General features: G+C 59.5%; 49 protein-coding genes (1 of these 49 running past the window's edge). 27 read left to right on the forward strand and 22 right to left on the reverse strand.

Annotated elements, in window-relative coordinates; genetic code table 11:
- Positions 1 to 197: 197 nt before the first annotated feature.
- From AC097O_RS18950 to AC097O_RS18970, 5 genes are read right to left on the reverse strand one after another with little or no spacing between them, the layout of a single operon-like run.
- On the reverse strand, positions 198 to 956 hold the full coding sequence (locus AC097O_RS18950; protein ID WP_479594424.1) for an ABC transporter ATP-binding protein: 759 nt from the start codon (positions 954 to 956) through the stop codon (positions 198 to 200).
- Positions 953 to 1924, reverse strand: coding sequence for a branched-chain amino acid ABC transporter permease (locus AC097O_RS18955; RefSeq protein WP_479594425.1), 972 nt, complete (start codon positions 1922 to 1924; stop codon positions 953 to 955). The genes AC097O_RS18950 and AC097O_RS18955 overlap by 4 nt, the downstream gene beginning before the upstream one ends.
- A complete protein-coding gene (locus tag AC097O_RS18960; RefSeq protein WP_479594426.1) occupies positions 1921 to 2796 on the reverse strand; it encodes a branched-chain amino acid ABC transporter permease in 876 nt (291 codons plus the stop codon). The genes AC097O_RS18955 and AC097O_RS18960 overlap by 4 nt, the downstream gene beginning before the upstream one ends.
- 39 nt (positions 2797 to 2835) lie before the next feature.
- Positions 2836 to 4023 (reverse strand): ABC transporter substrate-binding protein, encoded by a 1188-nt coding sequence (locus tag AC097O_RS18965; RefSeq protein WP_479594427.1) that lies wholly within the window; start codon positions 4021 to 4023, stop codon positions 2836 to 2838.
- 31 nt (positions 4024 to 4054) lie between these two features.
- Positions 4055 to 4999 carry a shikimate dehydrogenase family protein gene (locus AC097O_RS18970; RefSeq protein WP_479594428.1) on the reverse strand — a complete coding sequence of 315 codons (945 nt, stop codon included), beginning with the start codon at positions 4997 to 4999 and terminating at the stop codon, positions 4055 to 4057.
- Positions 5000 to 5136: 137 nt separating this feature from the next.
- On the opposite strand from AC097O_RS18970, the gene AC097O_RS18975 reads away from it, so the two are divergent.
- The 6 genes from AC097O_RS18975 (at position 5137) to AC097O_RS19000 (ending at position 11227) form a co-directional block, all read left to right on the forward strand.
- On the forward strand, positions 5137 to 5919 hold the full coding sequence (locus AC097O_RS18975) for an IclR family transcriptional regulator domain-containing protein (protein ID WP_479594429.1): 783 nt from the start codon (positions 5137 to 5139) through the stop codon (positions 5917 to 5919).
- Between the two features lie 89 nt (positions 5920 to 6008).
- Positions 6009 to 7550, forward strand: a complete 1542-nt coding sequence (locus AC097O_RS18980) for a methyl-accepting chemotaxis protein (RefSeq protein ID WP_479594430.1) — start codon at positions 6009 to 6011, stop codon at positions 7548 to 7550.
- Positions 7551 to 7735: 185 nt separating this feature from the next.
- On the forward strand, positions 7736 to 8035 hold the full coding sequence (locus AC097O_RS18985; RefSeq protein ID WP_479594431.1) for a Dabb family protein: 300 nt from the start codon (positions 7736 to 7738) through the stop codon (positions 8033 to 8035).
- Between the two features lie 739 nt (positions 8036 to 8774).
- A complete protein-coding gene (locus AC097O_RS18990) occupies positions 8775 to 9815 on the forward strand; it encodes an aromatic ring-hydroxylating dioxygenase subunit alpha (RefSeq protein ID WP_479594432.1) in 1041 nt (346 codons plus the stop codon).
- Positions 9812 to 10777: a PDR/VanB family oxidoreductase gene (locus tag AC097O_RS18995; RefSeq protein WP_479594433.1), complete on the forward strand. Its 966-nt coding sequence runs from the start codon at positions 9812 to 9814 to the stop codon at positions 10775 to 10777. Before AC097O_RS18990 ends, AC097O_RS18995 begins: the two co-directional genes overlap by 4 nt.
- A gap of 3 nt (positions 10778 to 10780) precedes the next feature.
- Positions 10781 to 11227, forward strand: a complete 447-nt coding sequence (locus AC097O_RS19000; protein WP_479594434.1) for a MarR family winged helix-turn-helix transcriptional regulator — start codon at positions 10781 to 10783, stop codon at positions 11225 to 11227.
- Between the two features lie 56 nt (positions 11228 to 11283).
- Here the strand turns inward: AC097O_RS19000 and AC097O_RS19005 are convergent, their stop codons facing one another.
- From AC097O_RS19005 to tssJ, 15 genes are all read right to left on the reverse strand, one after another.
- Positions 11284 to 12489, reverse strand: coding sequence for a PepSY-associated TM helix domain-containing protein (locus tag AC097O_RS19005; protein ID WP_479594435.1), 1206 nt, complete (start codon positions 12487 to 12489; stop codon positions 11284 to 11286).
- On the reverse strand, positions 12489 to 14894 hold the full coding sequence (locus AC097O_RS19010; RefSeq protein WP_479594436.1) for a TonB-dependent siderophore receptor: 2406 nt from the start codon (positions 14892 to 14894) through the stop codon (positions 12489 to 12491). The genes AC097O_RS19005 and AC097O_RS19010 overlap by 1 nt, the downstream gene beginning before the upstream one ends.
- Positions 14895 to 14976: 82 nt before the next feature.
- Complete coding sequence (locus AC097O_RS19015; protein WP_479594437.1) at positions 14977 to 16263, reverse strand: sigma-70 family RNA polymerase sigma factor; 1287 nt, start codon at positions 16261 to 16263, stop codon at positions 14977 to 14979.
- A 144-nt stretch (positions 16264 to 16407) separates the two neighbouring features.
- A complete protein-coding gene (locus AC097O_RS19020; protein WP_479594438.1) occupies positions 16408 to 17703 on the reverse strand; it encodes a hypothetical protein in 1296 nt (431 codons plus the stop codon).
- 2 nt (positions 17704 to 17705) lie between these two features.
- Complete coding sequence (locus AC097O_RS19025) at positions 17706 to 19328, reverse strand: diguanylate cyclase domain-containing protein (RefSeq protein ID WP_479594439.1); 1623 nt, start codon at positions 19326 to 19328, stop codon at positions 17706 to 17708.
- Between the two features lie 70 nt (positions 19329 to 19398).
- Positions 19399 to 20646, reverse strand: a complete 1248-nt coding sequence (locus AC097O_RS19030; RefSeq protein ID WP_479594440.1) for a hypothetical protein — start codon at positions 20644 to 20646, stop codon at positions 19399 to 19401.
- Positions 20647 to 20796: 150 nt separating this feature from the next.
- A complete protein-coding gene (locus tag AC097O_RS19035) occupies positions 20797 to 21546 on the reverse strand; it encodes a hypothetical protein (protein ID WP_479594441.1) in 750 nt (249 codons plus the stop codon).
- Positions 21547 to 21560: 14 nt separating this feature from the next.
- Positions 21561 to 22118, reverse strand: a complete 558-nt coding sequence (locus AC097O_RS19040; RefSeq protein WP_479594442.1) for a hypothetical protein — start codon at positions 22116 to 22118, stop codon at positions 21561 to 21563.
- Positions 22115 to 22393 (reverse strand): DnaJ domain-containing protein, encoded by a 279-nt coding sequence (locus AC097O_RS19045; RefSeq protein WP_479594443.1) that lies wholly within the window; start codon positions 22391 to 22393, stop codon positions 22115 to 22117. The genes AC097O_RS19040 and AC097O_RS19045 overlap by 4 nt, the downstream gene beginning before the upstream one ends.
- A gap of 619 nt (positions 22394 to 23012) precedes the next feature.
- Entirely contained in the window at positions 23013 to 23489 is a 477-nt protein-coding gene (locus tag AC097O_RS19050) for a hypothetical protein (protein ID WP_479594444.1), read from the reverse strand.
- Complete coding sequence (locus tag AC097O_RS19055) at positions 23461 to 24036, reverse strand: hypothetical protein (protein WP_479594445.1); 576 nt, start codon at positions 24034 to 24036, stop codon at positions 23461 to 23463. Before AC097O_RS19055 ends, AC097O_RS19050 begins: the two co-directional genes overlap by 29 nt.
- Positions 24037 to 24045: 9 nt before the next feature.
- On the reverse strand, positions 24046 to 26955 hold the full coding sequence (locus tag AC097O_RS19060; RefSeq protein ID WP_479594446.1) for a type VI secretion system Vgr family protein: 2910 nt from the start codon (positions 26953 to 26955) through the stop codon (positions 24046 to 24048).
- 17 nt (positions 26956 to 26972) lie between these two features.
- Entirely contained in the window at positions 26973 to 27758 is a 786-nt protein-coding gene (gene icmH, locus AC097O_RS19065; protein WP_479594447.1) for a type IVB secretion system protein IcmH/DotU, read from the reverse strand.
- Complete coding sequence (gene tssK, locus AC097O_RS19070) at positions 27755 to 29101, reverse strand: type VI secretion system baseplate subunit TssK (RefSeq protein WP_479594551.1); 1347 nt, start codon at positions 29099 to 29101, stop codon at positions 27755 to 27757. Before tssK ends, icmH begins: the two co-directional genes overlap by 4 nt.
- Before the next feature lie 38 nt (positions 29102 to 29139).
- Positions 29140 to 29760 carry a type VI secretion system lipoprotein TssJ gene (gene tssJ, locus AC097O_RS19075; RefSeq protein ID WP_479594448.1) on the reverse strand — a complete coding sequence of 207 codons (621 nt, stop codon included), beginning with the start codon at positions 29758 to 29760 and terminating at the stop codon, positions 29140 to 29142.
- Positions 29761 to 30089: 329 nt separating this feature from the next.
- On the opposite strand from tssJ, the gene AC097O_RS19080 reads away from it, so the two are divergent.
- The 12 genes from AC097O_RS19080 to AC097O_RS19135 all read left to right on the forward strand — a co-directional run bounded on the left by AC097O_RS19080 (position 30090) and on the right by AC097O_RS19135 (position 47317).
- Positions 30090 to 30707: a tetratricopeptide repeat protein gene (locus tag AC097O_RS19080; RefSeq protein WP_479594449.1), complete on the forward strand. Its 618-nt coding sequence runs from the start codon at positions 30090 to 30092 to the stop codon at positions 30705 to 30707.
- 76 nt (positions 30708 to 30783) lie between these two features.
- Positions 30784 to 31284, forward strand: coding sequence for a type VI secretion system contractile sheath small subunit (tssB, locus tag AC097O_RS19085; RefSeq protein ID WP_315189149.1), 501 nt, complete (start codon positions 30784 to 30786; stop codon positions 31282 to 31284).
- Positions 31285 to 31296: 12 nt separating this feature from the next.
- Positions 31297 to 32784, forward strand: a complete 1488-nt coding sequence (gene tssC, locus AC097O_RS19090; RefSeq protein WP_479594450.1) for a type VI secretion system contractile sheath large subunit — start codon at positions 31297 to 31299, stop codon at positions 32782 to 32784.
- A gap of 35 nt (positions 32785 to 32819) precedes the next feature.
- Complete coding sequence (locus AC097O_RS19095; protein WP_479594451.1) at positions 32820 to 33311, forward strand: Hcp family type VI secretion system effector; 492 nt, start codon at positions 32820 to 32822, stop codon at positions 33309 to 33311.
- A gap of 67 nt (positions 33312 to 33378) precedes the next feature.
- Positions 33379 to 33870: a type VI secretion system baseplate subunit TssE gene (gene tssE / locus AC097O_RS19100; protein WP_479594552.1), complete on the forward strand. Its 492-nt coding sequence runs from the start codon at positions 33379 to 33381 to the stop codon at positions 33868 to 33870.
- Between the two features lies 1 nt (position 33871).
- Entirely contained in the window at positions 33872 to 35719 is a 1848-nt protein-coding gene (gene tssF / locus AC097O_RS19105; RefSeq protein WP_479594452.1) for a type VI secretion system baseplate subunit TssF, read from the forward strand.
- Positions 35683 to 36810: a type VI secretion system baseplate subunit TssG gene (tssG, locus tag AC097O_RS19110; protein ID WP_479594453.1), complete on the forward strand. Its 1128-nt coding sequence runs from the start codon at positions 35683 to 35685 to the stop codon at positions 36808 to 36810. Before tssF ends, tssG begins: the two co-directional genes overlap by 37 nt.
- A 25-nt stretch (positions 36811 to 36835) precedes the next feature.
- On the forward strand, positions 36836 to 39589 hold the full coding sequence (gene tssH, locus AC097O_RS19115) for a type VI secretion system ATPase TssH (protein WP_479594454.1): 2754 nt from the start codon (positions 36836 to 36838) through the stop codon (positions 39587 to 39589).
- Between the two features lie 72 nt (positions 39590 to 39661).
- Complete coding sequence (locus AC097O_RS19120) at positions 39662 to 42739, forward strand: type VI secretion system Vgr family protein (protein ID WP_479594455.1); 3078 nt, start codon at positions 39662 to 39664, stop codon at positions 42737 to 42739.
- A 7-nt stretch (positions 42740 to 42746) separates the two neighbouring features.
- Positions 42747 to 43652: a DUF4123 domain-containing protein gene (locus AC097O_RS19125; RefSeq protein WP_479594456.1), complete on the forward strand. Its 906-nt coding sequence runs from the start codon at positions 42747 to 42749 to the stop codon at positions 43650 to 43652.
- A gap of 27 nt (positions 43653 to 43679) precedes the next feature.
- Entirely contained in the window at positions 43680 to 46541 is a 2862-nt protein-coding gene (locus tag AC097O_RS19130) for a T6SS effector BTH_I2691 family protein (protein ID WP_479594457.1), read from the forward strand.
- A complete protein-coding gene (locus tag AC097O_RS19135) occupies positions 46538 to 47317 on the forward strand; it encodes a putative type VI secretion system effector (RefSeq protein WP_479594458.1) in 780 nt (259 codons plus the stop codon). The genes AC097O_RS19130 and AC097O_RS19135 overlap by 4 nt, the downstream gene beginning before the upstream one ends.
- Before the next feature lie 727 nt (positions 47318 to 48044).
- On the opposite strand, the gene AC097O_RS19140 is transcribed toward AC097O_RS19135, so the two are convergent.
- Complete coding sequence (locus AC097O_RS19140) at positions 48045 to 48800, reverse strand: PP2C family protein-serine/threonine phosphatase (protein ID WP_479594459.1); 756 nt, start codon at positions 48798 to 48800, stop codon at positions 48045 to 48047.
- Positions 48801 to 48893: 93 nt separating this feature from the next.
- Here AC097O_RS19140 and AC097O_RS19145 point away from each other — a divergent pair, with 93 nt between their 5' ends.
- Positions 48894 to 49097 (forward strand): YdcH family protein, encoded by a 204-nt coding sequence (locus AC097O_RS19145; RefSeq protein WP_315189113.1) that lies wholly within the window; start codon positions 48894 to 48896, stop codon positions 49095 to 49097.
- Positions 49097 to 51115: an ATP-dependent DNA helicase gene (locus AC097O_RS19150; RefSeq protein ID WP_479594460.1), complete on the forward strand. Its 2019-nt coding sequence runs from the start codon at positions 49097 to 49099 to the stop codon at positions 51113 to 51115. Before AC097O_RS19145 ends, AC097O_RS19150 begins: the two co-directional genes overlap by 1 nt.
- On the opposite strand, the gene AC097O_RS19155 is transcribed toward AC097O_RS19150, so the two are convergent.
- Positions 51078 to 51884: an outer membrane protein assembly factor BamD gene (locus AC097O_RS19155; protein WP_315189108.1), complete on the reverse strand. Its 807-nt coding sequence runs from the start codon at positions 51882 to 51884 to the stop codon at positions 51078 to 51080. The genes AC097O_RS19150 and AC097O_RS19155 overlap by 38 nt on opposite strands.
- Positions 51885 to 51916: 32 nt before the next feature.
- Here AC097O_RS19155 and AC097O_RS19160 point away from each other — a divergent pair, with 32 nt between their 5' ends.
- The 7 genes from AC097O_RS19160 to AC097O_RS19190 all read left to right on the forward strand — a co-directional run.
- Positions 51917 to 52909, forward strand: a complete 993-nt coding sequence (locus tag AC097O_RS19160) for an RluA family pseudouridine synthase (protein ID WP_479594553.1) — start codon at positions 51917 to 51919, stop codon at positions 52907 to 52909.
- Between the two features lie 146 nt (positions 52910 to 53055).
- Positions 53056 to 53697 carry an SMC-Scp complex subunit ScpB gene (gene scpB, locus AC097O_RS19165; protein WP_479594461.1) on the forward strand — a complete coding sequence of 214 codons (642 nt, stop codon included), beginning with the start codon at positions 53056 to 53058 and terminating at the stop codon, positions 53695 to 53697.
- Positions 53684 to 54952: a pseudouridine synthase gene (locus AC097O_RS19170; protein ID WP_479594462.1), complete on the forward strand. Its 1269-nt coding sequence runs from the start codon at positions 53684 to 53686 to the stop codon at positions 54950 to 54952. Before scpB ends, AC097O_RS19170 begins: the two co-directional genes overlap by 14 nt.
- A 140-nt stretch (positions 54953 to 55092) precedes the next feature.
- Complete coding sequence (gene ndk, locus AC097O_RS19175; protein WP_315189103.1) at positions 55093 to 55521, forward strand: nucleoside-diphosphate kinase; 429 nt, start codon at positions 55093 to 55095, stop codon at positions 55519 to 55521.
- Between the two features lie 15 nt (positions 55522 to 55536).
- Positions 55537 to 56685, forward strand: a complete 1149-nt coding sequence (gene rlmN / locus AC097O_RS19180; protein WP_479594463.1) for a dual-specificity RNA methyltransferase RlmN — start codon at positions 55537 to 55539, stop codon at positions 56683 to 56685.
- A 3-nt stretch (positions 56686 to 56688) separates the two neighbouring features.
- On the forward strand, positions 56689 to 57558 hold the full coding sequence (gene pilW, locus AC097O_RS19185) for a type IV pilus biogenesis/stability protein PilW (protein WP_479594464.1): 870 nt from the start codon (positions 56689 to 56691) through the stop codon (positions 57556 to 57558).
- Positions 57559 to 57577: 19 nt separating this feature from the next.
- Positions 57578 to 57671: the beginning of a helix-turn-helix domain-containing protein gene (locus AC097O_RS19190; RefSeq protein ID WP_479594465.1), read on the forward strand. 716 nt of this gene lie beyond the right edge of the window; 94 of the gene's 810 nt are visible here — the first part of the coding sequence; its start codon is at positions 57578 to 57580; the stop codon falls past the right edge of the window.

Here is a 57671-nt window from a genome sequence, read left to right on the forward strand (position 1 = left end):
CTTCTCCACCGCCCACTTCTTTTGCTCTGCCGTGTATCTCTTGTGTTTCATGCTTTGTCTTTTGCCGCCCATCTTTGCCATTAAATGTTGAGGCGACATCTATCCTGACATGGAGGGACACAAAAGAAAGTTACTGCGCCGCCGGGCGCACATCCCGGCCGGGGATGTCAGTTGCATCAACAAAAAGTCCAGCATCCTTAGGCCCCCAGATAGGCATCAAGCACCTGCTTATTCCCCCGAATCTCCGCCGGTGTACCAATGGCCATCACCTTGCCCTCCACCATCACCATGATCCGATGGCACAGGTCCATCACGAAGTCCATGTTGTGCTCGATCACGACAAAGCTGCTTTTCTTGCCCGAAGCCGGGTTGCGGTTCAGGTCTTTCAGCAGGGTGGAGATGCCGCCCACCAGGCTGGGATTCACCCCCGCGCAGGGTTCGTCCAGCAGCACCAGATCGGGCTCGCTCATGAAGGCCATGGCGATGTCCACCAACTTTTGCTGGCCGTAGCTGAGTTCACCGGCCTTCTTGTCGGCCACGTGCTCGATGCGAAAGCGCTTGATCAGTGCATCGGCTTTGTGCCCCAGGCCCGAGTCGCTGGGCGCGAACATGCGGCTGAACATGCTGCCCTGGTGCTCCTGGGCGGCGACGATCAGGTTGTCGCGCACGGTCATCTTGCCAAAGACCTGCAGGGTCTGGAAGGTGCGGCCAATGCCGCGGCGGTTCAGCTCCAGCGGGCCGCACTGGGTCACGTCTTCACCGTTGAGCTCGATCTTGCCGGTGTCGGGGGTGATCTGGCCCAGCATGCTGTTGAACAGCGTGGTCTTGCCCGAGCCGTTGGGGCCGATCACGCCGAAGATTTCACCCGGCTGGACCTCGAAGCTCACACCGCCCACGGCCTGGATCGCACCGTAGGCCTTCTTCAGATCGGTAACTTTCAAAAGGGACTGGTTCATGGCTTGGCTCCTGCGGCAGCGCGGGCGGCGCTGGCTTCTTTAGATTGCTTCTTCGCCTTCATGCGGTCTGGCAGGCTTAGCAGCCCGTCGGGCAGCCACACCATCAGCAACACCACGGCGGCACCGAACATCGGCAAATACCAGTCGGACACGCCCGGCACGTCGCGCAGCCACTCGGGCACCACCACGCCCACTGCCGCGCCCACCACCGGGCCCAGAAAGTAGCCCGGCCCGCCCACCACCACCATCAGGTACATCATGATGGACGCACCCACGGCAAACGGTGCGGGCTCGATGAACTGCACCAGCGACGCAAACAAGGCACCCGCCACCCCGGCATAGGCCGCGCCGATGGCGAACGACAGCAGGGTGTAGCTGCGGATGTTGATGCCTAAGCTCTCCGCCCGGATCGGGTTGTCGCGCAGCGCGGTAAACGCCTTGCCCCAGGGTGAGCGCAGCAGGCCCCATAGCAGTAGCGCCAGCACCACGGCGATGGCCAGTACCAGGTAGTAGTAGGCGCGGTTGCTGTCGGCAAAGGCCGGGCGGGCAATGTCGTTGATGCCGAAGGTGCCGCCGGTCAGCCACTCTTCGTTGCGCATCACCAGCCATACCGCGGTGTTGAAGCCCAAGGTGGCAAACGCCAGGTAGATGGTTTGCACCCGCAGCGCCGGGAAACCCAGCACCAGGCCCACGCCAAAGCACAGCGCCGCAGCCGCTGGAATGCCCAGCCACCAGCCAAAGCCGGCTTTGAGCAGCAGCGCCATGGTGTAGGCCCCGATACCAAAGAAGGCGGCGTGGCCCAGCGACTTCTGCCCGGCGTAGCCTACGGTCAGGTTCAGCCCCATGGTGGCCACCACGAAGATCAGCCACGTGGTCAGCAGGTAGACCCCGTAATTTTTAAGAAATTGGGGTGTCACGCACAAGAACAGGGCGGCAGCAGCTATGGAAATGAGAGTGCTCTTTTTCATACTTTTCTCTCTTCTTTCTTGCCCAGCAGACCTTGCGGCTTGAACAGAATCACCACCATGAAGATCACCAGCGCCACCGCGTCCTTGTAGGCGGGCGAGATGTAGGCCGCGGCCAGGTTCTCGCACACGCCCACGATCAGCCCGCCCAGCAGCGCGCCGCGCGAGTTGTTGAAGCCGCCGATGATGGCCGCGAAGAAGGCCTTGGTGCCCAGGCTTTCACCCATGTCGAACTTGGCGAGATACGTGGGCGTGACCAGCACTGCCGCTGCGCAGGCCAGCACCGCGTTGATGGCAAAGGTGTAGAAAATCATGCGCGGCACGTTGATGCCCAGCACGCTGGCGCTCTCGGTGTTTTGCGCCACCGCCTGCATGGCGCGGCCGGTGATGGTTTTTTGCAGAAAGGCCTGGGTGGCAAACACCAGCAGCAGCGCCAGCACCAGCGTGCCCACGTCGGCCAGGGTGATGGTGACCCCGGCGATGTTGAACAGCTTGTCGGCAAACAGGCTGGGGAAAGGGTGGGCTTCGGCGCTGTACCCGGCCCGCATGCCATTGCGCATGAAGATCGACAGGCCGATGGTGGCCACCACGATGGGCATCATGCCGAACTTGAACAACGGGTCCACCACACCGCGCTTGAAAGCCCAGCCCAGCACCAGGGTGGCCAGCACGCAGCTCAGCAAAAAGCTCACCAGAAACGGCGCACCCATGTGCATGAAGGCCAGCATCATGAACGCGGGCAGCATCACGAACTCGCCCTGGGCAAAGTTGATAGTGCCCGCCGCCTGCCACAGAAGCGTGAAGCCCAAGGCGGCGAGGGCGTAAATGCCCCCGGTGGCCAGGCCACTGAAGAAGAGTTGGAGAAAGTCGGTCACGGGGGCTCCTGGTGTGTGGCTAGGCGGGGCGCAGCGGGTTTACTTCTTCGCCGGAGCAGCAGGCATCTTCACGTTCACATTCGCCACATTCAGCGGCGGCACCATGGCGATCACTTCCTGCTTGCCGTTCTTCACTTCCACCATGAAGCTTTCGCGGTCCAGGTCGCCGTTTTTGTCGAATTCGACGTTCATCAGCACGCCGGGGTATTTGTCGGTGCTGACTTTCAGGCCGTGCAGGGCGGCGGCCACGGCCTTGCGGTCGGGTTTGCCGACTTTCTCGATGGCGGCCTTCAGCGCGTACACGCCGCTGTAGCCCTTCATGCCGTTGTGGTCCGACACGTAGCCGTAGGCTTTCTCAAACTTGGCGCGGAAGGCGCGGATGGCCGGGATGGGCGCGTCCACCGTCAGGCCCACGTGGGCGATGGCACCGTTGGCCGCGTCGCCTGCCAGATCAATGACTTTCTGGCCGGTGAGCGTGGTTTCGCCAATGATGGGCTTGGCCCAGCCTTGCTTGCGCAGTTCGCGCAGGGCACGGGCGGATTCTTCTTCGTTGGAGTAGACAAACACCGCGTCGGGGTTGGCCTGCTTGGCTTTGAGCACAGGTGCGGAGAAATCGACCTGGCCGCTGTCGGTGGAGATCTCGGCGACGATCTTGGTGTCGGTGTTGGCCAGGGCCTTCTTGATGGAGTCCAGCCCGCCCTTGCCGAAGTCGTTGTTCACAAAAATGATGGCCAGGGTTTTGGCCTTGGTCACTTCATTGATGTAGCGCGCCACCTTGGGCATGGCGGTTTCTTGCGTGAAGCTGGTGCGGAAGATGTAGGGGTTGCCCGCCTTGGTGATGCTGGCGGCCTCGCCACCGGTGAAGTTGGGAATCTCGGCGCGGCGGCTCTCGGCCATGCTGACCATGATGGAGCCCGAAAACACCGGGCCGAAGATGGCAAACACCTCGTTGTCCACCGCCTTTTGCGTCAGGCCCTTGGCCACGCCGGGGTTGCTCTGGGTGTCGTTGGTGCTGGTCTCGAACTTCTTGCCCAGCACGCCGCCCTCGGCATTGATCTCCTTGACCGCAAGCTCCACGCCGTTCTTGAAGTTGGTGCCCGCCGTGGCCCCGCCACCGGACAGCTCAACGATGTTGGCGATCTTGATGGTTTGTTGGGCAAATGTGCCGCTAGCGCTTGCTGCAATGGCGCAGGCAGCTATAAATTTGAGAGTAATTCGTTGGGTCATGGCGTGTCTCCGGGTGGTTGGTGGTGAGGGGTCAGGAAGGCTTGCGGATTTCGCCGAGCAGCTCGGCGGGGTAGATGCCTTCGCGCAGGAAGTCGGCATCTTTGCGAATCTGTTGGGCCGCGTCGGTGAAGCCAAAAAAATCCAGGTAGCAATGGGCTTGCTGGATCAGCATCTCAAAACCCGGCTCGGCCTGCAGGCCACGGGCGCGGGCGGCGCGCACCATGGGCGTAGGCTGGTTCTTCATCAAGATATCCACCAGCGCTGCGCCCGCGTCCAGGCGCGCCACGTCGCAGGGCAGGGGGTCGCTGGCCTTCAAACCCAGAGGCGAGGCGTTGATGACCACATCGAATCCGGCGGGGTCGTTGCTGGGGGCGGCAAAGGCCTTGACGGGCGAGCCTGCGGTGATGCGGGCGGCCACCTCGGTAGCGCGCTGGGTGCTGGGGTCGAAAAAGGCAATCTCGGCCGGAGCCTGGGCGCCTGCCAGAGCCAGCGACGCGCCAATCGCCGCCGCCGCACCGCCCGCGCCCAGAATCAACACCCGCTTGGCGGCATAGGCAATGCCGAAGTAGCCCAGGCTGGCCACAAAGCCTTCGCCGTCGAACAGGCCGCCTTCCAGCGTGCCGTCGGCCCTGCGCCGCACGCCGTTGACGGCTCCGGCCATGCGGGCGATGTCGGACATGGCATCCAGCGCGTCCAGCATGGCGGTTTTGTGCGGAATGGTCACCCACAGGCCGTGCACATTGGGGGCGGCAAAAGCGGTTTTCACAAAGGTCTGCAGATCGGCCGGGGCGACCTGCACCGGCACCAGCACCGCGTTGATACCCAGCAGCGCAAAAATGCGGTTGAAGCTGGTGGGGGCTTGCACCTGCTCGATCGGGTGGCCGACGATGAAGTACACGCGGGTGTGGCCGTCGATGGCGTGCACGGGAGCGCTAGCAGGGGTGGTGGAGGGCATGGTGGTGGAGGCGGTGGGCATGTGGGCAGGTCGGTAAGGCCGTCTGAATTTGATTGCGAATGTAGAGGTATGCGCGCCCTGCAGGATGCAACTGCTTGCAAGTCTGCGCGATTAGTGGACGATGTTGCGCGATAATCGAGCGGAACAAGGGTTTTCCTATGATTGATTCCCCCCCTGCACAAGGCGATCTGGACCGCCGCGACTGGATCGCCGGGCTGGAAAAAGGCCTGGCCCTGCTGGAGTCTTTCAGCGAAGCCCATCCGCGCATGAACGCCACCCAGGCGGCCCAGCGCGGCGGCCTGACCCGCACCGCCGCGCGCCGCTACCTGCTGACGCTGGCGCACCTGGGCTTTTTGGGCACCGACGGCAAGCTGTTCTGGCTGACCCCGCGCGTGCTGCGCCTGGGCCAGAGCTACCTGGATTCGGCCCGGCTGCCGCGCATCGTGCAGCCGTTTTTGCAGCGCGTGACGGCGGGCACCATGGAGGTGGCGTATTTGAGCGTGCTCGACGGCGACGACATCGTCTACATCGCCCGCAACGGCCCCAGCCGCAGCATGAACACCGGCTACGTGCTGGGCGGGCGGGTGCAGGCCCAGGTCACGGCGGCGGGCTTGATGATGCTGGCCCAGCGCACGCCCGAGCAGCGCGAGCAGTGGCTGGCCCAGCGCAGCCTGCAGACCTACACCCCGCACACCATTACCCAGCCCGAGCAGTTGCGCACCGCCCTGGTCCACATCCGCGCACAGGACTGGGCCCTGTCCGAGCAGCAGCTGGAGCTGAACTACCGCGGCATCGCCGTGCCCCTGCGCGACCGCAATGGCGATGCCGTCGCCGCCCTCAGCGTCACCATGCCCATGGGCCATGAACCCACCGCCGATGCGGTGGCCCGCGTGCTGCCGGTGCTGCGGGAGACGGCGCAGGCGATGCGGAATTTGATTTGACCGGACCGACTCTGCTGGTTGGCGTGGGCAGGGGTGTTTGTTGCTAATTGTTACACTGCCGCCTCCGCAGCACCTTTGAGGACACCACCGTGTGGTTCAAGAATACGAAAATAGTGACCCGGCTGAGCGTGGGTTTTGGATTGATTTTGGCGTTGCTGGTCGTGGTGATGGGGGTGGCTGCCCTGCGCCTGGGCGAACTGGGCAACATCAACCACCGCATCGTGGACGAGGGCCTGGTAAAGAACTCTGCCGCGGCCACCATCAACGCCACCACCAAGGCCAACGCGCGCCGGACCATGGAGCTGTTTTTCCTCACCGACCCCGCCAAAGCCCAGCAGACCTACGCCTTCATCGATGCCAATAAAAAGGCCATCGCCGATGCGCTGCAGACGCTGAACACCCTGGAAACCTCGCCCGAGGGCCGGGCGCTGCTCGACAAAATCCAGCAAACCCGCACCGCCTACGTGGCATCGTTTGGCAAGGTGGACCAGTTGCTGCGCAGCGAAGACCGGGCCGAGGCCTCGGCCGTGCTGCTGGCCCAGACCCTGCCCGCCCTGGATGCCCTGCAAGACCAGGTGGTGGCCATGGTGGAGCTGCAAAAGCGGCAAATTGCCGAGGATGCCGCGCTGCTGGATGCGCGTATTGCCGCCACCCGCACCCTGCTGTGGGTGCTGGGCGCGGTGGCCCTGCTGCTGGGTGTTGTGGCCACGGTCCTGATTGCCCGCAGCATCGTGGAGCCCTTGAATGAGGCCTTGCTGATCGCCGACACCGTGGCGGCGGGCGATTTGAGCCAGGATTTTGAAACCGTGCGCGGTGGCGAGTTTGGGCGCCTTTTGGGCTCCATGGGTTCGATGGAGGACACCCTCACCCAACTGGTGATCCGCATCAAGGACAGCACCGAGTCGATCTCCGTGGCTTCGCGGCAAATTGCCAGCGGCAATGCCGACCTGTCGCAGCGCACCGAAACCCAGGCATCGTCGCTGGAAGAAACCGCCGCCAGCATGGAGCAACTGACGGCCACCGTGCGCCAGAACCTCCAGCGCGAAAAGGCGGTCCACGGCCTGGCCCAGGACGCCGCCCATATCGCCCAGCGCGGCGGCACGGCGGTGGGTGAGGTGGTGGACACCATGCTGGACATCAGCACCAGCTCGAAAAAGATCGTGGACATCATCGAGGTCATTGAAGGCATTGCCTTCCAGACCAACATCCTGGCCCTGAATGCCGCCGTGGAGGCCGCCCGAGCGGGCGAGCAGGGCCGGGGCTTTGCGGTAGTGGCCAGCGAGGTGCGGACCCTGGCGCAACGCAGCGCCGATGCCGCCAAAGAGATCAAGGGGCTGATCGGCCACTCGGTGCAGCAGGTGGAAAGCGGCAGCCAGCGCGTCGACCAGGCGGGCCGCACCATGCAGGAAATCGTGCAGGCCGTGCACCGGGTCACCGAGGTACTGGCCGAGATGACGCAGGCCTCGGCCGAGCAAAGCGCGGGCATCGAGCATGTGAACCAGGCTGTGGTGCAACTGGAGTCCATGACCCAGCAAAACGCCTCCCTGGTCGAAGAAACCGCCGCCGCCGCCACGTCCATGGCCAGCCAGGTGGAGCTGCTCCAGGAGGCGGTGGACAGCTTCAAGGTATAAGGCAACGCTGAACAAGTCCCTCGCGGTCTGCGCATCCCTGGCCTCGGGCGGTCTGCGGCGTTGCAAATCCTCGCCATAGCCCAAGCTATGTCTGCGGTTTGCGCCTAGCATCCCATCCCGATCCAGGGCGCGCCGCCTCGCGGAGACTTATTCAGCGTCGCCATAAAGCCCCCAGGAGAACCCCCATGATCCGCCACACCGTCGTCTTCACACTCAAGCACCCAGCGGCCTCCGAGGCGGAGTCGTCCTTCCTGCAGGCCGCGCAGGTGCTGGCCACCATTCCCAGCGTCCGAAACTTCGAACGCCTACGCCAGGTCAGCCCGAAGAACAGTTTTGACTTTGGCTTCTCGATGGAATTCGAGTCGCAAGAGGGCTACACGGCCTACAACGTCCACCCAGAACACGTCCGCTTCGTAGAGACCCGCTGGAAGCCCGAAGTGGCGGATTTCCTGGAAATCGACTACGTGCCGCTGAGCCCGGCTTGAGCAAAACAGGCCCGCGCCACCTCGCGCGCTAGGCGCGATGCCCGGCAAAGCCGGGCCGATCCCGCTCCCCCGGGGTCCCCATCTGTATGCGCCGAGGAGCACAGCTTTGGGCGGAAAAGGGCTGGCGTCTGTTTGAGCGCCAGCGAGTTTAGCCAGACCCCGACCAAAGCGAAGCACCGCAGGTTCCCGTAGCGCCAGCGGAGGGCGCAGACAGTTGGGGCGCCTTTCTTTTGGTGACTTTTCTTTTGCGCAAAAGAACAAGTGACTGCGCCGCCGGGCGCACATCCCGGCCGGGGATGCCAGCAGGCACCCAGAAAACGTAAACGCCAACCCGCCAATAGGGGTCGGAGCACGCACGCGACTGGGCGGGAGGGTTGGTATCCACTTTTCGGCGCGCGTGGATGATCCGACCCCCATTGGCTACCACCCATGCAGTCCGCACAGGTTACTTCTCTTTTGATAGTCAAAAATAGGAGCTTCCCGTGCCCATTCCATCAGCGCAGAGGGCACTTTGGGTACCTGAAAATCCCCCTGAAAATCTGAAACAGCCCCCCATCCCCCTCCGGCAAACCACGCCCCTCTTTACGCAGCAACACCCCCAAGCCTAGGGTAAATGCGGATCCTCAATTGATTCAACGATCCGTACACTGAACCTACATTCAGAATACTGATCGTCAACCTGCTGCAAACGACCAGTTCCCCCGCACCGCAGCCCCACGAAAAAGACAAGGAGCCCCACATGTTCCCGAAAAACGCCTGGTACGTCGCCTGCACCCCTGACGAAATCGCCGACAAACCCCTGGGCCGCAAGATTTGCGGCGAATCTCTGGTGCTGTACCGCGGCCCCGAAGGCCAGGCCACCGCGCTGGAAGACTTTTGCCCGCACCGCGGCGCGCCCCTGTCGCTGGGCAAGGTGGAAAACGGCAAACTCACCTGCGGCTACCACGGGCTGGAGATGGGCTGCGACGGCAAAACCGTGGCCATGCCCGGCCAGCGGGTGCGCGGCTTTCCGGCCATCCGCAGCTACCCGGCCATCGAGCGCTACGGCTTCATCTGGGTCTGGCCCGGCGATGCGGCCCTGGCGGACGCGTCCAAACTGCACCACCTGGAGTGGGCCGACAACCCTGCCTGGGCCTACGGCGGTGGCCTGTTCCACATTAACTGCGACTACCGCCTGATGGTCGACAACCTGATGGACCTGTCGCACGAAACCTATGTGCACGCCAGCAGCATCGGCCAAAAAGAGATCGACGAAACCCCCACCAAAACCGTGGTGAACGGCGACGAGGTGATCACCAGCCGCCATATGGAAAACATCAGCGCGCCGCCGTTCTGGCGCATGGCATTGCGCGGCAACGGCCTGGCCGACGACGTGCCGGTGGACCGCTGGCAGATCTGCCGCTTCACCCCGCCCAGCCACGTGATGATCGAGGTGGGCGTGGCCCACGCGGGCCACGGTGGCTACGAGGCGCCCGACGCGCACAAGGCATCGTCCATCGTGGTGGACTTCATTACGCCCGAGACCGAAACCTCGATCTGGTACTTCTGGGGCATGGCGCGCCACTTCAAGCCCACCGACACCGAGCTCACCGCCAGCATCCGCGAAGGCCAGGGCAAGATCTTCAGCGAAGACCTGGAGATGCTGGAGAAGCAGCAGCGCAACCTGCTGGCCCACCCGCAGCGCAAGCTGCTGATGCTCAACATCGACTCCGGCGGCGTGCAGGCCCGCAAGGTGATCGACCGCCTGCTGGCCGCCGAAGCACCGCAGGTGGCAGCATGAGCACGGCCACCATCAGCGTGCGCGTGGCGCGCAAAACGCAGGAAGCGCTGGACATCTGCAGCTACGAGCTGGTGTCCACCGACGGCACGGCGCTGCCGGGCTTTTCGGCCGGATCGCACGTGGACGTGCACCTGCCCGGCGGGATCACGCGCCAGTATTCGTTGTGCAACGATGCCAGCGAAACCCATCGCTACCTGGTTGGCGTGCTGCGCGACCCGGCATCGCGTGGCGGCTCACAGGCCATGCACGACACGGTGCAAGAGGGCGATGTGCTGCAAATCAGCGCGCCGAAAAACCACTTCCCCTTGGCGCACGGTGCCAGCCGCAGCCTGCTGCTGGCGGGCGGCATCGGTATCACGCCGATTCTGTGCATGGCCGAGCGCCTGGCCGCCAGCGCCGCGCCGTTCCAGATGCACTACTGCAGTCGCGCCCAGGAACGCACCGCCTTTTACGAGCGCATCCGCAGCTCCGGCTTTGCATCCGATGTGCACTTCCACTTCGACGATGGTGCCAGCGCACAAAAGCTGTCCTTGCCCGACCTGCTGGCCGAACCGCAGCCGGGGGTGCACCTGTATGTGTGCGGGCCCAAGGGCTTCATGGACGCGGTGCTGCAGACGGCGCGCTCCAGCGGCTGGCCCGAAGACCAGCTGCACTACGAGTTCTTCTCGGCCAACGTGGCACCTTCGGCAGATGACGCCAGCTTTGAGGTCAAGCTGGCCAGCTCGGGCCGGGTGGTGCGCATCGCCGCCGACCAGACTGTGGCCAAGGCGCTGGCCCTGGCGGGGGTGGAGATTCCGCTGTCGTGCGAGCAAGGCGTGTGCGGCACCTGCCTGACCCGCGTGCTGGAGGGCGAGCCCGACCACAAGGACATGTACCTCACGCCGGAAGAGCAGGCCGCCAACGACCAGTTCACCCCGTGCTGCTCTCGGTCAAAATCGGCGCTTTTAGTGCTGGATCTGTAACGCATGCCCTTGTCCTCCCTGATCGCCCTGCAAGACCAACCCGGCCACCTGATCCGCCGCGCCCACCAGATCGCGGTGGCCAGCTTCCACACGCACTTGGGTCGCGAGGTCACCCCCGTGCAATACGCGCTGATGCGCACGCTGCAAGACCAGCCCGGTATCGACCAGAGCACCCTGGCGCTGGCCGTGGCGCTGGACACTTCCACCACCGCCGACATCGCCGTGCGGCTGGAGGCCAAGGGCTGGATTACCCGTGCGGTGCTGGCGCGCGGCCAGCGCAGTCTGTCGCTCACCCCTGAGGGCGTGGCGCTGCTGACCTCGTTGGTAGACGGCATGGCGCAGATGCAGACCACCTTGCTGGGCGGGCTGGAGCCGCTGGAGCAGGCCGAGCTGCTGCGCCTGCTGCGCAAATTTGTGGAACCCGACTCGCGTAAGCGGCAGGGGCTTTGAAAGAATTTGCTCTAAAAAGCGTAGCTGCTCGTGCTTATTGAATCGGCGCAGACTGCCTAAATGACGAGTAATTTTTTCTGCCGCCTTGAGCACATCCGACTGTGCCGCTTCTTCCACCAGATCACTACGCCGGTGCAAGACAGTACGGCCACTGCCAGGCCCAGCAAGCAAATAAACGCCTTGAACGGCCAGCCCCATGCCGCCGCCATGTGCAGCGCGGCAAGCCAGATGCGGATGGTATCGCCCGCGGCGGCACCGGTGGGTCGCCAGAGGTGGCGTTGTGCGCCGGTGTTGGCATCGAAATAGAGGCTGGTGGCGCCGCCGTGGTCGCGCGGGTCCAGGCTGCTGAGCACGTCGTAGCGGTACATTGCTTTGCGCGGGTCGTAGACCAGGGCTTCCTCTTCCAGAATGCTGAAGCCGTGCTGGTGCGCTGCCTGCGCCATCAGGCTGCGACCCATGCTGCGGCTTTCGGCCCAATCGATGCCGGGCTCAGGTTGCGGGTGCGGCAACAGCGGCAGGCTGCGGTAGTTGGGCTGGTAGTCCACCAGCGCAGACATGGTGGGCTTGTAGACTTCGGTGAGGTTGAAGGCGACGCTGCTCCAGGCCAGTATAAAAAGCATCGCCCAGGGCCATAGGCCGCCGCTTCGGTGCAGGTCGACGTTGAGTTTGTAGTTGCCGCTGCCCCAGCGAATTTTCCAGGCCGGCCACCAGCGGCGGAACCAGGGTTTGGTGGTTTTAGCGCGTACCGGAAACGTGAGGTAGGCCCCGACAAAACAGTCCAGCGTCCACAAAAGGGCCACGATGCCAAACATATAGCTGCCTACCGTGCCGAGCGCGAGCGAATGGTGCAGGCGGTAGATGAAGGGCATTAGGTTCTTGCTGCCCTGCGACAGGTCACCCCAGCGGCGTTCGCCCAGGATTTCGCCGGTGACGGGGTGCACGAAGACCTGGTCGTTGGGCAGTGGCGTGCCGCTGCCTGTACGCGTGAACAGCAGGAACTTGGCCGTGTGACCCGGCACCTGCCGTAGCTTGGTGTAGGTGACGCGGGCTTGCGGGTAACGCGCCGCCACCATGGCACGCAACACCAGCGGGTCCAGTGCTTGCGCGCCGGGTTCGGTTTGTACCTGGAACAGGCCCGGGCTGATCAGCGCTTCAAGTTCGTCGTTCCAGGCCAGCAGGCTGCCGGTGAGCCCGGCTACCAGCAAAAAGCCTGCTATCACCAGGCCGACATAGCGGTGCACGACCACCAGTAGCGTGCGCATCACCAGCTATAGCGTAGCGTGGCAATTGCGGTGCGGCGAGCACCGTACTGGCATGCGTTGTAGCAGTAGCCCGCGTAGATTTTGTCGAGCAGGTTACTGACGTTCAAACTGATCTGCGCGCCGCGCAGGGCGTTGTGGGCCTGGCCCAGGTCGTAGCGCAACGCAACGTCGACTAGCGTCACGTCGGGCACGCTCCAGGTGTTTAGGTTGTTGCCGTAGCGCTTGCCGATGTGGCGCAGGCCACCACCCATACGGAGTCCGCGCAGCGCTTCCGACGCAAACGCGTAGTCGGCCCAGGCCGAGGCCAGGTGCTTGGGCGCGTTGGGCACGGACTTGCCGACCAGGTCGGGAACACCGTTGCGGTCGCTATCGGTGTTGTCCTTGGTGACATCGGCATCGGTGTAGGTGTAGCTGCCGCTCAGCGTCCAGTGGCGGGCAATCACCGCTTTGCCTTCGAGTTCCAAGCCGCGCGAGCGCACTTCGCCGGTTTGGATCAGGTAGTTGGTGTGCGCCGGGTCGGTGGTGCTGGCGTTTTGCTTGCGCAGGTCGAACACTGACAAGGCCAGCATGTGGTTACCATCCTGCGGCTGGTATTTCATGCCGACTTCGAGTTGTTTGCCTGTCTCGGGCTTGAACGGTGTGCCGTCAAAGCTGCCGATGCTGGTGACTGGCATGAACGAGGTGGCATAGCTGGCATACGGCGTAAGCCCGGACTCGGACAGGTAGGCCGCGCCGACCTGTCCGGTAAAGGCGCTGTCTTTCATGCGGGCCACGGTATTGGCGGCGCGCTGGCGTTCGCTGCGGTAGTCGGACCAGTCTTGCCGCCCGCCCAGTGACAGCACCCATTTTTTGTCGTATTTGAGTTGCTCTTGCAGGTACAGGCCGGTCTGGCGCAGGTCGTTCTGGTTATAGCCGGTGGCGACCGGGCGCGGTGCCGGGACGTAGACCGGCGCGAACAGGTCCAAGGTACCTGAGGGGCCGTCGCCCACCACCGTGTGGCCGCTGCCGCGCACGTAGTCCAGCCCGACCAGCACGGTGTGCTCGGCCACGCCGGTGCTGAATCGGGCCTGGGCCTGGTTGTCGGCGCTCCACTGGTCGCCGTCGGTGACCATCAGCGAATTGGTGGCGGTGACGTTGCGCTGGTTGGCCGCATAGGTGGTGAGGATGCCCTGGCCACCGGCATCCGCCTTGGTCTTTGAATAGCGCAGGCTCTGGCGTAGCGTCCATACTTCGTTGGCGCGGTGCTCCAGTTGGTAAGCCAAGTCGGTGTTCTGGTAGATCTTGCCCGCATCCATGCTCTGGGCGCGGTTCACCGGAATCTGGCCGTTGCGGTTGGGCAGCACGGTGCCGGATGCTGGCAGCAGGTTGATACCACCGCCTTTGTTGTGCTGGTATTCGGCCCGCAACGTCACGTCGGTTTGTGCTGTAGGGTGCCAGGCCAGCGTGCCGGAGAGAAAGTCGCGCTGGTCCACCAGGTAGTCTGTCTGGGTGTCGGCATCGCGCTTCAGGGCTATCAGTCGGTAGGCCAGTTTTCCTTCGGCGTCGATGGGTCCGCTGAGGTCAGCCGCCACCTGTTTTCGGTTGAAGCTGCCCGCCTGTACTTCCACTTGGCGCACCGGCATATCGGTAGGTTGCTTGGACACCAGGTTGACGATGCCGCCCGGCACGTTCTGGCCGAACAGCACCGAGGCCGGGCCACGCAGCACTTCGATGCGTTCCAGTGCATAGGGTTCGACCGACTGCCGCCCGGTGAAGGCAATGGTGGCAATGCGCATGCCGTCGCGGTAGAAGAAGTCGCTGGTGCCGGTGGTGCTGGTGAAGCCGCGCAGCGCGACCTGCTGCGAATCTGTTGAATACGGGTTGTTAGCGGAGAAAACGCCCGCCGTGTAGCCCAGCGCCTGCACGATGCTGCTGGGCTTCTGGTCGTCCAGCTCCTGGCGGGTAATGACCGAGATGGCGCGGGGTATCTCGTTGATCGGCGTGTCGGTCTTGGTGGCGGTGGCGCTGCGCTGGGCGATATGGCCCTTGACCGGGCCGTTGGCCCGTTCGCGCTCGGCCTTGGCGGTGACTCTTACCTCCGGCAGGATCTGCGGTGCTGCGAGCCCAACTTTTTCCACCACCAGGGTGCGTCCGTCCACTCGGCCTTGCAGGCCGCTGCCCTGTAGAAGGCTGTTCAGCGCTGCGCGCAGATCCGGTGTTGGGGCGACGGCGGGTGCTTGGCGACTCTGCACCAGGTCGTTTTGTGCGATCAGTTGCAATCCGGCCTGCCGTGCAAGCTGTACCAGAGCCTGGTCCAGCGGCTGGGCGGCTAGCGCATAAGGCGCTTGGGACCATGCAGGTGCATGGACCGCAATGGCGAGCGTGGTGGCCAGCGGGGTGAGGGCGAACAGGTATGAGCGAGACATCCGGGGTAACTCCATCAAAGAAGGTTAAAACAAGGTTTCACCCTCATGAACAGTCAGGTCGCCAGATTCCCTCATGCATTTTTCAGATTTTTGGCGTGATCTCCACCGCACCATCTGTGGCCAGCGTCACCCGTACTGGCAGCGACCTGGGCAGCAGCCGCAGCCATTCGCCTGCACTGGCGATACGCAATCGCCCCAACACGGGCAATTGCGCCACCCCAGGGTCCACATGAATGGGGTGCGGGTAGTAGCGCTCCATGCGCTGCACCGCAGCGGCCAGCGGCGTGCCGCGAAAGTCCAGCCAACCACCTCTCCAGGGGGCTACGTTGCGGATCTCTGTGGGTTGCCCGCGTTGCAGGCGGGTGCCTTGAGAGGTAGTAATGTGCAGCTGGTCGCCGGCCAGCAGGTCTACCGGCGGACCTTCCAGTAGCTGTACCTGCACGTGGCCCGATTCCACGGCCACCTGCACCGCGCCGTCTTCCACCTCCACCGCGAACCGGGTCCCCAGCACCGTGATGCGGGCCAGCGAGGTGTCCACCACAAAGGGGCGCTTGGTGTCGCGGGCTACGGCAAAGTAGGCGCTGCCTGCCAGTAAGCGCACGCTGCGGTGGTCGGCATACAACGCCACATCGGCGCGGCTCTCGGCATCCAGCAGTAGCGTGCTGCCATCGGGCAGAGTTTGCTGCAATTGGCGCGCGCTGGGTGTTTGCAGGGCCAGCCTGAACTGGGCCACCCGGCTGCGCCACTGCTGCCAAACCGTATGCGTTACCGTGCCCACACCTACCACAGCCAGCAGAGCGGACAAGGCTTGGCGGCGGCCATGGCGCGGGGTACGGGCGGGCGGGTCGCCGCGCCAGCGCAGTACGGCAGCATGCACGCTGTCCATGGCCAGCAGGATGTCGCGTTCCACGGTTTTGACGGAGATGCCGTGTTCCTGCGCCAAGGCTTGCTGGCCTACACCGTCGAGCCGGTGGGCCAAAAAAATGCTGCGGCAACGCTCGGGCAGCGCATGTAATGCGGCTTCGATGGCCCCGATAGCCTGCTGTAGGGCCAGCCGCTGGGCCGCGTCGTCCGTAGGTGGTTCGGCATACAACGAAGTATCCGTGCCAGCCACAAAGCGCTCAGCGCCTCGGTCATGGTGGCGGTGTAGGTTGGCGGCGAGGTTGGCGGCCACGGTGTAGAGGTAGGCGCGGGTGTCGGACTGTGGGGCCAGTTCAGTGTGTTCTCGCTCGGCTAGCCGCATCCAGGTGTCGTGTGCCAGGTCTTTGGCGGTCTCCTGGCAGCCCGTACGCCGCGTCAAGAAACGCAGCAGGCCCCGGTAGTGGCCGGAGAAGTCCGCCAGCAGAGCATGGGTAGGAGCAGGCGACATGGACGGCATCAACCATTTTATTGAGAATAATTCTCATTATAGTTATGTGCCAGTTTTCAGGAAAACGCTATTAATTTTATAGCATTTAGCGTCGGTTATATAAGCGCTAGAGCGCTAAAAAGCTTAGAAATATTATCTGGGGACTCAGCGGTACAGCCCCAGCGCGGCAATGCGGCGCTCGATCTCGGTGGCCATCTTCTTGTAGCCGGGGCCGTCTACGCCGCCAAAGCGCTTCTGGAATTCGGCGGCCTGCAGGTCTTCGGGCAGGTCGCTGACCTTGGGCAGCAGGTCGGCATCGCTCAGACCCTGGGCTAGGCGCTTTTGCAGGCTGAGCTGGGCGGCCGTGCCGCCAATGGCCAGCTCGCCCAGGCGGGTGCCTGCGCGGTCGGCGGCCAGGTCGTTGAACGAAAAGCCGCTGCCGCCTTGCGCATCGTCCAGCTCCTTGTACACGCCCACCATGTCGGCCAGCGGGCTGCCGGCGGTGGCGGCCAGCGCGGCCGAGATGCTGAAGTGCTGGGCGGTGTCGGTGCGGCCCGCCAGGGTGGTGGTGCGCGGCACGGGCCGGGGCCATGCGCGGGCAGCGGGCAAGATGGCGGCCATGCCCTTGCCGTTGACATAAAAGGCCAGTGCGACCAGGGCGGCGCGGTGTTCGTCGGCCAGGCTGTTCTTATCGTCGCTTCGCTGGGCCGACAGTTCCAGCAAAGGCTGCACCAGCGCGGCCAGGGCCAGGTTGCGCGGGCCGGGTTGGGCGGCAATCTCGACCAGCCGGGCCTGGTAGGCCTGCAGCCGGGCCTGCACGTCGGCGGGCACCAGGGCGGCCTGCAGCTGGGCGGGGAGGGCATCGTTCCAGACAAACTGCACGCTCAGCACGCCGTTGCGCACGCCCACGTGCTGGATGCTGTCGGCTGCAGCCTCGGCCACGGCCAGGGGGTTGTCTTGCAGCCGCGACAGGCCAAAGCGCAGCAACTGGTCGGCGATGGCGGGCGGCACGGTGAGGCGGCCCAGCGTGAGGGTTTCCAGCTGCGGCGTGCCGGGCGTTTCACGCAGCACGGCCTGGATGTTGAGGTAGTCGCCAAACGGATTGGGCGGCAAAAACGTGCTGGCGCGCAGGGTGGCGCTGCCGTCTTGCAACACCACCTGGGCGCGGGTTTGCGGACGCTGGCTGGCCAGGTAGGCCACGGCCAGGTTCAGGTCGTCCTCGCCGAGCTGCAGGGTGCGCAGCGCGCCGGGCGGCGACTTGCGCGGGTCGATGCGGGCCAGCAGGCGCTTGGCGTTGGCAACGCGGGCGGGGGTGATGGCCTGGGTGCTGCTGGGGGACAGCAGCGGCGCGTCGTCAATCGCCAGGTACGCGGCCCAGGCCAGGGCCAGGGGGACGCAGAGCAGAAGGGTGGCAAACAGGTAGCGCAGCAAGCGGCGGATCAGGGACCAGAAGAGGGGCATTTTTAAGATGAGGTGAAGAAGCGCACGCCATTGCGTCCGCCGGTTTTGGCGCGGTACATGGCGTTGTCGGCACGGGTAAGTAGCTGCTGTAAGTCGGTGCCGTCCTGGGGGTAGGTGCAGATGCCAATGCTGGCAGTGACGTGCACGCTGTGCCCGTCCAGCAGATACTCGGGTTCTACGGTGAGGCGGATTTTATCGGCGATACCGTGCAGTTCTGCCGCCGGGTGCGGTTCTTCGACCACCACGATGAATTCGTCGCCGCCCAGCCGGGCCACCAGGTCGCCGCCGCGCATGCATGACTGGATGCGCTGGGCCGCCAGGCGCAGCAGTTGGTCGCCTGCGGCATGGCCTAGGCTGTCGTTAACGGCCTTGAAATGGTCCAGGTCGATGAACAGGATGGAAAACGACAGGCTTTTGCGTTCGCACCGGGACAGGATGCGCCGCAATGCGTCCATGCACATGGCCCGGTTGGGCAGGTCCGTAAGTTCGTCGTGGTAGGCCTGGTGGTGCAGGGCATTTTCGGCCCGCTTGCGCAGTTCGATGTTGTTGAGTGCGTTGAGCAGGCATTCGCGGCCCTGGAACTGGATACGCTGGCTGGACACCAGGGCCCAGAAGCTGCCGCCTTGGCTGTCTTTCATCTCCACCTCCCAGTCCTGCATGCTGTCCTTGCCGTTGAAGCGCTGCAGCCATTGCGAACGCTCCTGCGGGCGGCAGTAGAAGTGTGAGGATTGGGCGTGCTGCAGGTCGCGCATGGTGGTTTTGAACTGCGCCAGCGCCCGCTCGTTGGCGTACAGCACCGTGCCGTGGTGTTCCAAGGTAATCGTCATGGGGAAGGGGGCCGTGCGCAGAATCTTTTGCACCTGCTCCTCGCTGTCGCGCAAGGCCTGCTGCAGGCTTTCGCTGTCGCGCACCAGGCGGCGGGAGAACACCAGTGCAGCGGCCGCCAGCAGGGTGGCGGCTACAAACATGGTCCACAGCAACAGGCTCTTGGCCCGGCGCGAGGCTTCGCCCAGCGCGTACGAGAAAGCATCGGCCAGCGGTGCCAGGCGCAGGTTGATCTGGTGCAGCTCTTCCTGGATGTCTTGGGCCATGGGCGCGTCCAGGCGCTGGCTTTGTACGGCGGTGTGCAGACGCTCGCCCACTACCTGCAACTGGGCGATGGTGGCATCGGTTGCGGCCCATAATGCGATGGCGCGGTCGATCTCGGCGACTTGGCGAAAGTTGCGAAACAGACTGACCATGTCGTCCAGGTCTTCGGGATGGTTGCGTCCCCGTTGCAGACCCTGGCGGGCGATGTCCAGGTCGGGATGGGGTTTCTCCAGTTCCAGGCGGGCCTGGCGATCGCCCAGAATCACGTCCAGCGCGCTGGTGTAGGCCTGGAAGTCGCGCTCGTCTCGGGTTTCCGCATAGCGGGACAGGGCGTAGATGGCATCGCGTTCGGCCTTGGACCACAGGCCCTCACCCCCCACAAAAGCCCGCGCCGCCGACAACACGCCCATGCTGTAGTAGGCAAAGCCCAAGGTCGCCCCCACCAGGGCCAGAAACAGCCACGCGATCAGAATCAGCCGCTGACCCCGCCGAGCGGGTGCCTGGGAAGCCGGTTCCTGGGGCTGGGTGGGCTCCATGTTACTTACGCTTACATCAGTGCTGGTGTGCGCAGTATAGGAACATGTCCATGCCCATGGGGCTTAAAACTCAGGTGCTTGAAGGGGCCTTTGTCGACTTGGGCGGGGCTTTGACAATGTTGCAGTGCAGCTTGAGGGCGGCCATGGCTTCCACCAGCCGGGTGTCGCGCTCGTCTTGCAGGTCGCGCTGGGTCTCTTCCACAAAGTTTTGCCACAGCGTCTGGTAGTCGGCGTGGTGCTCGTGCGGCGCGTATTCACGGATGAAGTCGCTGGCCTGCTGCGGGTGGAAGCCGCCTTTGCGGATCTTGCGCACGATGCTGGCGGCGGCGGTCTCGGTGAGCGTGGTTTTGCGCGCCGCGCCGGTAGCGATGCACAAAAACAGGGTGATCAACGAGCTGTCGTCGGTGTGGCGCTGGGTGACCTTGAGCCACTGGTCGGAGATGGCGCGGTCGAGTTCGCTGATGTCGTCCACGCCTTCGTCCAGCCAGAAATAGCGGCCCATGAAGGCGAGAGACTGGATGAACAGCTTGCGCGGCTTGACGGTGGCATCGAGGATTTTGGGCAGGTCGTGTTCCAGCATGCTCTGTAGCGTGGCCTGCAGCACGGGTTGGAACTGCGCGGGTACTCCCTTGGGCAGCGCCAGCGTTACGGCCTTGCCACTCTCGGCCCGCTTGCGCAGCAGGTTGACCAGGGTTTCAAACTGCGCCCAGTTGGGCATCAGGCTGCTGCCCGCAGCGGCGCAGAGCAGGGCGGTGCGGACGACGGCCTCGCTGTCGGTATCGGCGGCCTGCAGTTCGCGGCGCGCCACGCCCAGTTGGTGGGCGCACCAGATGGCGGCTTCGATGCGGGTTTCGATGTCGCTGCGCTTGGCCAGCTCCAGTTGGATTTCGGGCAGGGGTTTGAGGGCCCACTTGGCCAACACCGGGATCAGTTCGTCGCGAAATTCGCCGCTGTCCTGCATGCTGAAGTGGGTGTTGTCCGGCAGGGTCAGTAGCGCCTTGAGCATGTCGGAGCCCGCCTTGGAGCGCGACAGGATGGAGTGGTCGCGCAGCAGCGCGGCGGCGGTTTGCAGGTCGCCATCGCTCACATGTTCCAGGTGCAGGCTGATCAGGTTGACCATGCGCTCGCGTGCCTTCTCTAGCTCGGGCCGCAGGAATTCGGTGCCAAAGTAGCGCGCAATCTGCACCATGCCCTTGGGCGCGTCGTTGCGGATGGCGTCCAGCTTGGCCGCGTCGATCAGGCCATGCTGCAGGCCATGGCGCAGCGCTTTTTCAAAGAACGGGCGGTGGTCGTAGACGGCAATGCCGGTGTCTTGCATGGGGAAGTGTCCGTGGTGTCTGTTGGGCGGGCTGGCGGCCTTTGGCTTCTTGCCCCCACCCCGACCCTCCCCCGGCGGGGGAGGGAGAAGGGGCCGGTCCCCGTACTGCTCCCTCCCCTTGCGGGGGAGGGCTGGGGTGGGGTTGGGCGGTTAGATTGCCGATTCTTCGTCTGGATCCACCGCACGTTTCTGCGAGCCTTCGCCTTCGCCGTGGGTTTCGCGGAATGGGGTGTGGCCGCCCTGGTGGTGGCCATCTTCTTCTTCCTCGGCTTCTTCCTCAAAGGCCTTGACGCGGGCACGCAGGATCACCATGACTTCGATCAGGATGTCGGGGCAGTGGGCGCGCAGCAGCCAGGTGAATTCCATCCAGTCGTGGTCGGCGATCTCGTCCTGGTCGACCTTGGACTCGTTGTACATCTGGGCCACCAGGTCCGACTCGGACAGTACCGCGCCGGTGTCTTCGGCGGCTTCAAACGTTCCGGTGCGCAAGAAGCTCTCGACCCGGCCCCAGTGGTCGGCCAGGTAGTCGGCCAGCGCGTCGCAGCCGCCTTCGCGCTCGCCAATGGCGCGCAAAAAATCTACGGGGTCGTTGTCGTCCCGAAAAATCACCGAGTTCATCATGCCGCGCAGGTGGGCGTGGGTCAGGTCTTTGTATTGCTTTTCGATGACCACGGCGCGCGAGAACTGCTCGGGCGTGACCAGCAGGTTGATGACCGAGTCTTTGGACGGGTCGTACTCGCGGATCACGGCCAGCAGGTCTTTGGGCGGCAACTGGTCCAGCGCCAACACCAGGGCGTTGTCGCCCTCTTCGTCGGCCAGGGTGACCAGGGCGGCCTCGGCACCGACGATGTCGCCAGCGAGGATCAGGCTTTGGGCTTTGATGATGGCGGGGTAGTGCATAGCGTTTTAACCTTTCAACCTTTGGGTGGCTTGGGGTCAAAGCCTTGTTCTTCCATCCAGGCCGCGCCCGCATCTTCGCGGTCGCGGGCTTCCTGTTCTTCGGGGTCGCGGGCTTCCTGTTCTTCGGGGTCGATGTCGTGGTCGTCTTCGTCCTCGTCATCTTCCACCGGTGCGCCCCGGTCGTCGGCGCGGGTGTACAGGTATTCCAGGCAGGCGGCGATCACCATGAACTGCTCGCCCGTGGGCTCCAGCAGCACGCGGTCGGCTAGTGTCTGGGCCCAGGGGGTGAGGGTGATGGTGCGGCCCAGCTGGTCCCAGGCAGGGAATTCTTCGGGCTCCAGCGCCACCAGCAGGTCCATGGCCTTGGCGCTGGGGAAGCGAAAGCCTTGGTGGAAGGCGGCGGCCAGCATTTCCGGGCTGTCGTCCATCATCACCAGCAAAAATTCGAGCTGGCTGCGCTTTTCTTTCAGGCGGCGGTCGAGCACGTTCTTGCCTTCGGAGTCGGACACCAGGTCGTCCATCTCGGCGTCAAAAGCGCGGGCGTGGTCAGCAAAGTAGCGGGAGAGTTTCATTTCAAAGCTTCATTCAAATAGGTGTGCCAGATTTCGCGGGCGGTTTCCAGCGGGTCGTCCAGCAGGCCCCGGCGGCGGTTGTCGTCATAGGTCTTGCGGCGCTCGTCGTCACTCAGCACATCGTAGGCGGTTTGCACCGCCCGGAAAAGCTGCGGGGCATCGGCCGAGGCATTGCGGTCCGGGTGGTACTGCGCTGCGCGCTGCCGGTAGGCTTTTTTGATATCGGCCAGCGTCGCGGCAGCGGACAGGCCTAGCGCGGCGTAGTGGTCTTGCATGGGGGTGTTTTCGCAAAAAAAGACAGCCCGACGGGCTGCTGGCGGGCTGTGCTTGGCGGGCGACGCGTTGTCGTCAAGCTACGATTTTAACTGGCTGCTCCATCGTGCCGGATTTCAGGGATGGGCCGGGCCACGGGAGGCGATCTTGGTATCGGTACCGATGCCTAGGGTGGATCAGGTTCACTATCAAAATAGGAGCTGCTCACGCCGGTCGATGTCGCCATGTGTGAAGTTGAGCAGCGATCGACATCTACTATCGAAATGAGAGCTGCCTGTGCTTATTCAATGGGCACAAAAGACAGATTCTGCTTGGAATGCTTCAGATGCAAAACTTGCTAGGTGTGGTCATGCTGGCTGGGTTCTTCCTTTATTCCGTCCAGGCCCACGTTACTTCACGTGCCTTGAGTAAGGGGAATACTGCATCGATTTAATGTGGAGAAGCATGCCCCATTTGAGGTGTGCTGTCCTGATGTGCGGTTTGTTGACCTAGCTGATCTAGTGCCCGATGTCAGGCGGGGGTGCGTGATGGAGCAGACAGTTAGTGTTGTAGACAAACTTGGAAAAGGCTTACGTACCACTGCGGCACAAAAAATACTCGGAAGTATCTATGGCATGAATTCTAAGGGTTTGGTAAGTATCTCTCCTTGATAGAGTGGGTGCCATTGGCATCATGTATTTTAATGTCTTTAAATAATCCCGAGATAGATATTATTTTCCAGTTTGGATTGCTGTATTTCGAAGCTTCTAGAGCCAGGTTTTTGGGTGGAGTGTTTTTTTTAATCCATACATGGAAGTATTCTGATTTTGAGTTATTTTCTTTTGAGTTTTCTGATGTGTTTTCTCGGATGAATTCAATGATAGGTTCTTTATTCTCATTTATGGATATTTTTACTCCAGGAGAGTGAAATTGTGTTTCTAGGATGGGTTGGTATATGATATGTGTTTTATTGTTTTCGGTGTCTGGAATAATATCTAGTTTTAATTCTGTTATATTATAAATTTTTCTGTATTCATTCATTTTGCAACCTTGGGATATTAGAAGTGAGATAAAAATTAAAACCGCAAAGCTAATATGATGTCGAAGCATGCGCGTCATCTGGGATTCCTTGCGGGTTTTGATTACTTGTTTTTCTTATTTTCTCAAGCCTGTTAATTGTCTCTGATAGTTTTCTAGGAGTCTCAAATCCTAGGGTGTCATTCGCCTGTATGTTCTCTCCTGTGACTGAAGTTGCCGTTTCACTGGCCCAGGATGCACATGTATTTGTATAGTGCCACGTGATGTTTTCATTTATTTTTATTTTTAATATTTCATTCTGCTTTGGTGTGAGCTTATAGTATCGTGACATTAATGGAACTTGTCCATCCTCCATGCCAATTCTTATGTCGGTTTGATTTGAGTCGGCATGCCCCAACGAAATGATAGTGGGATGATCATCCGGCCATAGGCCATAATTTGTAGTAATACCATCTCTGGAGACGGAGAGCCAAGCGTGGCCATCTGAAAAATCTGCGTTGGACCCTACGTTTGAGTGAATTCCGATTATTATTGTTGGCAATCGAACTAGTAATTCTTTTCTTTTTATATTTTCTGTTGATGATGTGGTGGATGATCCAATTTTCTTGAATGAATTTTTCGTTGTCATATCGATCGATCACTCAATGTCAATTTCAATGGTTAGCATTTCGGCATCTGCGGACTTGATTAAATGAGTCCGGCCAGCTGAATCGGTACTGCCTTTTTCATAACTTCCATCTGCACGTTGCACACGGTAATTCATAAATGCTAGTGGCTGATTGGTTAGTTGATCTTTCAAAATAAACGCCTCATCAAACAGTTTCACCCGCGTATCCGGCAACTTCTCAGTAATCCCCGCCTGACTCCCCGGCCCCCCAAACGCATGCTCGGCCCCCTCGACCTTCCAAGTGCCCGGGCAGGTGTAGCGGATATCACCGCCATCCAGCACCAAAGAACTTTGTCCAGCCTGCAGCGAGACCTTGGTCTGCGCCAGGATGCGGATGTGCCCGTTGACGCTGATAACCGTCACTGCCTGATCCGCCAGGACCTCCAGCGCATCGGTATGCGCCTGCAGCGATACGGGGCCGTTGCCTGCATAGGCCTGGATGCCCCCGCTGTGGCTGAACAGGCCGGTGGCGGCGCCGGAGACTTGCGACAGTGTGGCGCCGGCGGCCCAGTGGGTATCACCCTGGGTGGTCCACTGCAGGTGTTGCCCGGCAAACAGGGCGGAACTGGCCGGGCTGGCCCAATGCACGCTGCTGGGCGACTCCATGAGCACCAGCGGGGAGGCGAACTTCTCTACCGGTTGGGCGGCATCGGCATCGCGGCTGTTGGCTGTGGTCTTCAAGGCCTGCTGGCCTTGCACTGCATTGGGGTGCTTGCCTTGGTCTTGGGGATCCATTTGGCCGATGAAGCGGGTGTGGGCGGTGTGCGCATCGCTGCTGTGCAAGGCGGTTTGGTGCGTGGCGGCATCCAGCAGGGCTTGGTCCAGGGCCTGCGCTCCCTTGAGTTGTGCGACGCTCTCGGCGGCATCCATCTGGGTAGAGGAGACGCTTGTGCCTTGCTGGGCTCGGCCATGGGTGCTGAGCAGCACGCCTTCTGCGCCGCGCAGCGCCCCCCAGCCGTCGGTGCGCAGCTCAAACCCCTGGCCCCGGTAGCTGCCGCGCTGGGCGCTGGTGGGGGCCTGTTGGATGAGATAGCCCAGGTTGAGCTGGCTGGCCGCAGTGCTGGAGGCCAGACGCATGCGCAGTTGGCGGGTGGTGTCGTCGACCACCCATTGGTTGTAGTTGTGTCCATCCAGGCCCTGGCTGTGCCAGCCTGAGACGGTGCCGATGTGGTTCACGCCGGAGTCCACGCCTGCGGAGAACGGGGGGAGGTCTGCGCCGTTGAAGAGCTGGCCCAGCACCACAGGGCGGTCGATGTCGCCATGGGTGAAGTTGACCAGTACTTCGGTGGCGATGCGTGGGGTGAATTGGGTGCCCCAGTTGGGGCCGGATGCGGCCTCGGCCACGCGCACCCAGGTGCCGCTGGTTTCGTTGCCGGGGGCGTTGCCTTGGCTATCAATACGGTTGCCGGTGTCAAACAGACCGCCGTCACTGGGGGCGAGGCCGCGTTGCCAGGGGAACTGGACCTTGACGCGGTGGTCGCGGTCGGTGGTGATATGGGTGTTGGACAGGCCGACGATGCGGGCGGTTTGCGGGCCAGGAACCGTGGGATTCTGGCTTTGGGCCTGGAGACCCGTGGCCAGCGGCACCAAAGGCACGGCTTCGTGCACGCAGACGAAGTGGTTGCGGTAGGTGCCTGGCTCCAGTTGGGTCAGGTCGGTCTGGGGAGTGGAGCCGGGAGCGGCGACGACGTTTTGGAGCACACGAGAGTTTTGCAGGGCCGTGGTTATGGTCGCGACCAGACCGGGCTCCAGGTTGTTGACAGCGGCATGCTGCACTTGCAGTACCTTGAAGGTGTTGCCGAGGCCATTGCTTTCTGCGTAGCTTTCGTGCTGGGTGAGTTGGAAGCCATGGCCTGCACTGAGCTGGCGCACCGCACCGGCACCGGGGTAGGTTGTGCGTTCCAACGTCAACGCGTGCAGCACCCGTTGGGTGTGCTGGCTGGCGTGGGTTGCACTGACGAAGCGGCGTTCGGCGCTGCCATCGAAGACTTCGAGCCGTGGTTGATGGTCAGGGATATCAGTGGCCTGCGCAGCGGGGGAATGCAATTGCACGGGGTCCCAACCGGCCAGCGAGACGGCATTCGGGGTTTGCTGGACGCAGGCACGGAACTCGGTGATCGCATCCAACTGCTCCGTGGCGGCGACCTGGTGAAAACGGATGCGGTTGTAACCGCCGGGCATGGCCGGGGTGACGGCGGTGGAGTCGTAAATGACCAACTGGTGGCGTGCATGCAGGCTGCCGGTGCTGTTACCGTTCGGGCGACCATTGCCGTCGCTATTTTCTTGCCCTTCCTGGACATGGGTGAACCGCCAATTCAGGCCTTCGCTGGCCAGCAGGCGGGTGAAGAAGTCCAGATCACTTTCGCGGTATTGGGTGCACAGCGGGCGTTGGGGCAGGGTTTGGATGAGCTCCCACAGGATATTGGCTTGGGGGTGTTCGGCTACCAGGTCGCCGACGATCTGCTGGACGGTCTTGTCCTGGAAGATGTAGCTATCTCGCCGCAGGCGCAGGAAGGTCAGAAATGGCTCGAGCCGGAGGCGGTAGCGGGCCATGCCGCCATCGGCACCAAGCCAGGTGATGTCGGTGCAGTAGCCGTGCCATGCACGATGGGTGCCATCGGCTTGTAGCAGCCTCAGGGTGACCTCTTCGCCCAGCAGGGGCTCCAGATCTAGATTGGTGGACAGGCTTAGCGCATCAATGTCAAAACAAAAGAGCGCGTTGATGGCTTCTTGCCCGGTGAAACGCTCGACGACCAGTGATTCAAGCAGATCAGAGCTTTGGGCTGTACGCAGGGTTAGCAGGCGCGCATGTTGGCTGATGCCGGGAGTGAAGGCGTTTGCGATGTTCTCGCTAGCCAAGCCAGATGGTGTGGATTGCATGGCACTGTGCCCATCGTCTAGGGGAGGGTGATTGTGAGGTTGGCGGGGCGGGGCGCGAGCCGAACGATATCGCGGTAGCTGTTGATGCTGGACTCGGTGGAGCGTTGCAACATCCAGTTCAGAGCACCATACCCAGATAGCGCCATCAGTCCGAACAGTGCCCCGACGACCCACAGTGGCACGTCGCTACGCAGCCGATTGGCGATAGCGTCTGGCCGCGCCCAATGTGGCGCAAATCCAGCGCTTTTGCCTTTCATTTGGGCGATCTCGTCGCCCAGTCGAGCCGTCAAATAGTTCAGTTTTTCCAGGCCTTCAATGACGTACTTGCCCTGGAATCCCAGCAACAGACACATGTGAAATACCTCCAGTACTTGCACATGCGCAGCGCCTTTGGCACGTAAACTCTCCAGCATGGAGAAGAAGTTTTCCCCTGCAAGCTGGTCGCCAAACAATACCAACTGCAACGGTCTGCGCTCCCAGGCATCGCGGATCGAGAATTTAGAACGTAGAACGATTTCATCCACGCACGCGCAGAACGCGTACTTGGCTGCGTGCACATCCTTAGCAGAGACTTCCAGTTTTTTTGCATTTTGTTCTACGGTGCCCAAGAACTTTTGCATCCGGGTCGCGAAGATTGCTTCATCCAGGGGAGATGAGTTGTTCTTCAGCAGAAACAGCGCGTAAAAGCCGTCGTACATCAAATCGACTAATGCGTTGGCATGGTTAGGTGCGTCTGTACTGAATGAAGCAGTGTTCGGCGATGCACTGAGTAGCGAAGGAGCCGAGGAGCTGAATGAGGTCATGCGGTTACGGCCAATAGCTCAAGTTTGAGGTCGCGAATGCCGGAAGGCACGTAGATGCAGATCGACTGCGCTTGCAGCATTCGATCAAACATGGTGCCTTTTGATTCGATTGCGAAATAGTAAGTGTCGGGCCGTACAGGAACAGCAGCCGGTACTTGAGGGGAGTACACGAGCTTTACACCTGGCATGGCGGCAAGTACGAATTTTTCTACGTCTTCTGGTGCACCGGTTTTGAAACGCAACGGCACGATGTCGATCAGTTCAACCGCCGGGATGCCTGCGCTGACGGCCAAGTAAAACGCTGTCCTTTCGTCTATCTTGCCGGAGTCGAGCATCCCATGGTGGTAGGACGGCTTGGCCTCGGACAAAGCGATGGCGAAGTAGCGGGACGAAATCACGGTGTCGAGTAACTCACGGATGATGGTGTCGAGCTTGGCGAAGCTGGGGCCAGGGTCCTGGTGCTGGTACGCAGGCAAATCACCTAAAGCGTAATTTTTTGAAAACGTCATCAATGAGCCAGTAAGCCCTAGCAGTTGCTCAAACAACCTCTCAGGGTGCAACATTGGATGGTTCTGGTAGTGCGTCAAACTGGCGTATGCGGTACTTGCGGTATGCAGCAGCCAAAAAGAAGAAATGTCGCCGGACCGGAACTCGACGACATTCTTGCTAGGTTCGCGATGGTGCCCGTACAGCGCATTGACTTTGGCTTGCAGTGCGTCCAACAGTCGACGTAGCTTGAGTGCAATAAGCGGTGCACTGCCTATGGAAAGGCTTGGAGGGACAAAGTTCGGATCAAGCTCAAATCCTCCTGCTACAGCCCGACGCAGACGCACAACAGGAAGGCAGACGTATGCATCGCGCGGCTCCAGTTCGGACACCAACCGCACGGTCTTTTTGAGATAGGTCAACTCGGCTTTGGCCGCATCAGTGAACAGATCGGGAGTCTCGCGACTTGTTTGTGTGTAGCGCGTGGACTGGCTACTGTTGGCTCCGACCGAGAAATTGCCTCCAAATGGCTTCAGTGCTGGTAGGGCAGCAAAGTAAGTAATGCTTTGTTGGGCGGGTGGAAGGTCGGCCAGGGTGACTGCGTCCGGTAAATCGTCATCGTCGGGGGCTTTCAATATTTCGCCATCTTGAAAAATAACCATGAGTTCAAGTAAACGTAGCGAGTTGTTGGCGAGTGCATCCTGGTCGACTTGCAGTCGGCCCACACCCCAGGCATAAGGGTGCAAGGCGCTGGCTGTTTGATGTAGACGGCCCTCGTGGTAGCAGTCTTGCCGTTGAAAATGTTGAGGGCGTAAGAACAGGCCTTCGCCCCACAGAACTTTACTTGTTTGGTTCACAGAATAGGCCTCGTAATAGTTTTTTGGAAGCGAAGTTTTCAAGGGCAGCGCAGGGGAGCGAGCATTTGGCTACTGCTTGATGGGTCTGTGGCACTGGTTCCTGCTCCAACAGTTAATGCGCACGAATGCATTCCGACAACGATGCCGGAACCCTCGGCTAGAGCAGCTGGAAACTCTACGCGCCATCTCGCTGGTACCGGGTTTCGGAACAGTGCCACTACGCCGATATATTGAGCTTCATAGCTGACTTTTTCGAGGACTTCATAACGTTGTCCTGGGACGAGAGTGATTTCTTTTACCTCGAGCAGGTCGATACCTAGCGCCTCCTTCTCTTTTTGAGAATTCAGAAAAGTATCGTAAGTCGCTTGGACGAAAGTGGTCTTTTGTCTGAGCTTATAGATCTTCGCAACCAGTGCAAGAGGACGTCCGTTGGTATCGACATTCAAGGTGTTGCTCGCGTGCAATTTGATTGCCACGGTACGCGGTACTTTTTGTGCATCGGGAACTTCTGGAGCGGTAGGCTTTTTCAATCCATATGCCTCCAAAGCCGAGTTAGCCATGGCGCTAACCACGGTGATTGCAGAGGTTGCTGCACAACCAGCCAAAGACAGTCCAAGTAGGCTCAACAAGGCGTTTCGGACTAGTGGCTTGATCATCATTTTTGGTATCAATACGAATGGCAGAAGGGATTCAAAGATGCAGCGGAGGCACACAAAAACCGATGACCAACGGCGGTATGTTCGTGCTAGTGAAGTAACCTAAATTATCACCGAGCTTTAGCTTGTGAAAAATCTCACAGTATGGATTTCTATGAAAGTTATTTATTGTGACTTAATGTTTCTTGTGTTGCTGAATAAATCTGAAAACTTCTGAAATTAATAAAATATGTGCATATGTCACAATTTTTCGAAAATTGATCAGCTAACATCCGACGTACCAATGTTGCTTCTCATTCGGGAACGAAGCTATTGTTTTAGGAGTATTTGGCGTGGTTTTTCGTAAGATTAGTTTTGTATTTCCTTTGGTGTTGCTGTCTTTGCTGGGCGCTTGTACGGCACCTCCTAAGAACGTTGTCGCCGAGGCCCCAAAGGTCACTATAGAAGGCAGCATTGCAGAGGCCAACGCTGCTCAAGCCTCGGGGAATACCGACCAAGCAATTGGTTTGCTTCGCACGGCTACTTCTCTATTCCCCACAGATAAGGCGCCTTGGCTACGAATGGCGCAAATTAAGTTTGATTCGGGAAATTATGGCGAAGCCATCATTAACGCCCAAGAGGCGCTGCAGCGTGATCCGACTGAAAAAGTCGCTAATAGTATTGTTACGGTAAGTGGTTTGCGCCTTGCTACTAAATCTCTGTCGGATTTGCGGTCACAGAACTTATTATCTGGAACGGTTAAAAGTGAAGCCCAGGATTTGGCTAAGATTTTGCGTGAAAATCTTGGTGAAAATATTTTGGTGCCAGTTGCTACTCCAACCTACTCTTCGCGTGTACGGGGAGCGAACGTTACAGCAGGCAAACCTACAAAATCCGCGACGAAGTCGGCCCCCCCTGCAAGCAAGCTCGATGATGATGGGAAGTCTAATCCGTTCGGGGGATTGAAGTAGAAGGTCCTCCCCAGTATGGCGTGGATGCGCATGTCAATAAATAATTATTAATATTTAAAAATATCTGAGGTTGAATATGACTAAAAGTGAAAGCATTCAAAAGAAAATTCAAAAAGTACGTCCGCCACGGGTCCAGATGACTTACGACGTTGAAATAGGCGATGCAATTGAGAAAAAAGAACTTGCCTTCGTCACTGGAGTCGTGGGAGATTTCAGTGGAAAGTCTGAAGTTCCGCAGGCTAAGTTGAAGGATCGCTCATTTGTGAATATTGATCCGGACAACTTTGATGAAGTCATGAAAGGCTTGGAACCTCGTGCGGTTTATCGCGTTGTGAATGAACTGAGCGATAAAGGCGGAGAATTTGGGGTTGAGTTGAAATTTAAATCAATGGATGATTTTCGTCCTGAATCAATCGTCCAGCAGGTTGAGCCGCTTAAAAAATTATTGGAAGCACGAACCAAGCTGGCAGATTTACGCAATAAGTTGGCAGGAAGTGAAAAGCTGGAAGATCTGCTCAATGAAGTACTAAATAGTACCGAACAGCTTACTAAGCTGACCCAGCAAGCCATCAAGTAAATGAGGCAATCCATGTCTTTACAACAAAAATCAACCGAAGGTAACGGACTCCAAGCAATCGAAGTGGGGTTGCTGGATCAAATTGTCGAGAAAAGCAAAGTTGCCAAATCAAATGAAGAGCATGCGCGAGCTAGAGATATTATTTCTGAGCTAGTTAACCAAGTAATGGATGGAACTGTAGTTGTCTCTAATAACTTGGCAGCCACCTTGGATGCCCGTGTGGCGGAAATTGATAAGCTGATTTCGAACCAAGTTAGCGCGATTATGCATGCGCCAGAATTTCAAAAATTGGAAGGGAGTTGGACTGGGCTTCATTATTTGGTTAAAAATACTTCAACGGGGCAAAATCTTAAAATAAAACTGATGAATGCGACCAAGAAAGAATTGGTTAAAGATTTCAATTCAGCACTGGAGTTTGACCAAAGTGCAATGTTTAAAAAAGTGTATGAAGAAGAGTTTGGTACTTTCGGTGGAGCTCCATTCGGTACATTGATCGGTGATTTTGAAATTACCAGGCAACCAGAAGACATGTACTTTATTGAGCAAATGTCACGGATTGCCGCTGCTGCCCATGCTCCATTCATTACGGCGGCATCTCCTGAGTTGTTTGGTTTAGAGACATACAGTGATTTGGGTAAACCTCGTGATCTAACAAAAATATTTGACACGGTTGAGTATGCAAAATGGAAATCATTCCGTGATTCCGAGGATTCCCGATATGTAGGTTTGACGTTGCCTCGATTTTTGGGACGTCTGCCTTTCCATCCACAAGACGGCCTTACTGTCGATGGTTTTAATTTTGTTGAAGATGTGGATGGAACTGACCATAGTAAATACCTTTGGTGCAATGCTGCTTATGCATTCGCCACAAAGTTGACCAAAGCATTCGAGGACTTTGGCTGGTGTGCTGCGATTAGAGGAGTTGAAGGTGGTGGTCTTGTTGAGGGGTTGCCAACCCATACTTTTAAGACCGATGAAGGTGAGGTTGCGCTCAAATGTCCAACTGAAATTGCGATAACGGATCGGCGTGAGAAGGAGTTGAGCGACTTAGGTTTTATCTCCCTCGTGCATTGCAAAAATACCGATTACGCGGCATTTTTCGGTGCTCAATCTACGCAAAAGGCCAAGAGTTACAACTCTGAGGCAGCAAATGCGAATGCGGTTTTATCGTCTCAACTTCAATACATTTTTGCTGTATCACGGATAGCGCATTATATGAAATCCATGATGCGCGACAAGATTGGTAGTTTTGCAGCAGCGTCAAGCGTAGAAGACTTTTTAAATCGATGGATTGCACAATATGTGCTTTTGGATGATAACGCGAGTCAAGAGGCCAAAGCGCAGTTTCCATTGCGTGAAGCTTCTGTTCAGGTATCCGAGGTTCCAGGGCGCCCAGGAGTCTATCGAGCAGTTTCTTTTTTACGTCCACATTTTCAATTGGACGAGTTATCAGTATCTCTCCGCTTGGTTGCTGAGTTACCTCAGTCTTCCAAATCATAACCGTTGTTTTAAGCAACATATCAAAAAGGTGAATTATGGCAATTGATGTTTATTTGCAAATTGATGGTATCAAGGGTGAATCTACTGATGATAAGCACAAAGATTGGATCGAATGTTTATCGGTAGATTTCGGTGTATTGCAGCCAAAATCAGCGACAGCCTCTACCGGCGGTGGTCATACTGCAGAGAGGTGTGAGCACAAAGATATTGTCTTTACCAAACTGGCGGACTTGGCGACACCTCTGTTGTTACAAAATAGCTCTTCTGGTAAAACCATAGCGAAAGCAAAATTTGAATTTTTGCGCGCTGACGGTAAGGGTGAACGTGTTAAGTATTTTGAAATAGAGATTGAAAATCTCATTATTAGCAGCGATATGCCATCAGTGGCTGAAGGCAATATTTTGACAGAGCTCGTTTCGTTGAAGTATTCCCAGGTTAAATGGAAATATACCCAGCAGAAAATTGGCGGTGGTGCTGGTGGAAATACCTCTGGAGGTTGGGATTTGGCAAAAAATAAAGTTATTTAATTTTTTGTTGAATTGAATGTCTGCGGGTTGTGTTCCCGCAGATATTTTTTATTTTGAAAGAATGGTAATGAAAGGGTCCGCCCCAACTTTGTTTGACAAGCTAATAGGTGATAATTCTCGTGGATTATTCCAGGGTGCAGTTCGGCATCTTTCGATTGATGAGTTGAAGGACGAGGTCGCGCGAGACCTCGAGGCATTACTGAATACGCGCTCAGTATTCAGCGATGACTTGTTATCAAAGCATCCTGCATGTAGTCGATCAATTATTTCGTATGGTTTAAAAGATTTTGCTGGAATGAGCTTAGCCAGTACTGATGATCGAGCCGCAATTTGCGCAAGTCTTGTAAATGCCATAAATTTGCACGAGCCTCGCTTACGTCAGGTCAGTGCATCGCTTGAAATTCACAGGGATTCTATTAATAGATTGAATTTTTCTATTAAAGCATTATTGATTGTAAATCAAGCTCATGAACCCGTTAATTTTGATGCAATGTTGCAGCCATCTTCGTTGCAATACGCCATTAGAAAATCTCGCCCTACGGTGCGGGTAGGGGTTTAATTTGCAAGAACTTCTTCCTTACTACGAACGCGAATTAGGATTTTTGCGACGTTATTCTCGTGAGTTTTCGGAGCGTTATCCAAAAATTGCGGGCGGTTTGCTAATGGCTGGGGAGATCTGTGAGGATCCCCATATTGAGCGTATGGTTCAGTCATTCGCGCTCTTGAGTGCTCGCGTTTCCAAGCGTATTGACGATGATTTCCCTGAATTTACCGAAGCGCTGTTTGAAGTGTTGTATCCGCATTACTTACGTCCTTTCCCATCATGCTCAATTGTGCGTGTGGATCAAGGCGCCAGTGCAACGCAACTAACGGTCGCCACCAAAGTGCCACGTGGCACAGTATGGGAAACAAGATCTGTCAAAGGCGTGAAATGCAAATTTCAAACAGCATATGAGGTGATGATTGCACCACTGCGCTTGGTGCACGCGCAATTTGAATCAATCATTAGTTCACCCGAATCCGTCATATTGCCGAAAAATGCGGCTTCAAAGATAAGTATAAGGATTGAGATAACTTCTGAACAGGCGAGTCTTGCATCGCTTGGATTTTCCAAATTGCGTGTATTTGTAGATGGGGAAGCATCTTTTTGCGCCGCTCTGCGAGATACATTGTTTACCCGGGCCGTATGTGCGTATGTCGAAATTCCGTATACCGGGCGATGGATCGCGTTGAAATTTTTGCCGATAGCAGAAGTTGGCTTTGACGATCAAGATGCGTTGATAGATTTTCCTGCACGCTCGCATCCCGCTTACCGTATTTTAACCGAATACTTTTCTTTTCCTGAGAAATTTAATTTTTTTGATGTTGATATGGATGAAATATCAGCATTGCTTCCTTCAAGCTGCAAAGTATTTTCTTTGCATTTGGTGTTGACTAGTTGTCGTTCTGACTCCAATATCGCACGGATGCTCGGAACTATTTCTGCTAAAAATCTATTGTTGGGCTGCACCCCAGTTGTCAATTTATTTAAACTACATGGTTCTCCGATCCGATTGACACATAGAACTGCGCAGTATCCAGTGGTAGCTGATTCCGCAAATGCATTTGCATACGAGGTCTACTCGATTGATTCCGTCAATATGGTTCGACAAACTCCGCAAGGAGAGTCTGTTACTGAGTTTCGTCCCTTTTATTCGTTACACCATGGCCAAACGCCTGACAAGGCAGGGCATTATTGGGCTATGCGTCGCAACGAAATGGTTGCGCTGAAAAGTCCTGGCTATGAGACGGAGATTTCGATTGTAGATATTGATTTTGATCCGGCTGCGGTTGAGACTGACACCCTTAGTGTGGAATTACGTTGCACAAATAGAGAGTTGCCGACGTTGCTTGGTTATGGAAGCCATGGCGGGGATCTATTTCCCTTGGATGGGGGTAATCTGTTGGGCGCAGTCAGTTTTATACGCAAGCCAAGTCACCCCCAGTATTTCGAGCGTGGGCGTGGAGCACATTGGAGACTGATTTCTCATCTAGCTCTCAATCATTTGTCGTTGACACAAGGCGGGTTGGATGCATTTCGCGAGATATTGACTCTGTACGATTTGTCGCGTTCGCCTACGTCGCAGCGTCAGATTGGCGCGATCGTATCCATAGAGCACAGGGCTTCCACAGCTTGGCTGCCGGGTAACCCTTTTGCGAGTCTGGTGCGCGGTATTGAAGTGCGCATGGTGCTTGATGAGGAGGGGTTTGTGGGGAGTGGACTGCATGTGTTTGCCAGCGTGATAGATCGTTTTTTAGGGCTTTACGTTCATATCAACAGCTTTACACAACTCGTGATTTTCTCCAAAAGAACGGGGGAGGAATTGCTGCGATGCCGAGCACGAAGCGGAGATTTGAACCTAGCGTAATTCAACGTCTGCTCGATACGCCTTTCCGCTTCCAGTTCTTTCAAGCGGTGCGGCTCATCGAGTTGTGGCTGAAGCGCCAGGGCGTGGGTGAGGACTTGGCCTTGGCCGACCACCTGCGTTTCACCAATCGCATCTCCCTTGGGTTTCCAGCATCAGAAATCGAGGCTTTGCGTATAGATCCCCCCGGTATCGAGCGCACCGAGGTTGCTCTTGCCGATGCCTTCCGCAATGGCGAGTTGCTTCATTTGCGGTTGACACCGTCGTTCATGGGGTTCCTTGGCAGCAATGGCACATTGCCAAGCCATTACACCGAGCGCATTGCGGCGCACCAGTTTCTTGAAAAGGACGAAGGTCCAAGAGCATTTCTGGACACGTTCTCCCAGCGGGCGCTGGCTTTGTTCTACGGAGCCTGGCGCAAGTACCGGTTGGAGCTGCAGTATGACCATAGCGCCACGGGTACAGACAAAGACCGCTTCTTGCCATTGTTGCTTTCGTTGGCCGGTTTGGGGCATAAGTCGTTGCACAACCGCCTCCATGCACAGGGTGCGGGCGATGCTGGCGGACCTGCGAGTGATGGGGTGCTTGACGCATCGCTCGGCCATTTTGCAGTGGCATTGCGCCAGCGTCCGGTATCCGCTGCATTGATGCAACGCGTCTTGGCCGATCACTTCGCGGTTCCTTTAACTATTGAGCAATTTGTGGGCTGCTGGTATGACGTTCCACCGGTACACCAAACCAGACTAGGCTCTACCAACGCGGTGCTGGGTAAGGCCGCCATGGTGGGTAAACGGGTCTGGCAGCGGGATCTGCGCGTGCGACTGCGCATTGGCCCTCTGGTACGGAAGGATTTTTTGCTCTTTCTGCCGGGTGCCGGGGCTGCCTGCGCGCTGAAGAAGGTGCTCACCATGTTTACGGGTGTATGCCTCGAATACGAAGTGCGACTGATTTTGCTTGCCAGCGAAGTTGTTGGTGTCAGCTTGCAGTCGCAACGCGTCGGTGGTCGCCTGGGTGCGGATTTGTTTTTAACGACCCGGCCAGAAATGCACGACCGCTCCGATGTGAGTTACCACATTCACACTCTTCCCTCTTAATTTTTCACACCCACCTTCGTCGGCTATGGACATCAACTTAAAAGCGCTGATTGGCAAGCTCAATACCACTTCCCGCGTCGCCACCGAACGTGCGGCCAACCTCTGCATTAGCCGTGGGCACTATGAGGTCGATCTGGAACATCTGTTCTTGGCTCTGCTGGAGGAGCCACGTGGCGACTTTGCGGTAATCAGCCGTAACAGTGGCATCGATCCAGACCGTCTGCAGGCCGACTTGGAGGCCGAGATCAACCGGTTCAAAAGTGGCAATACCCGCACACCCGTACTGTCGCCTCACCTGCAAACCTTGTTTGAACATGCTTGGCTTATTGCTTCGCTGGATAAACAAACCAGCCAGATACGCAGTGGCCATTTGCTTTTGGCCCTGCTTACCCAGACCGATCTGGCCCAACTGGCTTACCGCGGCTCCAGACTCTTTGCACAGTTCAAGCTGGATGGCCTGAAGCACCAGCTTGGCAAGTTGACCCATGGATCGGTGGAGAGCATTCAGCCCTCCAACCTAGTGCCAGATAGGCAAGACCCCGCACATGTCGGTGATCCGATAGGCGACCTTACTACTTCAACTGGCGGCAAAACCCCGGCGCTCGATCAGTACACCACCTGCCTCACCCAGCGGGCTCGCGACGGCAAGGTAGACCCCGTCTTAGGCCGTGATGCCGAAATCCGCCAGGCGGTCGATATTCTGCTGCGTCGCAGGCAAAACAACCCTATCCTCACGGGCGAGGCTGGCGTTGGGAAAACCGCCGTGGTCGAAGGTTTGGCTTTGCGTATCTCCCAGGGCGATGTACCCGAAGTACTGCAGGGTGTCGAAATCCACACTCTGGATATGGGCCTGTTGCAGGCGGGCGCCAGTGTGAAAGGCGAGTTTGAGAATCGCCTGAAGAACGTCATTGACGAGGTCAAACGTAGCCCGCATGGCATTATCCTGTTCATTGACGAAGCCCACACCATGATCGGTGCAGGCGGGCAGGCTGGACAAAACGACGCGGCAAACCTCTTGAAACCGGCCCTGGCAAGGGGCGAGTTGCGCACCATCGCGGCCACTACTTGGAGCGAGTACAAAAAATATTTTGAAAAAGATGCCGCCCTGGCCCGGCGTTTTCAGGTCATCAAGGTCGAAGAGCCCAGTGAGGAACTGGCCTGTGCCATGCTGCGTGGCATGGTGCGTCTTATGGAGGCGCATTTCAATGTGCGCATCTACGACGAAGCCATTACCGAGGCGGTACGCTTGTCACACCGCTACATCAGTGGCCGCCAACTGCCCGACAAGGCCATCAGTGTGCTTGATACTGCGTGCGCCAAAGTGGCCCTGGGCCAAAATGCCCAACCGGCGTTGATCGAGAATATCCGCAAGCATCTCGACCGCATGCACGCTGAAATTGGCAGTCTGCAGCGTGAACAGGCCAGTGGTGGGCAGCACCAGAGCCGCTTGCAAGAACTGACTGCCCAGCGCGATGCCGCTGCAGCCGAACTGGTTTTGCAAACCGCGCGTTGGGATGTTGAGCGCGCTTTGACAGAGAAGATCCAGGCTGCCCGCCAGGCGTTGGAAGTGGCTGTTGCCCACAACACCACCCAGGCTAGTACCTCTGTGGCGACGGTCACACCTGACCCTACCAAGTCCAGCAAAAAAACTGCCAAAGGTAACAGCGTCCCCAACATGCCTGCCAGCCACGAACTCCAGGCCCTGCAGCAACTGATGGCCGAACTCAAAAGCCACCAGGGCGAAACTCCCTTGGTACCAGTGCAGGTAGACGGTCATGTCGTGGCAGAAATTGTGGCCAGTTGGACGGGCATCCCCCTGGGCAAGATGGTAAAGGACGAGATCAAGACTGTCCTCAACTTGCAGCCGCTGCTGCAAGAACGGGTACTCGGTCAGCCCCATGCCATCGCCGCCGTCGCCCAGCGCGTGCGCACGGCACGCGCCAATCTGGACGATCCCAGCAAGCCCAAGGGTGTATTTCTCTTTGTCGGCCCCAGCGGCATCGGTAAAACAGAGACCGCCTTGGCTTTGGCTGAAACCCTCTACGGCGGAGAAAAAAAGCTCATCACCATCAACATGAGCGAATACCAGGAAGCGCACAGCGTGTCGGGCCTCAAAGGCTCGCCGCCGGGGTATGTGGGATACGGCGAGGGCGGCGTGCTCACCGAGGCCGTGCGGCGCAACCCCTACAGCGTGGTACTGCTCGACGAAGTCGAGAAAGCCCACCCTGACGTGCTGGAGCTGTTCTTCCAGGTGTTTGACAAGGGTGTGATGGACGATGCCGAAGGCCGCGAGATCGACTTCAAGAACACCATCATCATCCTCACCAGCAACGTCGCCTCCAGCCAGATGATGCAGGCCTGCCTGAACCAGAGCGCCGACACGCTACCCACCCCCGAGGCCCTGGAAGCACTGATCCGCCCCCAACTGATGAAGGCCTTCAAACCCGCCTTTCTGGGTCGCCTCAAAGTCATCCCCTACTACCCCATCGCCGACGACGTACTGGCGCAAATCATCGCGCTCAAGCTGGACCGCATCCAACGGCGTATCGCCACCAACCACCGCTGCGAATTTGTCTACGACGACGCCCTGGTTGAAGCCGTGCTGCAGCGCTGCACCGAAGTCGATTCCGGAGCGCGCAACGTTGACAACATCCTCAACGGCAGCCTGCTGCCCGAGATTGCCGAAAGCGTGCTTGCACAAATGGCTGCGGGTGGCGAGATCCGCAAAATCAAAGTCACCGCCAGCAAAAAAGGCGACTTCAAGTACGCCATCCAGTAAGCGTCCCCGCTCAAGCAGTCACGCGCATCCCGACCCCGCAGTTCCTCCGCACACCGATAGCGACACCACCCGATGAGCACCTCCCTCGCCAGCCTGTTCACCGGCTGGAGCCAAACCGACCGCCTGCTGCGCCTGCACACCCCGCTGGACGAACCCGGCGGCAACTTGTTGGGCACCCCCAGCCTGCTGGCCGAGCGCTTGCACGCGGTCGAAGGCATCTACCCCGGCAACTACGGCGATGACCACGCCCTTGGTGCCCCCGCCGACCCCCGCTTCTGCGGCACCCTGCTCCTGCTCAGCTGCCTCAGCCTGAACGCTCATCTAGACCTGGACACCCTGGTGGGCCAGCCCATCCTGCTGGAGCTGCTGACCGATGCCAGCCGCACCGACATGCGTCCCTTCCACGGCCACATCCGCAGCGCCCAGCTACTGGGAGCCAACGGCGGCCTGGCCCGCTACCAACTCACCATCGAACCCTGGCTGTCCGCGCTGGGCCAACAACAAGACAGCGCCATCTACCAAGGCCTTAACGTCTTCGACATCCTGGACACCATCTTCAAAGACTACCAAGGCCAGGGCAGGCTCCAACCCCAGTGGCGCTTTGACATCGCAGACATTGCCGCCTACCCCACGCGCAGCCTGACCACCCAGTACTTCGAGACCGACCTGGCCTTCGTCACCCGGCTGATGGCCGAGGAAGGCCTGTTTGGCTGGTTCGAACATACCGGCGACCCCCGCAGCCCCGCTTTAGGCAGCCACACCTTCGTCATCGCCGACCACAACGCTGCCTTCCAGCCCAACCCGCACCCTGAGGTGGACTTCACCCAGGCAGGAACCACCCTGGCACGCGACAGCATCGACCGCTGGCGCAGCCACGGCCAGTGGAGCGTGGACAGCGTCGCCCTCAGCAGCTGGGATTACCGCGGCAACCACACCCGCCCCGTTAGCGCCCAGCGTGCCCAAAACGACGGTGACGCAAGCCGATCCTCCGTCGCGATCGATCTCACCCACCGAGACGACCCCGGCACCTACGCCTTCGAGAGCGTGGCCCAGGGCCAGCGCCTGGCCCGCAACCAACTCCAGGCCCTGAACGTGCGCCAACAGCACAGCACCGCGGCCGGCACCCTGCGCAGCGCAGCGCCCGGCAGCACCATCGTTCTCAATGGCCAGACCCAACCCGACCGTTACGGCCAACAGCCACCCGCCGAACAACGCACCTACACCCTGCTGCGCGTGCAGCACCTGGCGCGCAACAACCTGGATGCCGCCTTGGGCCAGGCCGTCCAGCAACGGCTGGGTCCTGTTCCCCTGGCACCGCCGCTGACCGCAAATGTTGCGATATATGCAAAATCAGGTCCCCGTGCCCATTCCATAAGCGCAAGCAGCTATCAAAACAGTAGTAATGCACCAGCTGAATTAGAAGACACCTGGTGGACCGGTGTGGGCCCTGGCGAAGCGCAAGCCCACAGCGCGCAAGGATTCCACCTTGCCAACGCCAGCCAACCCTTCTACCGCAACCGCCTGGACGCACTGCCCGCCCACATCCCCTACCGGGGGGCCAGCCACGGCCCGCAAGGCCAGCGCCTGCACCCCAAGCCCGCCGTGCACAGCCAGCAAACCGCCATCGTCGTCGGCCCACCAGGCCAACCCGTCTACACCGACCGCGACCACCGCATCAAACTCCAGTTCCACTGGCAGCGCGACACCACCGGCCAAACCGGCAGCCACGCCCGGGTATCGCACCCCAGCAGTAGCCGCCAAGGCAAAGGCCACACCGGTGCACCCGCCAACGAGAAGGCCGGCACCTGGGTGCGTGTAGCCGCCACCCTGGCCCCCACAGCGGGAGCCAACTGGGGCAGCGTGGCCATCCCACGTATCGGCCAGGAAGTCTGGGTGGACTTCCTGGGCGGCGACATCGACCGCCCGGTAGTCACCGGCTGCGTCTACAACGGCAGCGGTGCCCCCGATGCCCAGTACAACCGCCAAGGGCAGGGCGCAGGTGCGGCCACCGGCAACGCCCCCGCGTGGTTCCCAGGCCAGGGCACCCAACCAGACAAAGAAACGGGCAAGGGCCACGCCCACCCCGCCGTCCTCAGCGGCATCAAAACCCAGGCCCTGTCGGGCAGTCAGCACGGCGCGGGTGGCTACAACCAGCTCGTCTTTGACGACAGCCCATCCCAGGCACGCACCGTGCTGCAACACCACAGCCAGGCCCACCAGGGCACCGCCGAGCTCAACCTGGGCCAGTTCCAACACCAAAGCGATAACCAACGCCTGCACCCTGCGGGCTGGGGAGCCGAGCTCAAAACCGTCCACAGCGCCGCCACCCGCGCGGGTGCGGGCCTCTTGCTCAGTGCTGATGCCCGCCCCAACGCCAGCAGAAGCCAGCTCGACAGCACGGAGGCTCAAGCCCAGGCCGACAGCAGCCAGCAGCTGCAAACCCGCCTGGCCGACACGGCGCACAAGCACAACGCCAAGTTCGCCGCCGAAGGCACGCCCGACAAGCTCCCCGCCATCGCAGCCCAAGCGCACAACGCTGAAATACGCGCCACCCAAGACGGACCACAGGGCCAGCAAGTCCCCGCCTACGGCGAGTCGCTCTTGCAGCTTAGCGCCCCCAGCGGCATCCAGGCCCTGACCCCGGCCGACGCCATCCTCAGCGCAGGTGCCACCAGCAGCATCACCGCAGGCCAGGCTATCCAGTTCGCAGCCCAGGGTGGGCACTACCACCTGGTCAAGGCAGGGATCAGCTTCTTCACCTATGGCAAGGTGGGCAACGCCAACAGCCCCAACCAAGAGATCGGCATCGCCCTGCACGCCGCCAGCGGCAAAGTGAGCAGCCAAAGCCAAAGCGGCCCCACCAAATTGACGGCCGACAAAGACCTGACCGTGGCCAGCACCACCGCAGCCGTCTCCATCAGCGCCAAGCTGCATATGCTGCTGACGGCGGGTGGTGCGGGTATCCGTATCGAGGGCGGCAACATCACCATCACCGGGTCCAGTGTGCAGTTTGAGGCCAGTGCCAAGGAGCTGGCGGGGCCGGGGAGTGTGGGTAGTTCGTTGGAGCTGCCGAAACCTGGTGAATTGAAAGGCTGCGCTTTGAAGCTTGGTGCTGCTACGCAAAGTGGCTCTCCCGGCGTAGCGCGATGAGGTGGGAATGGATATACCTCCTCTAACTTTTGATGTATTGACGGATGCCATGGAACAGCTCTATGTCCAGTCCCGTGAATCTGGCTACTGTGATGTATTGCTGGATCCTTTGGCTGGTTTCCCGCTGAAAGATCAAATTGAGGCACTGGATGTGCGAGTGGCCCCTCGCATCTATTTGACCGATCCTTTGTTCAAAGAGGCCCCCCAAGAGGCACCGTTTCTATTACGCGTGCCGGTAGGGGAGTGGCATTTGCTGGAAGCCCTTGTTTTCGTTGCTCAGCAAGAGGCTATTTCCCCTGCCAACTCATTGCGCAGTGTGTGCGGCTTTTTGCAAAGTCCACTCGGCATCGCGAAGTTGGCCAAAAGGCTGACTCGTGCGCTCGATCTCCGTGTGGAGTCGCGAGGCATGTACTTTCGGTATTTTGATCCCCGCATTTTTCACCACTTGCCGCGCTTGTTACCCGCGCTTTCCCTGGGCAGCCTACTAGCAGGGGTAGGGCGATGGTCTTATTGCGTGTGGGATGGAAGCATGGTCATGCAAGATATTCCCACCGAGTCCTCTGTAGCAGTATGGCGGGTTCGACTGACACGTCAGCAGTGGCAGGTGTTTGAGGCCATCGAACACTTCAATGCAACCCAAAAGTTGTTTCTTCAACGTGGGTTGCCTTTCATCCCTGCGCAAACAGCCGCACTGTTCACCCAGGTGCAAGCCGTAATTACTGCCAGTGGCCTGCATGCTCCGACCGACGTTGCCTACTATCTGGCGTGTTGCCAACAGAGCGCGAGCCCGCCATCACAACATCCCGCATGGGCTGAAGTCTTGACTTTGGTTCAAGCGGAGGTGCCATTGGCCGATGCGTTGAAGCAGCTATGTGGCGTTGCCTTATCGGACATCCATGCTGTCTCTACTTAATCAATTACTTAGCAAAACCTGCGCACCATGAGTGGAACCAAAGACTGTAAATTTTGTGACAAGCGTGGCCTGCTATGGTTACCACTGCGATATAGCGCAGTGGTAACTGATGCCGCTGCAGCCTTGACTGTGTTGCCAACGCTTTCGGGCACGCTGGGTCAAGGCGTGACGGATGTTGCCCTGACCCAGGCCAAATACGCTGTACGCTTGCTGCGTCCCGGCTATTTGTATGTGCTGTTAGAGCGCAAAGGTATCAAATACTGGGACGCGTACATGGTGCTGCAAGATGCTTTTCTGTACAAATTCAATCCTGAAGATCCTCCTCGGTTGATACCCACGTTTAGCTGTGAACGCCACACTTGCGGCGTAAATGCCAGTATGGTGGGTATCCCGGAGGCCAACGATGTGCCGACTGTATGGGCTTTATTTACCCCTACGGCCATGACCCAGGCCAAACTAGACGAATACAAAGCCAACGCAGCCGCCTATGCTGCGGCAGGTAAGCTGCAGACCTTCAGCCCTGCGGACTGGCTGGCTAAAAAGACCAATCAACCTCACTCTTTGCTAGCGCCTCAGTTGTTGACCCAAGTAGCTGAATACATGCTGTTCACGCAGCCGGGTAGTCCGTTTGGAACACCACTGGGCATGGCGCTGGAGTGTCAGCTTTTTACGGGTACCCAGGATGCATACGCAGGCTCGCCACCGGATGGTAAAGGCCGTTACGCAGGGCGTTTGGGCAACATTTACAACAAGATCAAGCACGATGGGCATGCCGCTCTGGCGCTGTATGACCACATAGGCATCGCCCAGGAACTTAATAATTTCAGGAATGCGGCGTTGGAGCCGATTGAAGAATTCTTAAAAAAGGCAGACAAAGAAGGTATAGACAATCAGCGCAAGCTAGAGGTGTCGCAGGCTATTGAAGACATCAAAAATGGCTTTATCAGAACGGGGATTGGCCTAGCGCAGAAGCGCATTGAAGCCTTGGAATCGCGCCCCTCTCCAGATATGGATGAAAGCAATACGAAAATTCTGCGAGGTCAGGGGCGCATAAAGGAAGCCGAAGAGCTGGAGGCGCGGGTGAAAAGATCCCAAGCAGCCCGCGATGCCAATCGCCAAAAAATGCTCCAGGGTGCCGACGCCGAAAGGGCATGGAATAGCAAATACGCATCTCAATTGGATATGGACGGTATTGAAGCCTTCCAAAGCCAGCTGACAGCCCTGTCGGAAGCTTGCGCAAAAAAAGCCGACAGCCGTACCGACAGCCATCTGAATTGGCTCACCGCCCCTAGATTGGTAGATGCCTTCGACACCTTTGACCCAGCAGACTTGGGCAGTGGTTTTTGCTTTACGCAAGAGCATTCGCTCTGTACCTTCGGCATGTTCGGTATAGACAAGAACAAACCCAAATTGGCCGAATGGATGAAGGTCAGCAAAGTAGAGCGCACAAACCTCTATATGCGGGCCAATTTGTACAATCAAAAGTCTTTGCAGGAAGAGGCTGGTAAAGCCTTTACCGAGGCACAAACACTCGTCGCCGCTGCCGGTGGCTTGGGGCAGGCTGCCAGTACACCCTGGCTCAAGGCAGGCAAGGGCTTCATAGATGCCCTGAAGAAGACAGACTCTGCTTGGGACGAGTGGTTGCGTGACAAAGTCGTCAAGAGCATCCACGAGGGCAAAACCAAGATACAACCTGGCAACAAAATCCATAACCTCTCCACCTTCCACCGCAGTAATGAAGGGCGCATGTACGCCTGCGTTGCCGAATGGTCGCAAGCCCTGTCTAACAAAGCCGGGAAGATGGACAAACTCATCCAGGCGACCGTGGGCATGCTGCTGTTTGGCAAGCTGGGCGATCTGGTGGAGAAAGTTGGCCTGGAAGAGCTCATGCTCAAGGTCCCGCCTGAAAAACTGGCCGACGGCCATAAAAAACGCAGTGCCCAGCGTAACTTGGAGTTGGCCGAACGCGATGCCGCAAAAAAGGCTGGGCGCCTGCCCAAAAATCTCGTGATGCCAGACCCGATAGACCTGCTCATCCAGGACGAGCAGCGCAAAGTGCGTGACAAAGTCAAACTCACACTGGATGAGCTAGACAAAGGCAAACGCCCGGAAACCAATAACTTCCGTCAGGCCCGCATGGGCGTGCTGCTGATGTCGATTGAAGGCTTAGCCCTGACCCTAAAGCTGAATGGTGATAAAGAATTGTCGGAGCGCGGCAAGTGGGAAGTTGCCGCTTCGGTGCTTTCGCTCACCAGTATCAGTTTTGACGTGGTTTATGCCTTAGCCAAGTCGCTGCGTGAAATCAAACCATTTGAAAAAATGGTTGGGGTGGACACGGCTTTGGACGTGGTACGCGGGGGCCTAAAAATGACTGCGGGCACTTTGAGTGCGGTGGCGGGGGGGATTGCTATGATTTTGGATTTCCACGCCGGATTGGAGGAGACGCAGAAAGACCGACGAAATTGGGTACTTCTCAGCGTGTATTTTTCTCGTAGTTTTATTGGCGGCTTTAATGCCGGCCTAGGTTTTATCGCCGCCTTCTCTTACACAGGCCCACTGCTACTGCGCATGTCCGGCAGCGGTGCGGCAGTAGCCACGCGTTTGGCCCCGTTACTTGCGAACTTCGGAACGTTTGCAACTAAGAAAGTGGCCGTCGCCCGCACCTTATGGCTGATTCGGGTGGCCCGCTTCAACATGATTGGCCTCACCATCACGGTGGTGGAGGTGGGCTACCGTTGCTGGATCATTGACGATGATTTGGAAAACTGGTGCCAAGCCTGCTGCTTTCGCAAAGACAAAAGCAAAGGCTGGCTCAGTGAAAAGCCCTACCCCGATGCCAAGAAAGAGTTGGAAGAACTGGAGAAGGCCTACAAGGCCATATCAGAATGACACAAACATCCCCAGCAGCCATCGCTAGTTTTAACGGCGAAGACCTTTTTCTCGTGGAGGGCACTCTGTCAGAACTACAAGTTGCCCGCACTACGGTCAATCTACTGGAGCAAATTGAAAAGAACATCCAGAGTAAAAGCTTGGTTACAGGCATGGCCGGTGTGGTGGGCGGCATGCACGGCATGGTGGCCAATTCCGCCGCCCTGACCCTGTACGACGGTGAAGACATGTACAACTTTGCTGCGGTGGTGGGCGAACACATCCTGTGCGGCACGTTTGAGCACGCTGATCAGTTCAAGAATGGTGAACCCATCAAAGCGGTGGTGTCTCAACGCGAGGATGTGCTCTTCGTGCATTCCATCATGCAGAGTAAGACCCAGCAGTTTTATATGCCACTGGGGGTGTTCGCAGGTGATAGGGCGTTGTTCAAGCACTGCATGAATGTCGCTTGGGGATTTACAATTTTATTGTGGGTGGTTTTTGGACTCATTTTTTTCTTCATGAACTTGAACAATCCATCGACTAGTGAAGCGACGGCAATCGTTGCTGCGTTTGTGATCTTGGGCGTGCCTTTGATCGCCTTCCCCATGGAATTCTGGACCTACCGCACCTTCCGCGGCATGGGCGGCTATGCAGAGGCCATTTTTCAAGCCTTCGGCTTCCCCAAGCCCAAACGCATTGACCTGCGCAATGTGGGCAGTATGAACTTTGAACCCACAGGCTGGAAGCAGGCTTGGCGTGCAGACCTCATGCTGCAAAAGCTTGGCAGCAAGTAGCCCTGGGTCTATGCAGAACCTGGCTCCTATTGCCTCCTCCAACTTTGCTGCCGTGGTGGGCGAACACATCTTGTTGGCACTTTTGAACATGCAGACCAATTCAAAAACGGTGAACCCATCAAAGCTGATCCAGGGCCGAGCGAATTTGCTGATTTCGCCATGCGCTGCGTAGCCACTTCCGCACAAAAAATCCAATAGAAATGAGCGTAAAGCAGACTTTTGCTTGGGTTGCCTTTGCTCTGTGCTTAGTCTCTTGCGACACATCCACCACCCCGCCCGCCAATGCCTCTAAAGCGTCCGACCCTGAATGCAAGGCCCTACAAGCCCTGGTTACCAAGACCAAAAAGAATTTGGTGTTTGTGGGAGGGGGACTCATTCCAGATGGGCGACTTTGGCATGGTGCACAACGCTGAAAAGCTGCCTTACTACGGCGCGCTGGATTGCGCCATTTCAACGAGACATGCTGCACAGATGTTTGATGCCTTTTCGGCCCGCTGCGCCCATCCAATAAGCGCAAGCAGCTATTTAAACGATAGTAACCCGACAGCGTCGTTGGGTATTTCTTGTTGACCCCAGGCATTCCACCACCACCTCATGGTGCTACATACCAAAGTAGCCCTTAGCGCCCATTCCATAGGCGCAAGTCGCTATCAAAAATGTAGTGACCACTGGCTGCATTCCGCTGGACTACGGTCTGCCATGCCGACGCGATATCCACATTCCCGCCCTACAGCGCCCCGATATGCAGCACGATCATCGACAGGTTGTCGCCGGTGCCGCGTGCCCGGGTGCGGGCGGTTTCCATGAGCATCACGGTGGCTTCCTTGGGGGGCATGCTGCACAGGACTTCGCCGAGCTCGCTCTCGGAAAAATAATGCCATACGCCGTCGCTGCAGGCCATGAGCACGTCGCCAGGGCGGACCTGCGGGATGATGTGGATGTCGACTGGCGGGTCGGCTTCGGTGCCCAGGCAGCCCAGCAGGATGTTGGAGTCGGGGTGGCTGTTGGCTTCTTCGGGGGTGATTTCGCCGCGCTCCACCAGGGTCTGCACATAGGAGTGGTCCAGAGTACGTTTGACCAGCTGGGTGTGGTGGTAGTGGTAGATGCGCGAGTCCCCGGTGTGGGCCCAGAAGCATTGGCCGGTGGGCTGGAGGATGAACAGTGCCGCCGTGCTGTGGGGCTCTTCTTCGGCCGAGATGGCGGTGAGTTTGATGACCAGGTGGGCTTCGTCGATGATGTGCTTGAGCATGCCGGGCGCATCGTCGGTGAAGGGGTCGAAGCGTTCAAACAGTTGCTTGGCCGTCATCATTACCTGGTCGGAGGCCTTGCGCCCGCCGCTGCGTCCGCCCATTCCGTCGGCTACCACGCCCAGGATGCAGCCGCTCACGCGCGGATGGCTGATCAAGGCAAGCTGGTCTTGCTGGTAGTCACGGTCGCCCTTGTGCAGGCACGTCGAAGCCGTAATCTTGAAACCTGGGGTCATGGTGCAATGTTTGGTGGGGGGTTAGCGTGGATCGCGCGGCTCATAATGGCCCAGTTTATCCCCAGCGGATTGCCCCATACCGACACCACTGCCTTGACTGCCAATCTCCATTCCCCTGAACGCCAACTGATCGAGCTGCGCATGGAGCACGCCGACCTGGACGCTACGATCGACTACCTGGTCGAGCACAAGCCGCTGGACGAACTGATGTTGCAGCGCCTAAAAAAACGCCGCCTAGCCCTGCGCGACAGGATTTCACGGCTGGAAATCGCCCTAGACCCCAAAGAGCCCGCCTGATGGACCTGCAAAGCCAGGTGCGCGAGGCGTTTGCGCCGCAGGGCGCGCTGGCCCGCACGGCCGAACACATCCAGCCCCGGCAAGGGCAACTGGATATGGCCTTGGCGATTGGCCGCACCATAGAGGAGGGCGGGGTGCTGGTGGTGGAGGCCGGTACCGGGGTCGGCAAGACCTTTGCCTACCTGGTGCCCGCACTGCTCAGCGGCGAACGGGTGCTGCTGTCGACCGCCACCAAGACCCTGCAGGACCAGCTTTTTGGCCGCGATTTGCCTGGTTTGTTGACGGCCTTGGGCTTGCCGTTGCGTACCGCGCTGCTCAAGGGTCGTGGCAGTTATCTGTGCCTGCATCGCCTGGGCCAGGCGCGCTCCGACCAGCACCATTTCGAGCGGCCTGTGCTGCAAACCCTGGCCCATATCGAGCAGTGGGCGCAGGCCACCCGCAGTGGGGATTTAGCCGAGCTGTCGGATCTGGACGAGCACTCGCCCCTGGTGCCGCTGGTCACGTCCACCCGCGAAAACTGCCTGGGCGCGCAATGCCCGCAGTTCCGTGCCTGCCATGTCAATCTGGCCCGGCGCGAGGCGCTGGCAGCCGATGTGGTGGTGCTGAACCACCACGTTTTTTTTGCCGATCTGGCGGTGCGCGAGTCCGGCATGGCCGAGCTGCTGCCCACGGCCCGCATTGCCATTTTTGACGAGGCGCACCAGCTCAACGAGACCGGGGTGCAGTTTTTGGGCACCCACCTCAGCACCGGTCAATGGCTGGATTTTGCGCGCGACGTATTGGCCGCGGGTTTGCAGCAGGCGCGGGGCCTGGTGGACTGGCAAGAGGTGGTGTTGAAGCTGGAACGGGCGGTACGCGAGCTGCGCCTGGTGGTCGGCAAGCTGCCTGCGGGCAGCAAGTTGCGCTGGTCGGGTGTGGCACCCAATGGCGTGCCGGAGGCCTTGTGGAGCGATGCCATGGCCGATGTAGTCGCGGCCTTGCGGCAGGCGATCCTGGCACTGGACACGGTGACCGAGTTGGCCCCCGACTTTGTGCGCCTGCATGCCCGCGCCGTGGGCTTGTCTGAACGCGTGCAGCAGTTTGCCGAAGTTTGTGATGCGGCATCGGTGCGCTGGCTGGACGTGGGCCAGCAATTGCGCCTGACCGAATCGCCACTGGATATCGCCCACGCGGTGCAAACCCGCTTGTTGGCCCCCACCGAGGGGGCGCAGGCCAAGTCCTGGGTGTTCACCTCGGCCACCTTGGGCGACGATGCGCGCCTAGCCTGGTTTACCGAGCGCTGCGGTCTGCAGGATGCCACCTGCCTGCGGGTGGAGAGTCCGTTTGACTACGCCAGCCAGGCCGCGCTGTACGTGCCGCGCCATCTGCCCAAGCCCAGCGACCCGTCGCATAGCGCGCAGGTCGCTGCATTGGCCACCGAAGCGGCCCGGCAACTGGGTGGGCGCACCATGGTGCTGACCACCTCGCTGCGGGCTTTGCGCACCATTGGCGACAACCTGCAGGCCACATTTGCGGGCAGCGCGGAGATCGAGGTACTGGTGCAGGGGCAATGGCCCAAGCGACGCCTGATGGAGCGTTTGCGCCAGGGCAGCGCGGACGGCAAACCGGGTTGTGTGCTGGTGGCATCGGCCTCATTTTGGGAGGGGGTGGATGTGCCGGGCGAGATGCTGCAGCTGGTCATCATCGACAAGCTGCCGTTTCCGGCACCCAACGACCCGGTGGTGGAGGCGCGCACCCAGCGCATCGAGGCCGAAGGTGGCAGCCCCTTCATGGACTATTTTGTGCCTGAGGCCGCCGTGGCGTTGAAGCAGGGCGCGGGCCGCCTGATACGGCATGAATCCGACCGGGGGGTGCTGGTGGTCTGCGACACCCGGCTGGTGGGTATGGGGTATGGCAAACGCATTCGGGCGGCGTTACCGCCCATGCGGGTGCTGAAAACCGAAGATGAGTTTCAGCAAGCCCTGGAGGGCTTGGGCCCGGTTACCAAATCTTCCACCACGGCGAATCCTTGGCCTTGAAGCCGTTGGCGGTGTACTGGCTGTTCGGGAAGTTCATGGCCAACACCCGCTGGGTGTCGTCGCGCAACTGCGTCATGCCCAGTGCTTCGTACGACTTGACCATGATGTACAAGGCTTCTTCCACGGCGGGCACGTTGCTGTAATCCGCCAAGGTGGCCTGGGCCCGGTTGATGGCGGCCACATAGGCACCCCGGCTGTAGTAGTAGCGCGCCACATGCACTTCGTACTTGCCCAGCGAATTCACGATGTACACCATGCGTTGGCGGGCATCGGAGGTGTAGCGCGAGTCGGGGAAGCGGGTGCTCAATTCCTTGAACGCTTCAAACGATTCCTTGGCGGCCTTTTGGTCGCGTTCGGACAGGTCCTGGCGGCTCAGAAACGAAAACAGGCCCAGATCTTCGTTGAAGTTGATGATGCCCTTGAGGTACAGCGCGTAGTCCAGCGCGGAGCTGGACGGGTGGAGTTTGAGGAAGCGGTCCAGCGTGGCCAGCGCCTGGGCCTTGTCGCCTGTCTTGTAGTGGGCATAGGCTTTTTCCAGCTGCGCTTGCTGGGCCAGCGGCGTACCTGCGGCGCGGCCTTCGAGTTTTTCAAACAGGCTCACAGCCTTGTCGAAAGACCCGGAGTTCATTTCGTCCTTGGCTTCCGAATAAATCTTGTTCGGGCTCCAACCAATGGTCTTGTCTGCTTCCACCGTAGCGCAGGCCGACAGGAGCGCCGCAATACCTACCGCCAAGAGGCTGGGGAACACCGATAATCTAGAACGAAACATCACTGGCTACTTTCTTGAAACTAAGCGATTTGATTATATCGACCGACCCTGCAGGCGAAGAGCTGGCCGAACCCGGCCTTGATTCTGTCCTTGAGAGCGAGCTGCGTCCTCTCACCATCACCGAAGCACAGCACGGCGGACGGCTGGACCGCGCGCTGGTCGACCTGGTGCCGGAGTTCTCACGCAGCTATCTGCAGCAGCTGATTGAGTCGGGGGCGGTGACCCTGCAGGGCCGCCTGGCCACCAAGCCGTCGGCCAAGGTGCGGGCGGGCGAGGTGGGCACCATCGAGTTGCGCCCCACCTTGCAAAGCCAGGCTTTCAAACCCGAGGCCATGGCGCTGGACGTGGTGTTTGAGGACGAACACCTGCGTGTCATCCACAAACCCGCCGGGCTGGTGGTGCACCCGGCACCGGGCAACTGGAGCGGTACCCTGCTCAACGGCCTATTGGCGCGCGATGTGCAGGCCCAGGTGCTGCCCCGCGCAGGCATCGTGCACCGGCTGGACAAAGACACCAGCGGCCTGATGGTGGTGGCGCGCACCCGGGCTGCCATGGATGCCTTGGTAGCCCTGATCGCCGCGCGCGAGGTGAGCCGCCAATACCTGGCCCTGGCGCACAAGCCCTGGACCGGTTCGGCCCACCGCAGCGTTGAGCTACCGATTGGCCGCGACCCGCGCAACCGGCTGCGCATGGCGGTGGTGGACCTGGCGACGCAGGGTGGCAAAACCGCCCGCACCGATATCGCCCTGCTGCACAACTTCGACCAGGGCTGTTTGGTGCGCTGCACATTGCATACTGGCCGCACCCACCAGATCCGGGTGCACATGGCTTCTGCCGGGCATCCCCTGGTGGGCGACACGGTGTACGGCGGCACCCCGGCGGCGGGGCTGGCGCGGCAGGCCTTGCACGCGACCCAACTGGCGTTTGTGCACCCTGTGACCGGCGAGGCCTTGAAATTCCATGCGCCCTTGCCCACCGACATGCGCGCTGCACTGGCCGACTGGGGCCTCAGTTACAATGGCTAAAAGCGTTTTGAAGCTCAGGCAGTAGTTCTGACGCTCGCCGGTTTTTGCGACACCCTGCACATTGCGTTCAGGGCTGGCTGCAATCTGAAACCCACGCCATCGATTTTGTGCCGACCAGGCATGTTTTCCCGGAATATTGAAACACCATGAACACGGCAGAGGCCAAGCGCGTCCTCGAAGCTGCGCTGATTTGCGCGCAGCAGCCCTTGCCTGTGCGCGATATGCGCGTGCTGTTTGACGACGCGCTGGGTGCCGATACCGTAAAGGCGCTGTTGCAGGACCTGCAAAACGATTGGGCCCAGCGCAGTGTGGAGCTGGTGCAGGTCGCCAGCGGCTGGCGTTTCCAGAGCCGCCCCGAGATGCGCGAGTACCTGGACCGGCTGCACCCTGAAAAGCCGCCGCGTTACAGTCGCGCCACGCTGGAGACCCTGGCCATCATTGCCTACCGCCAGCCCGCCACACGGGGCGACATGGAAGAAATCCGCGGTGTCACCATCAGCGCCATGATCATCAAGCAGCTGGAAGACCGGGGCTGGATCGAGGTGATTGGCCACCGCGAAACCGTGGGCCGCCCGGCCTTGTTTGCCACCACCCGCCAGTTTCTGGACGATTTGGGCTTGGCTTCGCTGGACCAATTGCCAGTGGCCGACGACCCTGTGCAGCGTGCCGAGTTGCTGGCATCGCTGACCCGTACCGAAGAGCCCGGCCCTATTTTTCCGATTTCCCCTGAGGGCTCCGCCGAGACGGTGGAGGCCCCGATAACCGAGATACCCCATGAACACCCCTGACGACTCCTTGCCGCTGCCCCCTCCCGTTGTGACGACCGAGGAGGGCAACCGCTTTCTGGACGTGGTGTCGGGCCAGTTCGATGCCGACGAAGAGGTGCCGGACCTGGCACCTGCCAAACGGGTTCTGCTGCCCCAGGCCGAAAGCCCCAAGCTGCACAAGGTGCTGGCCCAGGCCGGCATGGGTTCGCGCCTGGAAATGGAGCAGCTCATCTTGGAAGGCCGTATCTCGGTCAATAACGAACCCGCCCACATCGGCCAGCGCGTGCAGTTTGGCGACTCGGTCAAGGTCAATGGCAAGCCGGTGCGTTTCCGCATCGAGCCGCCGCCCGCCCGTGTGATTGCGTACCACAAGCCCGTCGGCGAAGTGGTCACCAACGACGACCCGCAAAACCGCCCCACCGTGTTCCGCCGCCTGCCCAAGCTGTACCAGGGCAAGTGGCAGTCGGTCGGTCGGCTGGATTTGAACACCGAAGGCCTGCTGCTGTTCACCAGCTCGGGCGAGCTGGCCAACCAGCTGATGCACCCGCGTTTTGGCCTGGAGCGGGAGTACGCAGTGCGCGTGCTGGGCGCTTTGAACAAGGAAGAAAAGCAGCGCCTGCTCGACGGTGTCAAGTTGGATGACGGCATGGCCTCGTTTGGCAGCATCGAAGAAGGCGGCGGCGAGGGTTCCAACTGCTGGTACCGCGTTACCATTTCCGAAGGCCGCAACCGCGAAGTCCGCCGCATGCTGGAAGCCGTGGGCCACGCGGTGAGCCGACTCATCCGTATCCGTTACGGTGCCATGCTCTTGCCGCGCGGCCTTAAGCGCGGTGGTTGGATGGAGCTGGACGAGCGCGACATCCAGGCCCTGGTCCGGGCGGCCAACAAGGCCCCGGCAGGCGAGTTCGACGAAGTACCCCGCCAGGCCCGTGCGCCCAGCCACCGCCCGCCGAATCCCCTGGATAAACGTGAAGCGCCCAACCGTACCCGCGGTGGCCGCAACACCGGGGGCCGCGGCCCGCGCCCATCGGGTGCCAATGCACCCATGGCACCGAACCCGCTGATGACCAACCAGATCGGCGGCAAAGGCCGTGGCCCGGTGCGCAAAGACACGGGCGGCCAACCCGATCCGATGAAAACCTCGCTGGGCTACATCGGAGGCGACAGCCTGGCGCGCCAGCGCAAGGAGCCGAACCAGGGTGGGCCACGCCGTGGCGGCAGTGGTGGTAACGGAGGTGGTGGCAATGGCGGCCGCAGCGGAGGCCGTAACCGTTAAGTACCCCGCCCGGTACCGCAATCGCTTACACCACGGCGGCCTATTCGTAAAGAGGACATGCTGCCGGGTTAAACTCGCAGGCTTTGCTCAGTAGGCAAAATTACCATAAAACCCAATTTTTGAACCTCATAGGAAAAACCATGGCAATCGAACGCACTCTCTCCATCATCAAGCCTGACGCTGTCGCCAAGAACGTCATCGGCCAGATCTACGCCCGTTTTGAAGCCGCTGGCCTGAAGGTCATCGCTGCCCGCATGGCCCACCTGTCGCGCGGCGAAGCCGAAGCTTTCTACGCTGTGCACGCTGCCCGTCCTTTCTTCAAGGACCTGGTTGAGTTCATGATCTCCGGCCCGGTGATGATCCAGGCCCTGGAAGGCGAGAACGCCATCCTGAAGAACCGCGACCTGATGGGCGCTACCGACCCCAAGAAGGCCGATGCGGGCACCATCCGCGCCGACTTCGCTGACAGCATCGATGCCAACGCCGTGCACGGCTCCGACGCTGCCGATACCGCCAAGCAAGAAATCGCCTTCTTCTTTGCCGGTATGAACGTTTACGCTGCCAAGTAACCAGCGATTCATGCAATGACGGCCAACCTGCTCGACTTTGACCTCGACGGCTTGGCCGCGTTTTGCGAACGGCTCGGTGAAAAGCGCTTCCGCGCCACCCAGCTGTTCCGCTGGATCCACCAACGTGGAGCCACCGATTTCGAGCAGATGAGCGATCTGGCCAAGTCCTTGCGCAACAAGCTGGCCACCAGTGCCCATGTACAGGGCCTGCCGCTCATCAGCCAGCACGCATCCACCGACGGCACCATCAAGTGGCTGTTCGATGTGGGCGACGGCAACGCCGTCGAAGCGGTTTTCATCCCCGAAAGCGACCGGGGCACATTGTGTGTGTCGTCCCAGGCGGGCTGTGCCGTGGGCTGCCGCTTTTGCTCTACCGGCCACCAAGGCTTCAGCCGCAACCTCACCACCGGTGAAATCGTTGCGCAGCTCTGGTTTGCCGAACATTTCCTGCGCAAGCACCTCAATACCTCTGAACGCGTCATCTCCAATGTGGTGATGATGGGCATGGGCGAGCCCTTGCAGAATTACAACGCCCTGGTGCCCGCCCTGAAGGTGATGCTGGACGACCACGGCTACGGCCTGTCGCGCCGCCGGGTCACGGTGTCTACCTCGGGTGTGGTGCCCATGATCGACCGGCTAGGCCTGGACTGCCCCGTCGCCTTGGCCGTATCGCTGCACGCACCCAACGATGCGCTGCGCGACAACCTGGTGCCGCTGAACAAAAAGTACCCGCTGGCCGAGTTGCTCGAGTCCTGCAACCGCTACCTGGCGCATGCGCCACGCGACTTCATCACCTTTGAATACTGCATGCTGGACGGCGTGAACGACCAGCCCGAGCACGCCCAGCAGCTGATTGCCCTGGTGCAACAGTACCGCCAGCCCGGCGTGTGGTGCAAGTTCAACCTGATTCCGTTCAACCCCTTCCCGGCCTCCGGTCTGCTGCGCTCGCCCATGGCCCGGGTCACGGCGTTTGCCAAGATGCTCAGCGATGCAGGCATCATCACCACGGTGCGCAAGACCCGGGGCGACGATATCGATGCTGCCTGCGGACAGCTCGCAGGCGACGTGAAAGACCGCACCCAGGTCGTCAAGCGCATGGCGCAGCAACGGGTGGTGATGATGGCGCAGGTTCCGGCCGTGGCAGACGACTCCAAAGGGGCTTGAGGCATGCAAAAAAATCTGTGCACTGCGGTGCTGGTCCGGCTGTTGGCGGGTCTTTCGCTGTTGGCCGGTTTGCAGGCCTGTACCACCACGACCACCACCACCAGCACAGCCAACAGCAGCACCGTGACCACGCCCTCACCCCGGGCCACACCCACGCCGCTGTCGCAGGGCGAACTGCTTACCGATTCGGACGAGCCCGAGGCCCGCAAGCGGGCCCGCACCCGTATGCAGCTCGCCGTGGCCTATTTTGAGCAGGGCCAGACCACCGTGGCCCTGGACGAGCTCAAGCAGGCGCTGGCGATCGACCCGTCGTTTTCCGATGCCTACAACCTGCGCGGCCTGATTTACATGCGGCTCAACGACCTGCGCCTGGCCGAAGACAGCTTTCGCCGCGCGCTGGCCACCAACGCCCGCGAACCCAACACCTTGCACAACTACGGCTGGCTGATGTGCCAGCAGGGCCGCTACCCCGAGTCGATCCAGATGTTCGAGCAGGCGCTGGCCAACCCCACCTACGGTGCCCGTTCCAAGACCTGGATGGCCCAGGGCCTGTGCCAGCAACGCGCTGGACTGCTGCCCGAGGCCGAGCGTAACCTGGCCCGCGCCTACGAGCTGGACGCGGGTAACCCCATCATTGCTTACAACCTGTCGAACCTGCTGTACCAGCGCGGCGAGTGGCTGCGGGCGCAGTTCTACATCCGCCGCCTGAACAATTCCGAGCTGGCCAATGCCGAGTCCCTGTGGCTGGGCATCAAGGTCGAGCGCCGCATGGAAAACCGCGAAGCCATGCTGCAACTGGTGGAGCAATTGAGAAAACGTTTTGGCCAATCGCGTGAGCTGGCCGCATATGACAGAGGGGCATTTGATGAGTGAGCCAGTGGGGCAAGAGGGAATGGCACAGAACCCGGCAACCGATAACGCCGCTTCCGCCATAGAGGCCGGGCATTTGCTGCGCCAGGCGCGCGAAGCCACGGGCCTGCATGTGG

The sequence above is a fragment of the Rhodoferax sp. LS1P39 genome, from assembly GCF_056521425.1.

What these genes read in the sequence shown, in the direction of transcription:
- AC097O_RS19025 (WP_479594439.1), bottom strand. Translation starts at nt 19,328, where the DNA reads ATGGAGCCCACCCAGCCCCAGGAACCGGCTTCCCAGGCACCCGCTCGG.
- AC097O_RS18995 (WP_479594433.1), top strand. Translation starts at nt 9,812, where the DNA reads ATGAGCACGGCCACCATCAGCGTGCGCGTGGCGCGCAAAACGCAGGAA.
- AC097O_RS19170 (WP_479594462.1), top strand. Translation starts at nt 53,684, where the DNA reads ATGAACACCCCTGACGACTCCTTGCCGCTGCCCCCTCCCGTTGTGACG.
- scpB (WP_479594461.1), top strand. Translation starts at nt 53,056, where the DNA reads ATGAACACGGCAGAGGCCAAGCGCGTCCTCGAAGCTGCGCTGATTTGC.
- AC097O_RS19045 (WP_479594443.1), bottom strand. Translation starts at nt 22,393, where the DNA reads ATGCAAGACCACTACGCCGCGCTAGGCCTGTCCGCTGCCGCGACGCTG.
- AC097O_RS19120 (WP_479594455.1), top strand. Translation starts at nt 39,662, where the DNA reads ATGAGCACCTCCCTCGCCAGCCTGTTCACCGGCTGGAGCCAAACCGAC.
- tssJ (WP_479594448.1), bottom strand. Translation starts at nt 29,760, where the DNA reads ATGATGATCAAGCCACTAGTCCGAAACGCCTTGTTGAGCCTACTTGGA.
- AC097O_RS19130 (WP_479594457.1), top strand. Translation starts at nt 43,680, where the DNA reads ATGAGTGGAACCAAAGACTGTAAATTTTGTGACAAGCGTGGCCTGCTA.
- icmH (WP_479594447.1), bottom strand. Translation starts at nt 27,758, where the DNA reads ATGACCTCATTCAGCTCCTCGGCTCCTTCGCTACTCAGTGCATCGCCG.
- AC097O_RS19135 (WP_479594458.1), top strand. Translation starts at nt 46,538, where the DNA reads ATGACACAAACATCCCCAGCAGCCATCGCTAGTTTTAACGGCGAAGAC.
- AC097O_RS18990 (WP_479594432.1), top strand. Translation starts at nt 8,775, where the DNA reads ATGTTCCCGAAAAACGCCTGGTACGTCGCCTGCACCCCTGACGAAATC.
- AC097O_RS19140 (WP_479594459.1), bottom strand. Translation starts at nt 48,800, where the DNA reads ATGACCCCAGGTTTCAAGATTACGGCTTCGACGTGCCTGCACAAGGGC.
- AC097O_RS18970 (WP_479594428.1), bottom strand. Translation starts at nt 4,999, where the DNA reads ATGCCCACCGCCTCCACCACCATGCCCTCCACCACCCCTGCTAGCGCT.
- pilW (WP_479594464.1), top strand. Translation starts at nt 56,689, where the DNA reads ATGCAAAAAAATCTGTGCACTGCGGTGCTGGTCCGGCTGTTGGCGGGT.
- AC097O_RS19000 (WP_479594434.1), top strand. Translation starts at nt 10,781, where the DNA reads ATGCCCTTGTCCTCCCTGATCGCCCTGCAAGACCAACCCGGCCACCTG.
- AC097O_RS19040 (WP_479594442.1), bottom strand. Translation starts at nt 22,118, where the DNA reads ATGAAACTCTCCCGCTACTTTGCTGACCACGCCCGCGCTTTTGACGCC.
- AC097O_RS19060 (WP_479594446.1), bottom strand. Translation starts at nt 26,955, where the DNA reads ATGCAATCCACACCATCTGGCTTGGCTAGCGAGAACATCGCAAACGCC.
- AC097O_RS19150 (WP_479594460.1), top strand. Translation starts at nt 49,097, where the DNA reads ATGGACCTGCAAAGCCAGGTGCGCGAGGCGTTTGCGCCGCAGGGCGCG.
- AC097O_RS19055 (WP_479594445.1), bottom strand. Translation starts at nt 24,036, where the DNA reads ATGACAACGAAAAATTCATTCAAGAAAATTGGATCATCCACCACATCA.
- AC097O_RS19020 (WP_479594438.1), bottom strand. Translation starts at nt 17,703, where the DNA reads ATGCCCCTCTTCTGGTCCCTGATCCGCCGCTTGCTGCGCTACCTGTTT.
- tssE (WP_479594552.1), top strand. Translation starts at nt 33,379, where the DNA reads ATGAAAGGGTCCGCCCCAACTTTGTTTGACAAGCTAATAGGTGATAAT.
- AC097O_RS19095 (WP_479594451.1), top strand. Translation starts at nt 32,820, where the DNA reads ATGGCAATTGATGTTTATTTGCAAATTGATGGTATCAAGGGTGAATCT.
- tssB (WP_315189149.1), top strand. Translation starts at nt 30,784, where the DNA reads ATGACTAAAAGTGAAAGCATTCAAAAGAAAATTCAAAAAGTACGTCCG.
- rlmN (WP_479594463.1), top strand. Translation starts at nt 55,537, where the DNA reads ATGACGGCCAACCTGCTCGACTTTGACCTCGACGGCTTGGCCGCGTTT.
- AC097O_RS18965 (WP_479594427.1), bottom strand. Translation starts at nt 4,023, where the DNA reads ATGACCCAACGAATTACTCTCAAATTTATAGCTGCCTGCGCCATTGCA.
- AC097O_RS19030 (WP_479594440.1), bottom strand. Translation starts at nt 20,646, where the DNA reads ATGCAAGACACCGGCATTGCCGTCTACGACCACCGCCCGTTCTTTGAA.
- AC097O_RS18985 (WP_479594431.1), top strand. Translation starts at nt 7,736, where the DNA reads ATGATCCGCCACACCGTCGTCTTCACACTCAAGCACCCAGCGGCCTCC.
- tssC (WP_479594450.1), top strand. Translation starts at nt 31,297, where the DNA reads ATGTCTTTACAACAAAAATCAACCGAAGGTAACGGACTCCAAGCAATC.
- tssH (WP_479594454.1), top strand. Translation starts at nt 36,836, where the DNA reads ATGGACATCAACTTAAAAGCGCTGATTGGCAAGCTCAATACCACTTCC.
- AC097O_RS18975 (WP_479594429.1), top strand. Translation starts at nt 5,137, where the DNA reads ATGATTGATTCCCCCCCTGCACAAGGCGATCTGGACCGCCGCGACTGG.
- AC097O_RS18950 (WP_479594424.1), bottom strand. Translation starts at nt 956, where the DNA reads ATGAACCAGTCCCTTTTGAAAGTTACCGATCTGAAGAAGGCCTACGGT.
- AC097O_RS18955 (WP_479594425.1), bottom strand. Translation starts at nt 1,924, where the DNA reads ATGAAAAAGAGCACTCTCATTTCCATAGCTGCTGCCGCCCTGTTCTTG.
- ndk (WP_315189103.1), top strand. Translation starts at nt 55,093, where the DNA reads ATGGCAATCGAACGCACTCTCTCCATCATCAAGCCTGACGCTGTCGCC.
- AC097O_RS19035 (WP_479594441.1), bottom strand. Translation starts at nt 21,546, where the DNA reads ATGCACTACCCCGCCATCATCAAAGCCCAAAGCCTGATCCTCGCTGGC.
- AC097O_RS19015 (WP_479594437.1), bottom strand. Translation starts at nt 16,263, where the DNA reads ATGTCGCCTGCTCCTACCCATGCTCTGCTGGCGGACTTCTCCGGCCAC.
- AC097O_RS19010 (WP_479594436.1), bottom strand. Translation starts at nt 14,894, where the DNA reads ATGTCTCGCTCATACCTGTTCGCCCTCACCCCGCTGGCCACCACGCTC.
- AC097O_RS19125 (WP_479594456.1), top strand. Translation starts at nt 42,747, where the DNA reads ATGGATATACCTCCTCTAACTTTTGATGTATTGACGGATGCCATGGAA.
- tssG (WP_479594453.1), top strand. Translation starts at nt 35,683, where the DNA reads ATGCCGAGCACGAAGCGGAGATTTGAACCTAGCGTAATTCAACGTCTG.
- AC097O_RS19155 (WP_315189108.1), bottom strand. Translation starts at nt 51,884, where the DNA reads ATGTTTCGTTCTAGATTATCGGTGTTCCCCAGCCTCTTGGCGGTAGGT.
- AC097O_RS19005 (WP_479594435.1), bottom strand. Translation starts at nt 12,489, where the DNA reads ATGCGCACGCTACTGGTGGTCGTGCACCGCTATGTCGGCCTGGTGATA.
- AC097O_RS19050 (WP_479594444.1), bottom strand. Translation starts at nt 23,489, where the DNA reads ATGACGCGCATGCTTCGACATCATATTAGCTTTGCGGTTTTAATTTTT.